Consider the following 56924-nt stretch of genomic DNA (forward strand, 5'->3'; position numbering starts at 1 on the left):
TTGGGTTCCAGGTGGCGTATGATGGAAGCCGCATCCTGTTCATTCAGACTGAGTAACAGGATGGCTGCTTTATCCGTTCCACTTAAGCTATTAATGTCGAACGGTTTTTCATCTGTAGTCGCGACTTCATTTGCCATCTTCGTATACCCAGTTCTTCACAACCTGAGCCGCCAGATCCGGTTCGTTGGCCACCAGTGCACGCACGGCTTTCAGCAAGTCGTCGTCTTTGTGCAGATTTGGCAGATCCAGGTTGTTATTGGTTAAATCGATACCGTCAACACCGTCCAGATCGGCCCCTATCAGATCTGAACCGTCACCCGCCATGATAGGCAGACCATTCTCATCCAGAGGTGTACCATCGGCAGCCTGGTTCGGATAGAGCAGTTTGCGCATGGCAGGGCGTACCAGCACCACCAGCACGACTATGATAACCAGCGCTGCAGCCAGCCAGCGAATCCAGGTATTGAAATTCGGGTGTTCCCAGATAGGCAAGTCGACAATGCGTTCTTGCTCCTGAGTGGCGAAAGGTACGGAAATCACTTCCAGCATATCGCCGCGATCCTGCAGGAAGCCAACCCCGCCCATCAGCAGACGACGGATTTTCACCAGCTCTTCTTCGGTCACCGGAATACGGGTCATTTCGCCGGTTTCCGGATTAAGCTGCGGCTTATAATTCACTGCCACTGAAACCGTCTGACGGCTGATAGTGCCGGTTTGCGAACGCTTATGACGGATAGTGGTATCCAGTTCAAAATTTCGCGTTGCTTCCCGGTGCACAGAGCCGTTGCCGCCTTTACCGGTTTGTAAGTCAATCACATCCTGCGGTATCGCTGAATCCTGCGGCGGCTGATTACTCAGCGCGCCCGGAATACCCGCTACAGACTGGCCGTTGTTGTAATCTTCCAGCGTATATTCACTGCGGGTAGACGGCGTATTGGGATCAAAACGTTTTTGCGTTTCTTCCTGGGCACTGAAATCCATCGAGACATCGACCTGAGAGGTGTAATTACCCAGCCCCAGGACAGGAATTAAGATTGCATCGATCTTTTCGCGCAAGGCTTGCTCTTGTTTGCGCTCCAGTTCGTATTCTTTCCGGCGTGCCGTGGCTGCCGGATCTTCAGTACCGGAGCTGAGCAGACGACCGTGTTGATCTGTGACTGTGACACGGCTGGGTTTCAGGCCCGGCACGGCGGTAGAGACCATATCAACAATGGAGTCCACTTCCTGCTGACCCAGCGTGCCACCTGTACTCAGGGTCAGAAATACACTGGCCGTCGCTTCCTGATTATGACGGACAAAAACGCTTTGCTTTGGCATCGCCAGCAGTACCTGCGCTTTGCGCACTTGTCTGATCTGCTCTATGGCTCTTGCCAGCTGACGTTCGCGACTCAGTTTCAGCCGTTCTTGTTCAAGACGCTGTGAAACACCAAATCCCATATCCTGCAGCAGGATATCATCACCTTCCGCCGTCGGGTTATTCAGTCCGGCACGGGTCAGCTCCAGCTTAAGTGCGCCGTATTTATCAGCCGGCACCCTGATGGTATTGCCTTCCAGCTGGTATTCAATTTGCTTCTGGTCAAAATGATCCAGAATCGGAATCAGCTCTTCAGTGGAGAAATTACCCAGCGGACGCATTTCCGGTTCTTTGAGCCAGGCGACGACCAGCACTATCAAAGCGACACAAATAGCCACTGACAGCACCAGAATAATCTGACGCAGCAAATCAAGGTTGCCCAGCATGCTGTCAACACGTGTGCTGGCACTCTTCTCTTCAAGATCCGGATTTTGCAGATCCAGGTCGCTGTTGGCAACGACAGGAGCTGCAGCACTACCCGCTATGGCGAGTTCGTTGGATGTTTGTTCCGACACTCACTTAATTCCTGAATTAAACCGGCATATTCATCAGTTCTTTATAAGCTTCAACCAGCTTATTTCTAACCTGGACGGTTGCTTCGAAAGCCACGCTGGATTTATTTCGCGCGATCATGACATCTGACAGCGAAATGCTGCGATCGCCCTGATCAAAACGACTGGTCATCTCACTGGATGTATTCTGTAATCCGTTAACCGTTTGTATCGCATCTTGCAGGGCTGCACCAAAATCAGCACTGACCTTAGCGCCAGTCGCCGGACGTGACGCATTGCTGGCTTCCATTTGCATTGCCTGCATTTCTGACATAAATCCGTTGACTTTCATAGGTTATCTCCGTGGTACTTTTTTGACACAATCTAAATTGATCGCATCTTAAAAGATAAAGTTGTGCAAGCTTAACGCCAAAAATATGAAATTAATCTGTTAATTCCGCTTTTATGGTCAAACTGGGATCTCGATTCCGGCGTCCCGCATCTTGGCTAATTTATACCTGAGCGTGCGCGGGCTGATGCCTAATCGCTCCGCCACTTCTTTTCGTTTGCCTTCGCAGGCCTGTATGGCTTCCAGAATAATGGCAAATTCCTGTTCGCGAAGTTCGCTGCCCAGGCTGTCAGCCCCTGACACACCAGGTGGTATCACATGTACCGATGTGTCGTTCACTTCCTGCGATGCCACCGGAGCCAGGCTGATAGCATGCTGCAGGCTGTGTGAATCCATCCAGTCCATGCCTTCCAGCAAAATATGTTCGCCACCTATGTCGGCATCACCGGCCAGAATCAGTGCGCGCTGGACAACATTATCCAGCTCCCTGACATTACCGGGCCAACCATACTGAAGCAGTTTGGCTTGCGCGGCAGCAGAAAAGACCGGCGATGGCATGCCCTGTTTCTTGCAATGCCGATCAGCCAGGTGACTGGCCAGCGGCATAATATCGCCCGGACGTTCAGACAGCGACGGCCAGACAAGCGGAAAAACATTCAGGCGGTAGTACAAATCCTCCCGGAAATTTCCTTCCGCCGCATATTGTTTCAGATCCCGGTTACTGGTGGCCAGCACCCGCACATCCAGTTTGATACTTTTCCTGCTGCCTAAACGCTCGACTTCTCGCTCTTGCAAGACACGCAGCAGTTTCGCCTGCAGGTTCAGGTCCATCTCACTGATCTCATCCAGCAAGATGGTACCGCCCTGTGCCTGTTCAAATTTTCCCGGACAGGCCTGAACCGCACCGGTGAAGGCGCCTTTTTCATAACCGAATAAGGTCGCTTCCAGCATATTGTCGGGAATGGCGGCACAATTGATCGCGATAAAAGGCCCCTCACGGCGCAGTGAGTGCTCATGGATGTATCGCGACATGACTTCTTTGCCCGAGCCGCTCGGCCCGAGTACCATCACGCTGGCGTCAGTCTGCGCGACTCTTTCGGCCAGCGCCAGTAATTTCAGGCTTTTCTCATCAGCGGCTATCGCCTGGCTGCTGACCGCTTGCACAGGCGCGTAGCGGCTGACCATGTTCAGTAACACTTCCGGAGCAAAAGGCTTTGCCATGTAATCAATGGCGCCGTCTTTCATTGCCAGTACAGCATCTTCAATATTGGCATAGGCTGTCATTAGCAGTACCGGCAGTTTGGGCCAGTGTTGCTTGATATTTCGCAGCAGGCCCAGTCCGTCCATACCGGCCATTTGAACATCGGATACCACAATATCCACCTGCTCAGATTTCAACAGCAACAGGGCTTGTTCGGCACTGTCTGCTTCCAGCCACTGATAACCTGCCAGCGCCAGTGTATCCACTAAAGCTTCACGCAGACCTTCGTCGTCCTCAACGATCAGTACTCGGCTCGTCATTGCCTGTCTCCTGTTGCTGTTAATTCATAGTCTTGCTCATGGCTTTCTGCCTTAGGCAGGCTGAGCGTAAATGAGGCGCCTTCTCCCGGGGTGGAAAACAGCGAAAGGCTGCCATTGTGGGCTTTTGCCACCATCTGCACCACGGCAAGCCCTAAGCCTGTGCCTTGCTGGCGGGTAGTGAAAAAAGGCTCCAGCACTTTTTTCTGCATCTCAGGGGCAATGCCGGGACCGTTATCGGTAATGCTGAGGTGAATCATGTCGGCGTCGCAGTGTACCGACAAACAGACTTTGCATGCTTTGCCTGACATCTGAATGGCATTGGTGATCAGATTGCTGATCGCACTCGCCAGGGCATTCACATTACCCAGAACACTGGGGCTCTCATCATCACACTCAATCGAGAAATCCACCTGATTGGACACCACCTGGGCCTCTATCATGGCGTCCAGTTCATTGAACAAGGCTTCGAGCGTAAAAGGTGCCACCACTTTGTTATCACCGCCTTTGGCAAACAGCAGCATGTCATTGACCTGCTTTTCCAGATCCCGCAACCTGTCCATCAGTTTGCTCTGGAACCTGTCGCGGGTTTGCGCGGTCAGCTGAGGCGCGGCCAGATTTGCAGCATATAGCATGGCACTGGACAGCGGTGTTCTGACCTGATGCGCCAGCGAAGCAACCATACGGCCCAGTGAGGATAAGCGTTGCATCTCACTGAAGCGGGACTGCAACAGGCGGGTTTCTGTCATGTCAGTGATCACGATAAGCTGTCCACTGGCTGACGCGGAGATGGCCAGTTTGACTTTACGACCACTGCGTAAAGAAATTTCATGGCCGTCATCTTCCTGAGGCGCAAAGGCACGCTGTATGACATCCAGCCAGCGTTCCCCGGCCAATGGCTCTCCTAACAGGCGGACAGCTTCAGGGTTGGCCTCACATACCATTCCCATTCCATCGAGCAAGATCACGCCAGTCGGCATGACTTCAATCACTTGCTTATACCGGCTGACCTGTTGACTCAGGTTTCCCAGCGGGGAGACAGACTGCCCTTCTTCCACCTTACACCTACTTTCGCATTGTCCTTTGTTACACTAAATAAGCACTTTTTATGCCAAAAATATTCAACAAAAAACAACAAGTTATGGTAAGCCCATAAAAAAAGAGTGATGTCAGAATATTGACATCACTCCTGTCAGAGTCTGGAGTACTGCATAAAAGTTACAATACTCCAGGATAAATTTTTACTCGCTGATGCTATTCGCGCACAGACTCTTCACGCACAGACTCTTTGGTCGAGATATTGTACTTACGCATTTTTTCGACCAGGGTTGTGCGTCGCATGCCCAGCATGTCGGCTGCCCGAGCAACCACCCCACCCTGCGCTTCGAGTGCCTGACGAATCATGTCAATCTCAAGATCTGCCAGCATTTCTTTCAGGTTAAGGCCTTCAGGTGGTAAATCGCTGAAACCGAAACTCTCGTCCTGCTCATCATAACTGTCGGCGAAGACATCGGCTAACATCGCACGTTCTTGTTCCTCAACAGACATCATGCGCTCTTCAGGACGGAAATCCGGCAAATCACAGTACCTGTATTTCACCGGTAAATGGTTCACATCCACCATTTCACCCGGATAGAGAATCATCAAGCGCTCGACCAGATTGGCAAGTTCACGCACGTTGCCTGGCCAGTCATGCTCCATCAAAGAGGTGATCGCTCTCGGGGTAAAATGCACCGATCTCGCCCCTTCAGCTTCCATCCGGGACAGTAATTCCTGCAGCAGCAGAGGGATATCTTCCAGTCGCTCACGTAACGGCGGCGTTTCAATCGGGAATACATTCAAACGATAAAACAGGTCTTCCCGGAACAGGTTTTCTGCAATCATAGTATCCAGATTACGGTGGGTCGCGGCAATAATGCGGACATTGGCTTTAATACTCTGATTGCCACCCACACGTTCAAAGCAACGTTCCTGAATAACGCGCAGCAGCTTAACCTGCATCGGCATCGGCATATCACCGATTTCATCCAGGAAAAGCGTACCGCCTTCCGCCAGTTCAAACCGCCCTTTGCGTGAGGATATCGCGCCGGTAAATGCGCCTTTCTCATGACCAAACAGCTCACTTTCCAGCAGCTCAGCTGGGATTGCGCCGCAATTGACTGGCACAAACGGGCCTTTACCACGAGAGGAGTGGTAGTGAATATTACGGGCAACGACTTCTTTACCTGTACCGGATTCACCAAGGATCAACACACTGGCGTCCGTCCCTGCAACCTGTTCAATCAGGTAACGGACCTGACTGATACTGTCACTGCGCCCGACCATACTGCGAAACAGGGTATTTTTTCGGGACAGTTGCGGCACCTGAAAATGATTTTTGCCCTGGAATTCCTGACAATGACGCAGCGCATCCATCAACTGGCTGTAGTGCAGAGGATGGGCCAGGGTGCCGACAAAATTCGGCATGCCTGAGACTGCTTTTTCATGCTGAGGCATGGATAACACAGGAATGTGATATCGCTGACGCAGTTGTTCCAGCACCTGATTCTGTTTTTTAACAGAATGGATATTGCCAATCAAACAGGCGCCCCAGGGTTGTTCCCACAGTGCGCCTTCAGCCTCATCGGTGGATATCGCTTCATGCTGCTCACCGACAAAATTAAGGATCACGCTGAGATCGTGACGGTGCTGCGGGTCGTCATCAATGACGAGGGTCTTAGCTAAACCTTGCATAGAAGTGATATTTGCCTGTCTTTATGTATTCTTATGGCGTATTCAAACGGAACAGCAACCAAAACTGATGCTGCCCATTGTAATAAAAGAACAGGACTTGGCAACCGGGCACAGTGAAAAGCTGTGAGCCCAGTGCCACGGAATTACGCCGGATACACAATTAATAGACTATTAACGGCCAAAATCGTGCGGGGGAAGTAGGAAGCTGAATACTGACTCGTAAACGGATTAATACTCCATCTGAGTAATATTGTGATGCTCAGGAGGAATCTGATCCCACGCTGACTTCAGTTCCCTTAACATGTCGATCACTTCATCAACATGCTCTACTTCGTTTTTCTGGTTGGCTTCGGTGATTTTTTCAATCATATACAGATACAGCGAGTCCAGATTGCTGGCAATCTCGCCGCCATCATCAAATGACAGACAGCCACGCAAGCTGATGATGATATCCAGAGCTTTACCGAGGCGCTCACCTTTGATGGCAATTGATCCTTGCTCCATAGCCGCTTTACCCTGAATCAAACGCTCTATGGCACCCGCCATCAGCATTTGAATCACACGGTGAGGTGATGCGGATGTTAACTGACTGTCTACTGAGACTCGTTTATAAGCCTGTAGATTTCCTCTCATGCTCATGATGTTACCTTAACGAAATTGATTATATGCCTGCAGCGAACGTTGTCCGTGCTGTAATCGTTTCAGTTGACTTGCTGACTTTTCGCGCCTTTCGCGCAATCTTGTCAGCAAATCCGATGTTCGGGTTATTGCTTCCTGCCAGCTGACTTGATCCAGCATTTCTGGCACGGCTTTAAGATCATTCAGCACCGTCTGGCGATCCGCCAGCAAGCGGTACAGGGTGTCCACGTCAATGTCCGTACCGTCATTGATAAGCTGATTCAGCTGCTGATCAATGTCGGCCAGGGTTTGCATCATCTTGTTTGACATTGCCTTCCCTCTTGTTATCCGCTATTACATCTGCGGCATCATACTCATCATTGATCCCAGTTGGCTCTGCATCTGCCCCATGGCATGATCCATTGCAGAAAACTGGTCGTGGGTGCGCTGATAGACGCCTTCCATCCGGCGGTCCAGATCGCGCTGATCATCATTGAGCGTTAACACCTGCTCATTGATGCTTTTCTCCCGGTTCGAGATACTACCGGTCACACCTGTATAAGCATGTAACATATCTTCAATCCGGCGGGCAAAACCTTTACGGCTGCCAAAAAATTCACCGACAGCAGCAAAATTCTGGTTCAGTTGCCTGTCGAGTTTATCGTAGTCAACTTCCAGGTGCCCGCTCAGTGTGGTTGTCACACCCAGCTCGCTCAGGGTCTGCAAACTCGATGGCCCTTCTTCCAGCGGCGTACTGAATGCGTTTCGCAGTTGCTGAACCGATGAGCGCAGCATACTGTCACCAACCAGCGGCCCTTTGTTCTGGGTATTCGGGTCAAATTTACCCAGTTCCAGAGCGGTGTCGTAAAACTGATTGTAAGCGTTCACAAACCGTTCGATCTGTGCCCCGGCCTTGTCTTTGTCGTAGCCGATTTCAATCACGGCTTGCGGCTTTTCGGCATTCGCTGACAGTTGCTTTAAATCTATATCCAAACCGGGAATCGCATCTGTCAGAGTATTGGTGTCGCTCGTCACTTCTGCCAGGCCGTCAATGAGCACTTTGGCATCAGAGGCAGCCTGCATTTCCTGCATTGGGCTGCCGGGATTACCGGTATCAAACGCAAAAGACTGCAACGGACTGCCGGCTTGCGCCTCGACAGTCACTTTCAGCGGATTGCCAGCCCCTGTTTTATCGGAGTTCAGCACCAACCGGGCGCCGCTGGCATCCTTAATAACAGTGGCGAGCACGCCTTTGTTATCCGGATGACGGTTTATCTCACGAACCACATCCAGCAGTTTAGTTTGATCCTGGTCGAATGAAACGTCAAAAGACTGACCACCGACGGACAGTGTCAATTTTCCGGCACCCATTGCCGTTTTATCATCAACCGGCTGGGACGCTATTTTATGCGAAGTCGCCAGTTGCTTGACTTCAACGGAATACCGCCCGGGCTGCGCTTCATGGCTGGCACGGACAGACACCAGATCCTGATTGTCTGAAGAAGCGGTACGCTCAGCCAGTGTATGGTTCTGCCTGATGTCTGCCATCAGGGTTTTCATACCATCCAGTGCACCTTTCAGGCGCCCGTAAGCACTCAGCTCAACATTGGCCTGCTCTTTTCGCTGATTGATGCGCTCTTCTTTTGGCGCCCGCTCTGCGGCGACAATCTTGTCGACCATGGCATTGATATCCAAACCGGATGCCGTACCCATTGCGCCAATATTCATCTACAACCTCAATCAGTTACTATTACACTTTGGTGGTCAAAAGCCCGGTGGTATAGGTAGCTATCTGACGTGACAGCGCCAACATATCTTCATCGGGGATCTGCCGGACCACTTCACCGCTTGCTTTTTCATAAACGGTAACGACCTGACGTCCAGACTCTTCATCAATTCTAAATGCCAGCCCTTTATTCATTGAGCCGACAAAATCTTCAATACTTTCCACCAGTTTCTCTAATTGCTGGCGATGTAACTGCTGCTGTTCTTCCAACCTGGCCGACTGCTCTACGCGTCTGACGTCCGTGTTCGCTGCCACACCTGAGGTATTGTGCCCTGGGGTTGCGACCGCCAAAGAATCTTCGCGTGGATGACCAACAGAAGGGTTTGCAACATCTGTGCCAACAGGTGATTTCGCACCGGTTGAAGAAAAGCGGGATAGAAATGAAGGGTTTAATACAGATTTTACGTCCATTTTCTGACACCTTCTGATCGAAAAAAGCGGCAAGGGCTTGCCCCTGCCGCTTTACTGAACGGATTAGCCCAGCAGGCTCAGTGCCGCCTGAGGCGCCTGCTTCGCTTGCGCCAGGATAGAGGTCGACGCTTGCTGCAGGATTTGGTTCTTAGTCAGGTTTGTGGTTTCTTTCGCAAAGTCAGTATCACGGATACGACTGTTAGAAGAAGTCACGTTTTCATTGATGCTGTTCAGGTTGCTGATGGTGTGATCCATACGGTTTTGTTTCGCACCCAGCTCTGCACGGTGTGAATCAACAAACTGCATAGCACCATCCAGAATGGCTGCTGCTTGCTGTGCACCACCGACTGTGCTGACATCCAGCTGAGACACTGTGATATTAGCCGCTGTGCCTGCAATTGAGGCATCCACAGCATTACCCGCAGTATCAGTCATTGCGATAGTACCGGTAGTCACACCGACAGTGCCGTTAGATGAGAAAATTTGCAGCTCACCTTTTTCAGAAACAGACGCATTGATCTGGTCATTCTGGCCGTTGATACGGGTCGCGATTTCTTCGATATCGTCACCACCAACCAGGTCGATGCTTACCGCTGTCGCATTACCGTCAGCATCTGTTACGCTCAGCTCGATGGTTGTATCTGCATCCAGGGTAGAGTTTTTATCTGCCACCTGGTTAGTTGAAACCATCAGGCTACCACCCATGTCAGCGCTGTCAGAACGCATATTTTTCAGCGTAAGCTGTACGGCTTCACCGGAATCTGCACCCACCTGGAACGCACGGGTACCGAATGAACCATTCAGCAGCTTCTGACCACCGAAAGACGTGGTTTCCGCGATACGGTTCAGTTCATCATTCAGTGCTGTTACTTCTTCCTGAATCGCTTTACGGTCGTCATCTGAGTTAGAACCGTTCGCCGATTGCAGAGACAGGTCACGCATACGTTGCAGGATGCTGGTGGTTTCTTGCATCGCACCTTCAGCAGTCTGAGACATTGAGATACCGTCGTTGGCGTTACGTACTGCTACGTCAAGGCCACGGCTCTGAGTCATCAGACGGTTAGAAATTTGCAGACCTGCTGCGTCATCTTTTGCACTGTTGATGCGTGAACCGGTAGACAGGCGCTCCATAGAAGCTGCTGTATTATCGCTAGCTTTGTTCAGGTAACGCTGAGCGGTCATTGCAGAAACGTTAGTGTTTACTGTAACTGCCATAGTAATTCTCCTTACTTGTGCTTCTTTGTGGCTTGACCAGCTCAGCCGGCAAGTCCGAGTTATTCTTCGTACATCACCTTTAACGGCACTGGTGAAGAAAGCTTTAAGATTTTTTTTGAAATTTTTTTACTGGGCAAAAAAGTGTGAAACTGAACACAATCAACAATGAATCAGAATTCATTACCTTGATTAAGCAGTGGCGCACTTTCTTGTTCTATAAGGGTTATCGGCGGTAAGGAAGAAAACTTTACAGGATTTTTTTGCTATTTATTTGCTAATTTTTTATTAGCTGGCACCAATAAAAAACGGCAAGGTATTGCCACCTTGCCGTTTAATCAAAATACTGCGTTTAGAGGTTACTGCAGCAAGTTCAGTGCAGACTGCGGAATCTGTTTGGCTTGAGCAAGAATAGAGGTACTTGCTTGCTGCAGAATCTGATTCTTAGTCATATCTGTTGTCTCTTTCGCAAAGTCGGTATCACGGATACGGCTGTTCGAGGCAGACACATTCTCAGAGGTATTGGCCAGGTTATTGATGGTGTGCGTCAGACGATTTTGCTTTGCACCCAAATCGGCTCGCATGCTGTCGATATATTTCAGCGCCGAGTCAATCAGAGGAACAGCACGCTGCGCCCCACCAGCAGTTGATACATCGACTTGCGAGACAGTAATATCAGTCGCCGTACCGGCGATATCACCCGCGACAGTCGTTCCATCGCTGTTGATCATGCTGATCGCACCATTGGTGACACCCACGGTACCGTCACTGGAGACCAACTGAAGCTCGCCTTTCTCGGTCACGGACGCATTAATCAGACCATTCTGGCCATTAATACGGGTGGCAATTTCTTCCACATCATCACCGCCAATAAGACCGATAGCCACTGGCGTGACCGTGCCGTCTGCTGCCGTAACACTCAATTCAATATTGGTATCAGCGGCCAGCGTTGCGTCCGGTTGAATCGTCGTGGTCGAGACCAGCAAGCTGCCGCCCATTTTCGCTTCGTCAGCGCGGACACTGTCCAGACCGACAACAATCGCTTCACCGGCATCCGCACCGACCTGGAAGGCCGCTTCACCGAAAGTACCATTGAGCAGTTTACGGCCACCGAACGAAGTGGTTTCCGCGATACGGTTCAACTCGTCCTGCAACGCGGTAATTTCCTCCTGGATAGCAACGCGGTCGTCATCCGAGTTGGCACCGTTCGCCGATTGCAGCGACAGATCACGCATACGTTGCAGAATACTGGTGGATTCCTGCATCGCACCTTCTGCGGTCTGCGCAATTGAAATACCGTCATTGGCATTTCGCATCGCCACGTTCAGACCACGCGTCTGCGCAATCAGACGGTTGGAAATCTGTAAACCGGCCGCATCGTCTTTGGCGCTGTTAATGCGGCTACCCGTAGACAGGCGCTCCATGGATTGGCTCAGGCCCTCAGATGCTTTGTTGAGGTAGCGCTGCGCAGTCATGGCAGACACGTTGGTGTTCACTGTTACACCCATTTTGCTCTCCTTTGACTTTTCGCTGTTAGCGAAACAGCTACCCGCAACGTCAACCCATCAGAGAGTGAAGCGGGACCAGCGTTAGTAAAAATGTCGTTAATGAAAATCACAATAATACTTTAGCAATTAATGTGCCATAAATAATAAGTCTTTATTTTCATGGCTTTGTACTATATTTCAGTGGCAATTGAAGCAAAGCGGCAAAGCCATGCCAGCTCATTGAACCGCTCTGCCGCCAAGCCTTGCCGCCCGGCAAGTTGACAGCGGCAAAGATAAAACAAAGCCCCTTACCTGAAATGCCGATAAAGGGGCTCATTAAACGGCCAGCCGAGACCGGAAGTTAGATATAGTTAAACAGGCTAAGGTTTTTAGTTTTCGCAAACGCCTGCTGGGAAGCCTGCAACGCCAGCATATTTTCATTGAGCTCCACCACGGCTTTGCCATAGTCCAGATCTTCCAGCGTACCGCGTGCTTTATTGATCACCAGCTTAAAGTCTTCATGCATATCGGCCTGACGATCCAGGGTCTGCAGCCGGGTGCCGACTTCTGATCGCGCCCGGTTAATATGCTTGAACGCCTGTGAAAACTCTTCTGCCACCTGGTGCAATTCAGCGGTTGCTGAGGCATCAGAAGGTGCGCGGGCAGAGACTTCAATTCCGCGTTTGAAAGAATCAAACAGACTGAAAGTATCCTGCCGGCTCAGGGTGATCTGATCACCGTCTGTCACTTCGCCTTCCAGCTGTACCGACAATGTCCCCCACTCGATTCCGCGTTTCGGATCGAAGGGCTGACTGTCAACCAGCAAACCATCCTGATAAAGATCGTAAACCGCCCCTGACCCCGTCTGCGTAAAATCAATGGTATAGCTGGCATTGTCTGAGTGGTTGTTATTCCGGGCATGCGACAGCAGCAACAGCGAACCAGACTGCAGATCGTAATCCGGCTGATAATCGCCATACGGGTTCTCGATGTTCATAAACAGCTTGTCGCCCGGATCATTCACAGGCACTTCGACGTTCGGCGACACTTTAGACATCCGCTGATAGCTGTCGCCGACATAACTGACATTGCCGTTGCCGTCACGGAAAAACGGCTGTTTGTCGTACTGATTGCCCGCAAAAACAAAGTTACCGGATTCATCCTGGGTATTGACTAAGTGGATAACGGAATCAAACAGCCCTCGCAAATCCTGCATGTGTGCGATTCGGTCATCATCTGACAACGAACCGTTCACCATAGACATGGTTTTGCGTTTGGCGTCATCGAGCAGGGTTTCCGCATCGGAAATCGCGGTTTCTTCACTGTTCAGGCGGTTACGTGCCAGAGTGATAGAGCGCAGCGACTGATCAATTTCCGTATTTTGCTGTGAAAAATTCTGCACATAGATAGAGGCAACCGGATCGTCCCCGGCGGTCAGCAATTGCTTGCCGGACGCCAGTTGTTCCTGGTTATCCGCGACTTTCACTTGTTGGCGGTTCATATCATTCGCCACGGACTGATAGTTATGAAAGCTGGCAATTCGGCTAATCATACGGCTTTAACTCCTTATCGCGCGGCATTAAGCAAAGTATTAAAGGTTTCGTTCGCCACCGTCATAATGCGGGACGATGCCATGTAGGCCTGCTGGAACTTCATCATGTTTGCGGCTTCTTCATCCATGTTGACGCCGGATATTTCAGCCACACGGCTCTCTGCAGCTTCTTTTTCCTGACGACCCACTTCTTTCAGACGTGCGGCCGATGCGCGCTGCACACCCATTTCGGTGTTCAGCCCCTCATAGACGTCGATCACGCTGGATCGGCCTTTATTCATGAGCTTCATATCCTGAAGATCCTGCATTTTGATCAGGTTCCCGTTATCGCCGGTGGCCGCATTCAGGTTAACGGCAAAGACGTCACCGCCTGCCGCACCATTACTCAGAGTGAACCCGGTGCCGCCGACCACCACCTGCCCGCTTGGCGGATAAGGCTGCGGAGCCTGCAGCACATTGCCCTGCATATCCAGCACCGCAAACTGCGAGGAGTCGGGTGATACCGCAACCTGGAATTCACGTAACGGGCCGGGAGATGTAATAGCAAACTCGGCTTTTCCCTGCGCCTGCGTTGCAGAGCTGAGATAACTCTGCGCCGCAATTTTTGCCGGATCTGTCATTTCAGCCTGCACGTCTCTGGCCGCATTGCGGGTAGGCCGCAGCAGGATTTTTTCGCCGCTGGCAATCGGAGCGGCAATTTCTATCCGCACGCCATCAACATCGAAACTCGGCGGCAGGCCACTCGGAATGACGGACTGCGAAGAACCATCCGGCATTTTCAGCGTATGCTGACTGCCGTTGAATCCCAGCTCGTACTCACCGGCCTGCAACTTGCTGAGATCCTGTATATACACCTTCACCTGCGCACTTGAGCCCTGGGGGATCAGCGCGCGGGAGGCGGCAACCTCAGAGGCATTGACATCGGTAAACATGGCTTCACCCACCTGACCGTTCAGATCCAGCCCCTGTGACTGAAGCTGATTCACCGACTCGGTGAAACCTATGGTCATTTTGCCCAGCTCATCCATCACCTGTGGCAAGGTTTTGTCACGGTATTCAAACAGTGACGCCAATTTGCCGCCAACATCGTCCGAGCTTATGGCTTTCAGGGATTTACCTGCCACCACTGCCAGTTGGGTCTGTTGCGGATCCGGCTCGCCATTGATCATTTGCAGCTCGCTGGAATGGGTCCCGGACACCAGGGTATGACCACTGCCAATCAGTACGTTGAAGGTTTCAGCGTTCTTGCGCGTAACCGTGACTTTGGTGTAGGTCGACAGCTCATTGATTAACTGCTGATGTCTGTCCATCAGGTCGTTATCTGCGCCGCCGGCCGGGGTTTTCAGCAAAGCCTGATGGATTTCCACCAGCTCGCGGCCAATGTCATTCACCCTGTGCAGGGTTTTTGCCAGTACGTCATTGGTGACGTCTTTCTGTTCGGCCAGAACCCGGTGGGTGTCATTCAAACCGGCCGCAACCATTTTGGCTTTTTCCAGCACCACTTTGCGGGTGCCCAGATCATTGGGGCTGTCAGCCATTGCTTTGACGGCGTCGTACCACTGGTTCATATCCTGCGGCACCTGACTGGCACTGTTTGCCAGCAGCTTATCGAGCCGCTCCAGCTGGCCGTCGCGCTCAGTGGCGTAACTGTGATTGGTCGTGGTGAGGTTCAGCTCGTTAGTGGCAAACTGATCATAACCGCGGCGAACTTCTGCCGCGTGTACGCCCGTGCCGTAGTTATTGCCGCCCCACCACAGGGGATCGTTGGTCTGCTGCACCACAGACTGGCGGCTGTAACCATCCGTATTGACGTTGTTGATGTTATGGCTGGTGGTATTCAGCTGCCTTTGCGCTGTTAACACACCTTGAGAGCCCAAACTGAGCAAATCGAACGCCATTGCGCCTCCAGAAAACCTCGGGGGAGTTACTTTACTGGAGATTAATAAGCAAAAATCATTCCAACATTTATGTTTTTATTTTTCATGTAGTTACAAAGACAGGTAGCCTGAAATGGGCAATTCGTTGCCGGAAAGGGGGAGCAGGAAGTTTTGCTGGAAAACCGCTGGCGACATCGGCTCGGCACATCGCTGACATGCCGTGATCTGAGAATTCCGCCTGCGTGGGAATAACACTAAATCAATGAATTTTAGTGACATTTATCATCCCCGCTCGGCGGGGATCCAGTGACTTTAATGACACTTATTTCATCAGCTTTTTCACTGACTCCATCACATTGATGATTTTATCAGCGTATTTCGGATCGGTCGCGTAACCGGCCTGATGCAGGTTACGGATAAAACGGCGCGGATCTTGCGGCGAGGCCAGTGCCTCTGAATAACGCGGGTTGTCGTTCAGAAAACGGACATAGTCGTTGAAGCTGTCTTCATAACTATTGTAAGAGCGAAATGCCGCCCGCTCCTGAACCGGAATGCCGTCATGGTATTCCAGCGTCTGAGTGGCCACTTTATTGCCGGCCCAGCGTGGGTCCGCTTTGATGTTGAACAGATTATTACTGTCGCCTGCCGCATTTTTAACCACTTTTTTACCCCAGCCGGTTTCCAGTGCCGCCTGCGCAATCAGCACTGCCGGATCGGTGCCCAGCATGCCTGCCGCTTTTTCAGCAAACGGACGCATGCGGGTCACGAAATCTTCCGGCGAAGAAAACGGTTTTTCCTGCGGCTGGCGCAGTGGCGAACGAACAAGCTCGGCTGGCGTAGTGGCAGAAGCTGCTGGTATCGCCGCTTGATCCGGCGCGGACGCAATCTTATCTTTAGCCGCCGTGTCTATAGCTGTTGTATCTTTGGCAGCGAAGACTTTAGCAAGCACATCATCGGCAGACACCTGACGCGACTGCTGAATGGCTTCGAAACCGGCGGCTTTTTCTTGCGCCGCTTTCGCCTGCTCTTCCGGTGTTGCCGGTGGCTGCTCTAATGCGCTGAGCTGTTCTACGATCAGATCAGCCAGACCAAGCGAACCGCGGGCGCTGAGTTCACTGGACATTTGCTCGTCGCGCATTTCTTCAAAAAACTTGGTGTTTGAGCTGCTCATCAGATCAGACTCAAAGGCTTCATTGGCCTGACGCATCGATTTAAACAGCATTTGAGTGAACAGGGCTTCAAACTGCTCTGCTGCTGCTCTCAAAGATTCCGTATCCCCTTTGCCTTTGATGCCAGCACGAAGTCTGTCAAGATTAGCAAGGTCGTTGACAAAGCCTGGGTCCGTCGGTTTCATCGTCAGTTATCTGCCTGTAATGGTCTTTCCATCAGCACCTTCACACAAGGTGCCAGCCATAATTAAATAATGATCAGCTGGCCTTCAATGGCACCAGCCTGTTTCAGTGCCTGCAGAATCGCCATCAGATCGGAAGGCGCAGCCCCCACCTGATTGACCGCGCGTACCAGCTCATCCAGGGTGATCCCCGGATTGAACTTAAACATCCGGGAGTCTTCTTCCGTCACTTCAATCTGAGAGTCAGGTACCACCACAGTTTCGCCGCCGGAGAATGGATTGGGCTGGCTGACAGTAGGATTTTCCCGGATCGACACTGTCATACCACCGTGGGTAATCGCTGCCGGTTTAAGCTTTACATGCTGCCCGACAACGATTGTCCCGGTACGGGAGTTCACGATAATTTTCGCCGCGCCTTCGGCCGGGTCGAATTCAAGATTTTCGATAGTCGACAGGAAAGCCACCCGCTGGCTCACATCTCGCGGCGCACGTACACGTACCGAAGTGGCATCAATGGGCGCGGCCATATCAGGGCCGAGAAACTGATTAATGGCATCTGACATACGTTGCGCTGTGGTGAAATCAGATTCAAACAGGTTAAAAGTCAGATGATCGCCGCGGCTGAACGGGTTAGGGACTTCCTGCTCGACAATCGCGCCGTTTGCAATGCGGCCGACCGTCGGGTTATTGCCCACCAGCTTAGAACCGTCCAGACCTTCGGCACTGAAGCCGCCAACCACCAGGCTGCCCTGCGCCACCGCATAGACTTTACCGTCCAGGCCGCGCAGGAAAGTTTGAATCAAGGTGCCGCCGCGCAGGCTTTTCGCCGAGCCGATAGAAGAAACAGTGATATCAATATGCTGACCTTGCTTGGTGAAAGGCGGCAAGGTCGCGCTGACAGCTACAGCGGCCACATTCTTGGTTTTGGGTTTGGTGCCTGCCGGCAACTGGATGCCGAAGTTTTGCAACATGGCATTGAAGCTCTGGTCGGTAAATGGCGTAGTTTCCCCGGTTCCCGGCAGACCAACAACCAGACCGTAACCTGACAACTGGTTACTCCGCACCCCGGCAACTTCAGAGACATCCTTAATTCGGGCGGCCTGCAAAGGGAAAGCCATCAACAGGGCGAGTCCTGCCCATAGCATTTGTCTGGTCACTGTCATACTCTCATCGTCGGGTGGCGGTTAAAGGGAAATACATGGCTTACAAACTGACGTTAAAGAACCGGGCCAGCCAGCCCTGCTCCTGCACATCCTGCCTGTCGCCGGTGCCGGAATACTGAATGCGGGCATTGGCAATCCGGGTCGATTCTATGGTGTTTTCCTGCGTGATGTCATCAGGACGAATCGTGCCGCTCAGCCGGATATACTCATCACCGCTGTTGAGTGTCAGCCACTTCTCGCCGCGCACCAGCAGATTACCGTTCGCCAATACGTCAACCACTTCGACTGAAATTGAGCCCTGGATGCTGTTGCTCTGGTCGGCTGAGGTACTGCCTGAAAAGGTATTGGAGTTATTGACATCGTAAGAGATGTCGCGATCGCCAATCGTCAGCGGCTTGCCGCCGAGTGTCAGGGGGTCCATGGTAAGATCTGTCGACTTGTCGAGATCGGTACTGGCACTTTTATTCGCTTTGTTTTTCTCAGCCAGCATCACGGTCACGATATCACCGATCCCGCGCGGACGGGTATCATCATACATATCCTGCGCCAGCGCCTGGCTGAACAAAGAACCGGTCGCCGTGGCGTAATGAGCCGGTTTATCCTGCGGGCGAACACTGCTCCAGGCCGGGTCGCCGGCCTGCGGATCATCACGACGACGTACAAGGTCAATCAAATCACCGCCCGATGAATCCTGATTCCCTTCTACGGCATCGACATTGGTCGTCGCCTGTGTCAGCTCATCCTGTTGTTCCGGCATCTGGACACAACCGGTCAGCGTCAGTATTAAAGCAGTCAACAACCAATTTTTCATCTTAGACCCCACTCTTAATTAAAGCTGCTGGTTCACATAGCTCAGCATCTGGTCAACGGTTGAAATCACTTTGGAGTTCATTTCGTACACGCGCTGAGCTTCAATCATATTGACCAGCTCTTCAGTCACGTTCACGTTGGACGTTTCCAGCATTGACTGGCGGATCTGGCCAAACCCTTCCAGACCTGGCACGCCTTCCTGCGGATCGCCGCTCGCACCGGTTGGCAGGAACAGGTTCTGACCGATAGGCTCCATACCGCCCGGGTTGATAAAATCGACCGTGGTCAGCTGGCCCAGTACCAGGCTTTCCTGCTGGTTACGGATACGGGCAGACACTTCACCGTCTGTACCGACAGTAATACTGACCGCATCTTCCGGCACGACAATTTCAGGCTGCAGCAAATAACCGCCACCTGAGGTCACCATCTGGCCTTCTTCATTGATAGTGAACTGACCATTCCGGGTGTAGCCTATGTTGCCGTCCGGCAGCAGGATCTGAAAGAAGCCATCGCCTTCAATCATCATGTCCATGGCGTTATTGGTGGTCTGGGTATTACCCTGAGTAAACACTTTTTGTGTTGCCACCACCTTTGAACCCGCCCCCAGCATCAGACCGGATGGCAAGGTCGTATCCTGAGTGGACTGACCGCCAGGCTGGTTGATGTTCTGATAAAACAGATCCTCGAACACTGCGCGGCTCTTTTTGAAGCCTATGGTCGAGGCGTTAGCCAGGTTATTCGAAATGGTCGAGATGTTTGTTTGCTGAGCGTCAAGACCGGTTTTACTGACCCATAATGCTGGATGCATGTGTTATTCCTTTCCTAATTAGCCCAAACGCAGCAGAGACGAGGACGCCTGGTCCATTTCCTCTGCGGTTTTCATTAACTTAACTTGCATTTCAAAATGACGCTGAAGATCTATCATGCTGGTCATTTCACCCACGGCATTCACGTTACTGCCCTCTAGCGCACCGCTCAGCAGAGTCACCTCAGCATCGGCATCAAATATCTGCGCGGGCACTTTGGATTTGAACAGGCCATCAACGTCTTTAAAAACTTCACTGTTGTCCGGCTTCACCATTTTAATGCGATCAACCACTTCCATCGCATCGGCCGGTGCGCCCTGAGGACGGACCGAAACAGTGCCATCCTTACCGATTTCAATTTTGCTGATTGGCAGAGGAATAAAAATCGGGCCGCCATTTTCACCGACCATCAGGCTGCCATTGCTGTTTTGCAGCAAGCCTGTCTGATCGATTTTCAGGTGACCGGCACGGGTATAGGCTTCCTGGCCGCTGGCATCCAATACCGCCAGCCAGCCGTTACCTTCTACGGCAACATCCAGATCCCGGCCTGTTGTCATCACTGCCCCCTGGGCAAAATCCTGCCCCGGTCTCTCTGTCATGGAAAACACACGGGACGGCATGCCTTCGCCAAACGCCTGCATACTCCGCGCCTGCTCTAAATCAGCGCGAAAGCCAGTCGTACGAACGTTAGCCAGGTTGTTGGCATGAAGCTGCAAGCCATACATATCTTGTTTAGCGCCGCTCATTGCCAGGTACAGTGCACGATCCATTTCGAGTCTCCCAATCAGTACTGCAGCTATAGAAGCAATATACGTACCACATTGGTAAATGGCTGAAAAACAGTCATGAAACAGCGAAAGATCAGGTAATTAGTGAGAGATGCTTGCCATAACGCAGATGGGAAACCAGCGAGGTGCCAAAGAAATGGCATCTGAAAGACAGGTGTCGGACAAACATTGCCGCCATCAGAGGCTCAGGCGGCAATGTCAGACGAGATGAGATTAACGAATTTGCAGTATGGTCTGCTGGAGACTGTTGTCCACTTCCAGGGCACGGGAGTTGGCCTGGAAATTACGCTGCGCGGTGATCAAATCCACCAGTTCCTGAGTCATGTCAATGTTTGACTGCTCCAGCGTACCGCTTTTCACCGAACCAAACGCACCGAAGGTCGCCTCCCCCCAAACAGCAGCACCCGACTCCTGGCTTACCGCCCATTGAGTACCGCCCTTGGACAGCAACCCCTGCTCGTTCGGAACACGAACCATACCGACACGGCCTAGGGTAATGTTTTCCCCGTTACTATAGGTTGCCACAATAGAGCCTTTGGCATCGACATCCACTTTGGCCAGATAACCTGTGGTGGCACCATTTTCACTGAACTTACGCACTTCAAACGGCGCCGCAAACTGAGTAGGGGCATCAAAGTTAAAGTTCAGCGTCTGTGAACCATCCGCACCGTTCATGCTCAGACCAGCTGCACTGAAAGCTTCAGAAATCATCGGGTTACCGCCATTTACCTGGGCGACTGTTCCGTCGAAGTTAAAATCAACCAGTGCGCCGGTATGTCCCGCGGCATTGGTTGCCTCACCGTCGGCAATGTCCAGCGGCTTCTCACCGTCGGCATCCGTCACGGTATAAAACGTCGCCCAGCGATTTGGCTGCGTATTGTCCTTCACATAATAACTGGTCATTTTGTATGGCTGACCTAAGGAGTCATACATGGTGACAGAAGTGGATTTGTTATAGGTATCCTGGTCTTCAAAGTTAAACTGATTGATGTCTTTCGGGTCACCGTTAGCAGGCAGGTTGACACCAATCTCGACCTGACTGGTGGCTTTCGGCTGACCAAATTGATCCGGCACTTTCAGCGCCTGTGGTTCATAAGAGACCACCTGATCCGTTTCCTGATCCACACCGTATCCCAATAAGAACTGATCTTCTGAGTTAACAATGTAATTATCTTTGTCCAGATGGAAAGCACCGTTACGGGTCAGGCTGTTATTGTTCGGCTCCAGACGCTGGTCTGATACGGCAAAAAAGCCGGTACCGGAAATACGCAAATCCATCGGGTTGTTGGTATAAATACTGGAACCTTCATGAAACTGCTGAGCAACCACAGAATTCTGGACACCACCACCTGTAGTAGTTTTGGTGTTGGAAAAAATAGAGTTTGAATACACATCACCAAATTCGGCCCGCGACTCTTTAAAGCCGTAGGTATTGGCGTTGGCAATGTTGTTACTTGTGGTGTTCAAATCTTTCTGGGCGGCGCCCAGTCCACTCAGTGCGACATTAAAGCCCATAGGTGACTCTCCTGAATTCTGTGTACAGCGTACTTATTGTTCACCAGCCACACCTTATTGATGTCGCTGGTGATTTATTAATGCGTCCGGCGTTATGCCTTGCCGACTTCCAGCACTTCAGCCAGCTTAATCGGGGACTCAAATCCAGCCAGATTCAGCATGACATTACCGTCACCATTGCCCAGCAGCACGCTGTTCACGTTGGCGTAAGTCGAAACGTCAAATTCTGAGTTCTTGCCGTCGGCCAGTCCGCTGACTTTCAGCTGATACTTACCGGCAGGCAACATATTGCCGCGGTCATCTTTACCGTCCCATGCCACGCGATGATCACCGGCAGGCTTAGAGCCTAAATCAAAGCTGCGTACCAGCTCGCCTGTCGCATTTTCAACCCGAACAATCAGGTTATTAAGCGATTGCGGCAACTTAACCATTCCCGCGACACCACCTTCGGCAGATTTCGAACCGGTTGGATTCGGAACAAGCACATCGCGGCCGACCAGAGAAGATGCCTGCAGGGCCTGATTGGATGTCATGGCAGCATTCAGGCCACCAAACTGTTCGTTCATCTTACTGATGCCGTCAACTGTGGCAAACGACGCCATCTGCGCAATCATCTGATCATTACCAACAGGTTTGAACGGATCTTGCTGCGACATCTGCTTGGTCAGCAATGACAGAAAATCTTCCTGCTTAAGCTCTTGTTGTCCAGTTACTTTCTGCTCAGACTGCAGTTTTTTCTCCTGCATGCTCTTAAGCTGGTCAATATAGGACAAAGGGCTTTGACCTGTGCCTTTAATACCGGTCATGTCAGTTACTCCCTACCCTTATTTGCCCATCTGCAGTGTTCGCATCAGCATCTGCTTACTGGCATCTGCGACCTGAACATTGCTTTGATAGGAACGTGAAGCCGAGATCATGTTCGCCATCTCTTCCATCACGTTAACGTTCGGTTTATAGATATAGCCTTCGGCATTGGCCAAAGGGTGTGCCGGGTTATATTCCGCCGTCAAAGGCTTCTGGCTTTCGACAATGGCTTTCACCCTTACAGGAACACTTTCTTCACGCTGGTAGCTGGCACTTTGCAGCGCCGCCTCGAACACAGGGTGACGCGCCTTGTACGTTTGTGCCGCAGAGCTGCTGACGGTGTTGGCATTCGCCATGTTACTGGCCGTGGTGTTCAGACGTACGGATTCCGCACTCATTGCCGAACCGGTGACATTAAAAACGTTAAACAAACTCATTTATTAATCCCCTTTTAATGCCTTGCTCAGATTACTGAATTTCGAGCCCAGAAAATCCAGCGATGCCTGATACTCCAGCGCGTTTTGCATAAACAGGTTTTGCTCCAACTGAGCATCGACCGTGTTGCCATCACCGGTATCCGGCTGATCGGGCACACGGTACTTCTGTTCACCCATGACTTTGGTGGAGGCAGCAATATGCCGCTCATTGGTACGGCTGAGGCCAACTTTTGCCTCTGATGTTGCCGCATTCAGCGCGCGCTGAAAGTCCATGTCTTTTGCTTTATAACCGGGTGTATTGGCGTTAGCGATGTTACTGGCAAGGGTTTCAGCCCTTTTACCCCTGACACCAACTGTGTATTGGTGCACACCTAATGCTTTATCAAAAGAAATGGCCATCGTCTGCCTCCTGAATCACTTACTGATTTATCTGCAAAGGGCGTGCCAATATTGAAAATGGTGTGATAGCGGAACGAAAGGAGGCGATGCCGGCAGTCTTGCGGGGGCAAAGCACAAATGCAGGGATGCAAAAAAGGGTCCATTACGGACCCCTCTGTTCTAATACTTCTGTTCTCATGCATCAGTTCTAATGCGTCGGCTCGACTACGACGGAATCACTTCAGCTTGTAGATAATACCCGGGTTACAGCGGATCATCTCAAACCTGTCAGTCAGTCCGGTCAGAGACTCAGATGCGCCCAGCAGCAGGTAACCGCCTGGGTTCAGGCTGGCCGCCATTTGATTGAGCACTTTCGCTTTCATCTCTGGCGCAAAATAAATCAGGACATTGCGGCAGAAAATCACATCAAACTTACCGAGCAACGCGTAGCTGTCTTTCAGGTTTTGCGGACGAAAATTTACCATCTGCTTTACCTTGCTGCCAATTCGCATCCGCCCGTCGCCAATCGGTTCGAAAAACGCTTGCCGGCGCTCCGGGGACAGGCCACGGCCTAACGCCAGAGCGTCATACACACCCGTCCGGCACATATCCAGCATGGTTTGCGAAATATCTGTGGCAGTCACCTGAATGCCCAGTGGCAACATACCAGGGCGGCGCTGCTGTGTTTCCAGTACTGTCATGGCAATGGAGTATGGCTCCTGGCCTGAAGAGCTTGCGGAAGACCAGATGCGTATCGGCCGCTTATTCGTGGCCAGTTCCGGCAGGATCTTGTCGGCCAGTACAGTATACGGATAGGTATCCCTGAACCACAGTGTCTCATTCGTTGTCATGGCATCAACTGCCGCGACCCGTAATTCACGGTTACGGCCACTGATCACAATCTGCAACAATTCAGAGAGCGACGCCAGACCAAAGCGGTTGACCAAAGGACTCAGGCGACTCCGAACCAGATACTGCTTGCTGTCGCCAAGAATGATACCGCATTGACCTTCCAAGAAACGGCAAAAATCTCGATATTCCTGGTCTTTAATTGTTATGGCTGTCATCTACTACTCTAACGTTAGTTTATTCAGGCATGGCCGCTTTAACTGCTGCGCCAAGTTCATCAGGATTAAACTTGGGAATAAACGCATTAGCACCGACTCTGTCTACCATGGCCTGATTAAATACCCCACTCAACGAGGTGTGCAGGATAACATGTAAATCTTTTAGTTTGGCATCATTTCTGATGGCCGCCGTCAGGGTATAACCGTCCATTTCAGGCATTTCGATATCAGAAATCACTAAATCAAGCTGATTATAGATACTATCTTCTGTTGCCATTTCACGGAGCTTGTTGAGGGCTTCTTTACCATCCTTCACCAGAATGCACTCGCAACCGATTGATTCAATTGCCCTTTGCACCTGTTTACGCGCCACACTGGAGTCATCAGCCACCAGTACGCGGCGAGTGACCGGATTGTCACGAATCATCTCATCCCGCAATGTCTGTGACACTTCCGTGTGCCTTGGTGAAATTTCATCCAGGATTTTTTCCACATCCAGAATTTCGACCAATTCACCATCAATTTCTGTCACCGCGGTCAGGTAGTTACCACTGCCTGCACCTTTAGGAGGCGGAAGAATGTCTTCCCAGTTCATATTAATGATTCGCTCAACAGCAGACACCAAAAAACCCTGCACAGAGCGATTAAACTCGGAGATGATCACAAAACAATTTTCTGTGCTCTCAATCGGACGTCCGCCAGTTGCCAGGCTCATGTCAATCACAGAAATGGTCTGACCACGAATATGGGCTATCCCTTTCACCAGCGGATGAAGATTCGGCATGGCTGTGAGCTTAGGGCACTGCAGTACCTCTTTGACCTTGAAGACATTAATGCCGTAGCGCTGGCGGCGGTTCAGCTTGAAGGTCAGCAACTCGAGACGGTTTTGTCCCACAAGCTGAGTGCGCTGGTTCACAGAATCCAATATCCCCGACATATAACGTGACTCCAAAGTTGTCGAAATGAATTGTTGTAAAAATAGACAATCTTGAAGGATCAACGGGTAATCCGAGTCAAAATCCCCTATCATGGGGCAATTGTAGCCCCAGAAAGCGACATAAAAAGAGCGAAAAGCGTGACAGGAAGAACACAATTTACACTCTGTTTAATCTTTATCGGCATACTGTGCGGTTTCTTAAGCATGAATGCAATTGCTGCTAGCGATAATATGCTCAGTAATGTGCGCGAGGCAGCAGCGGATCACATCAGAAGCCTGGTGGACAAACCAGAGCGCGGAGAATTGGACATTACAGCCTCCGAGCTGGATAACCGGTTACGCATTGGTGATTGCCAAGACGCACTTGATACGTCTGTGCCGGGTAAGCAGTCTCTGACCGGCAATGTCACCGTTCTGGTCAGCTGCCCTTCAACAAATTGGCAGGTTTACGTACCGGTGCAGGTTTCCCTCTTGCTGCCCAGAGTCGTTGCCGCAAGACCACTGGCCCGCGGCGCAGTCATTGCCGACTCAGACTTGCAGGTACGTCAGGTTGAGAGTCGTTATCAGAGAGGCATAGTGTTCGAATACCCTGAGCAAATCATCGGCTCGACAGTAAAACGTAATATCAACCTGGGTGAGGCCGTACTGGGTAATGATATCTGCCTGGTATGCCGTAACGATTCCGTGCTGATCAGAGCAGGCCAGAGTGGCCTGAACATAGTAACTAAGGGGACAGCGCTGTCCGATGGCTCTCTGGGTGAAGACATACGGGTGCAGAACAATAAGTCACGCCGCATTATCAATGCGACCATTACCGCAGTTGGTGAAGTCACAGTGAAGTACTGAACGAAAAAAATGCTAAAGTTAGTCATAGCCTTGCCGATAGCAGGGCATCAACGATGAATATCTGTTAAAGGCAACACGATTATGGCAAGTATTGATTCCCTGCGTAGTGGTCAGCTGTTAAGCAACCTGCGCAACAGTAGCAGTACGAACAACACACAAGGCAGGACCGAGGCCAGAGAAGAGTCTGGTCACACGCCTCGGGATGCGGTCTCACTGAGCTCGCAGGCACGTGCGGTCGGGCAAATTCATCAGCAACTGGCTGCTGAACCGAGCTTTGATCGCAACAAGGTCGAGTCGATTAAAAATGCCATCAGCAATGGTTCCTACCAGGTTGATGCGGATCGACTGGCCAGCAATATGCTGCGATTTGAGGACGAATTACGCGGGCTCTGATATTATCCATAGCTTGCAGATTCAGCGCCGGAGTGCAGAAACATGTCGCCAACCATAGAACAATTACTTGCCCAGCAACATGCCACGCTTGAGGCTCTGTTACGCCTGCTAGAGCAGGAAAGGGCGTCAATTGTGAACCGTGAGGCTGGCGACATTACCCGGCATGCCAGTGACAAAAAATCACTGGTCGATAAAATCCAGCTTCAGGATCAGCAAATCGCCCGACATTCGCAAAGCAGTCAGTTGAAAGAAAATCCTGAGCTTACCCGTCAAGTGGAAGCCATCCAGGCGCTGGTTGACGAATGCCGAAGCCAGAACGAGATTAACGGTGCCGCTTTGCAGCGTGCGCAGCTCAGTTTCCACAAACTTAACAATCTGTTCCAGCAGAGCCTGGGTCATCACCAGACATACAACAAAGAAGGTGTTGCACAGAATCTGCGTTCCTTAGGCACGAACCTGAAAGCCTGAATCCCCCGCCCATTACCCGTCAGTTATTTGACACTGATGTGCTCTATGTCTGTCTCTGTGCAAAAACGTTATAAATCAAGGCCGAACTGGTAGCATTCAAACTGTTCACTCCCATCTCGTAGACACTCTCAGTCAGAATGGCTTGCAAGGCTATCTGTTTGGCATTCGGGTGTCAGAATTACGTCAGCTAATGAAACCACTCAAAAATTTCATTGGATATTGACTTGAATCACATTTACCATTGCGCCCAATACCTTATCCCTATTCACTAAGAGTCTGATTTTCATGCTATTAACCATTTTATATATTGTCGGGATCACCGCAGAAGCGATGACAGGCGCTCTGGCTGCCGGCAAGCGCCACATGGACTGGTTTGGTGTGATGCTGGTTGCCAGTGCAACAGCCATAGGCGGCGGGACGGTTCGGGACATACTCTTGGGTCATTATCCCCTGAACTGGATTGCCAACCCGCAGTATCTGCTTATCACGTGCCTGGCGGGGTTAGCCACCACCTGGATTGCGCCTCTGGTGGTTCGCTTTCATAAAATATTCGTTATTTTAGATGCATTAGGTCTGATCGTATTCAGCATCTTGGGCTGCCGGGTTGCCATGAATATGGGGCAACCTGTGATCATCTGTCTGGTTGCCGCCGTGGTAACGGGTGTATTTGGTGGTTTGCTTCGGGATCTGATCTGCCGTCGCACGCCATTAGTGCTTCACAAAGAGCTGTACGCTTCGGTCGCATTTATTGCTGCCGGACTCTACATGGCCCAGCTTCACTTTGGTGTGTCGGAGAACATTGCGATAGGGGTCACACTGGTGACAGGGTTTCTGCTGCGCCTTGCCGCGATTCGTTTCAGCTGGCAACTTCCCGTTTTTCGGATAGATGAGTCAGCAGACAAGCCGAAAGAAGAAGCAAAGAGTTAGAGACAAAGACAAGGCGGCAACCTGACTGGCATAAAGTTGCCGCCTTGCCTGACGAAAGCGTATTTAGAACATCACTTCCTGATTCGCAGGTACATGATAGACCTCACCCTGCTGCTTCATTCGCTCCATTTTATTTAAATCGAGCTGCATTTCAGTCACATAACTATCGCCTACCGGGTAGCTGCGGATCACTTCTGCTCCGCGAATCACGCCGTCCACCGCGCCATCGGTCTCTTCTGAATCAAGTTGCTGATCTGTCAGTCCCGTCCTGGCACTGATACGCATGCCATAGACCTGCTCGGTCAGCTCACGGTAAGCATCCACTTTCGAAGCCCGCATCGCACGAATGCGTTTTTCTTCAAGGGTTTGACCGCGTTGCTCGCTGATTGAAGCGTAGCCAACCGCAGTCAGCAAGTTGATATCGCGAAATTCTGTTAACGGCTGGCAACCAGACAGGGTAATCAGCAAAACAGCCATCCACCAAAACCGCATAGTGACTCCTAAGGTTTTAAAATAATTGAATTGTTCTCAAATTTTGTTGCTTCTGAGCGAATCAGAACACCGTTTTCCAGACGCATTTTATTGAGTGTATCCAAATCGCGTCCGATCCGGTCTTCCGGCAGGAATCCCTGGGCGCTGGCGATCACGACGCGGGAGCGCATACCAATCACACGTGCATTGATCAACACCCCGCCACCCTGGCGCAGCATTGTCCCGGTCAGTACATAGTCCACCGGTTGTTCAGCAGCCAGTTCCTTCCAGTTACGGCTCAGGGAAAAATCCCCTTCCGCTGTCACACGTATCGCACCGGTTGCCTTGTAATCCACCACAGTGTATCCCAATTGCTGCATGTGATACATGAAGCCTTCAGAAACGGCATTACCCAGCCAGTTTGTTTCATTCATCTGCTGCATATCAACAAATGAAGTCACGGCCAGCGGTGTTTTCGCTGTCAGGTACTGATTCGAATCGACCAACTGCTTGGTCAGACCTTCAATAAAAAAGTCCATGGTATGGCGAGGCGTTTCCGCCAGCAGAAAATTGCTGCCCGTATAGCTCTCTTTACCATTATAAATTGGTGAGTATGCACATGATGCTGTCAGCAGCGACAACAGCAAGATGGTCAATTTTTTCATTCTACCCTGCTCCGGAAGAAACGAGACAATGGCTTTTTATCGTCCGCTATCTCGAAAACTTTACGACTTTTCATTGCCTCGCTCCCAATTCGAAATTTTGGGAACACTCTTTGCATGCATCAGCTAGCGACTCAGGATGTTGGCACAGCAAAAAGCTGATAGGCTAATCAGCATGAATCCATGGTGATTCAACCTGAACGACACACAAAACTTAGCAATTATCGTACCGAAATCGCCCCCGAGATTGGAAAACCTATGAAAAAGACGCTCAGGAAAGCCCTTTGGGGTCTGGGAATGCTCACTGCTTTACCACTACAGGCCGCCTGGTTTGAAGTGACTGGCCAGGCTATCTTGCTGGAAAGTAAAACATCGGCCCGAACCAATGCGATTGAAGACGCTGTCTACCGCGCCATGTACTATTCAGGGGCTGATTTTTCCAGCTTTGCGCAAATGAAGCCTTACTTTCAGGAAGACAGGCAGGATTATCAGTTCAATGGCACCGAAGTTCGCCACGTGCAGATCAGCAAGGCGTTTACCAAGGACGGCAATTACTATGTCACCGCCAGGGTTGATATCTACCCGTCGGCAAAAAGTTGCCACAACATCCAGTACAAGAAAGGCCTGCTGATCAGTGATTTCTCGCTCAGTGTTCCTCAACAAGCGGCGCTGGGGGGCATTTACCAAATCGGCAAAGATTTTACCCAGTTACTTAAGCGGCAGATTGGTAAGCAATCGCAGAGCTTTGTTGTGACAGGCACCAGTGAGATCCCTCTCCAGCCAGGTAATCCCGACGCTATGATGATGCTGGCGGAAGATTATGATGCACAATATATTATCAGCGGACAGGTGACGGATCTGACCTCCACGCTTGATCAAAGCCTGCTATCTGATGACAAAATTAACAGACAGTTTTCCGTAGAAACCATGGTGATCAACGGCAAAACGGGGGAAATTCTGTCCCAGCGGAAATACCGGGAAGTAGCAGAATGGCCGTTTTCCCGCATCAGCCAGGTAGATACTCAAAGCGCCCGCTTCTGGGTATCACCTTATGGTGCTGCGCTGCAACGTTTAAGCCGGAATATCATGCTGGACATGGAATCGTCTCTGGCCTGCCGGGCCAGTCTGCCTGAAGTCATTAATGCACATGGCAATCAGGTACAGATCAATGTCGGCAGAGTCCATGGCGTAAAACAGGGTGATGAATTAAAGCTCTGGCATACCGCCGGGTTCATCGACCAGTACGGTATTTCCCGTAACCGGATGGTTGAAACCAGCATGACGCTGGTTGTCGACCGCGTCTATGAAACTTCCGCGGAAGGCAGTGTGCAACAAAGCGATTTAGCTGCCAGTATCCAACCTGGCGATTTACTGACCAAGCAACCAGATCGCAGATACTAATTACTTAATAATTCATCACTTTTGGGTATAATGGCCTTTCTGCATTTTCAGAAAGGCTCCCTTAGCTCAGCAGGATAGAGCGTCCCCCTCCTAAGGGGAAGGCCGCAGGTTCGACTCCTGCAGGGAGCGCCATTCCCCAAACGTTACACGCTTCTACTCTCTTCTTTGCTTCCTTCTGTCTCACTGATGAGATAAGACACGGCTTTTTCCTGCTCAAAGTGAAATTATTCACCGCTCGGCCACTCTATTTGCATGACAAGATTCTGACTCTTTTTAATAATTGAAAAATATGATCTTGTTCTAGTCTAATAGTGATAAAGACCAAGTGATAAAAGAAAACCAGAGAATATGTCCATAACATTCTCTTTTCACCTATCACTTTGTGCCGCCACAAAAGGAGAGAGCTATGAAAAAGTTCGCAATGTTCGTAACAGCCGCACTGATGGCGTTAAGCTTTAATGCGTTGGCTTATACATTGTCCGGAACACCAACTCAAATCCCACAAGATGCCATGCAATACTGTGCTGGCGCACAAAACTTTTGGGTTTGCGTAGATACATTTGAAAGACAAAACAAATAGCGCTCCACCCAAAGAAAAAGCGGAGGCACTGGCCTCCGCTTTTCATCTTCAAAACTTTATCTGTACTCAGCCACTCAATGACAGTGGTGATTAAGCATTCGCTTCGCGCTGTGCGATATAGTCGAGAGCCATTTGAATACGTGAAACAACACGCTCTTTACCGATCAAATGCATTACAGCGTCCACCGATGGTGATTGTCCCTGACCCGTTACCGCTACACGCAGCGGCATGCCGACTTTGCCCATCCCCAGCTCCAGCTCCTCACAGGTTTGCTGAATCAGTTGATGTAATGCTTCAGTATTCCAGCTATCCAAGGCTTGCGCTTTGGCTTTCGCCAGTTCCAGTGCCTCTTTAGCCACCGGACGTAAGTGCTTTTTCGCCGCGGCTTCATCAAATGCGGAGAAATCCTGATAGAAATAGCGAGACTGAGCAGCAAGCTCAACCAGGGTATCGCAACGCTCAGCCAGCAGTTGAATCACGTCTGTAACAGCCGGGCCATTACTGGTAGCAATAGCCTGATGGTCCAGGTGCCATTGCAGATGCTTAGCCACGTATTCAGGCTCGCAGGTTTTGATGTAATGATTATTCAGCCAGCGAAGTTTGTCTGTGTTAAATGCAGATGCAGACTTGCTGATGTCGTCCAGACTGAAAAACTCAATCATTTCTTCCTGAGAGAAAATTTCCTGATCGCCATGTGACCATCCCAGCCGAACCAGATAGTTTAGCAACGCTTCAGGCAGATAACCGTCATCACGGTATTGCATCACGCTTACCGCACCATGACGCTTAGACAATTTGGCACCGTCATCACCCAGGATCATTGCACAATGTGCGAACTCAGGTACTGGCGCACCTAAGGCTTTGTAGATGTTGATCTGACGAGGCGTATTGTTGATATGATCTTCGCCACGTACCACGTGCGTGATCTGCATATCCCAATCATCAACCACTACGCAGAAGTTATACGTCGGGCTGCCATCAGTTCGACGGATAATCAAATCATCCATTTCACTGTTGCTGATTTCGATACGACCACGGATATGATCATCAAAAACAACGCTTCCTTCTTTCGGATTACGGAAACGAATCACAAACGGAGAGTCTGCAGTTGCCGCCGCATTGGCTGCAATAATACGAGGGTGACTGGCATCGTAACGGGGCTTCAGACCAGCAGCCATTTGCTCTTCACGAATTTCATCCAACAGCTCTTTTGAGCAATAGCACTTATACGCTTTATCTTCAGCCAGCAGTTGATCAACCAGCTGGTTATAACGGTCAAAACGCTTGGTTTGATAATATGGACCTTCATCCCAGTTCAGGCCCAGCCACTCCATACCTTCCATGATCGCATCAATAGCTTCCTGGGTGGAACGTTCGATATCAGTATCTTCAATACGAAGTACAAATTCGCCACCAGTGTGTTTAGCGTATAGCCAGGAATACAGTGCCGTACGGGCACCGCCGACATGGAGGAAGCCTGTTGGACTTGGAGCAAAACGAGTTTTAACCGTCATGAAAAGACCTTCAATCTAAATGATTCAAACGATAAGTGAGCATTAGCGGCATTCTACCACTGACACGCCAATCCTCAACCTGCTATTCAGGCAAGAGATGAAAACCTGATGCAATCGAGCGTAGCGAGAGTGACCAGCTTCAGATTATACAAGTTTGCCAGTTTTACTGCTTTACCCCGCTCACAGCCTCAGTAAACTGTATTTTTACAAACCCTACTCAAAAACTCCCTTAGCGCTTGAGGAATGTGCCCAATGAAACTGAAAAAGTTACTCCTGTCATCTGCGCTGTTGGCTTTAGCTTCTCCGTCAATGGCGCAGGTAAATGTAGAACTGCCGAAAGGTGTCCATCTTCTGGTTGTCAATGGCCAGGATGCTGGTTATTCCTCACTTGGTTTTAATCATCAGCCTGTTTTGGAATTGCCTGACGGACAAAACCAGGTCGTTTTTCGCATTGGAAAAATTGTCATGGAATCGGGCAGTCTGAAGACAAAATACGACTCAGTCCCTATTGTTGCACTTTTTGAAGCCACTGATACCAAACTGGAACTTAAGGTTCCACGTATTGATACCCTGGCACAAGGCCAGCAATACGATAAATCGCCAAGCTTCGACATACTTGATAACGGCAAACCTATTAATGTTAAGTCGGATACGCTGTCCGTTGGGTTTGATATCTCACCAAATTACGTCACATTGACCAAAGAGTACAACCAAACCCAAAGTGTTGCTTCGTTACACAATGCGCCACAATCGCAGCCAGGTACAACCAATACAGCACAAGTGCCCAATCATCCTGATATCGATAACATGCTGAAATACTGGTTTGAACAAGCCAGCCCTGAGAGCAGAAAAGCATTTCTGAGCTGGGCAATCAGCAACATGGATAAATAAGCCTGATCCGCTGAAACGAAAAAAAATCACCGCCGCCATTGGCGGCGGTTTTGTGTTAGCAATAAAAAAAGCACCTTTAAAGGTGCTTTTGAAATCCCAGTCCAACGCTGACATTGCTTGCCTTAACATTGCTGTTTTAAACGGCTTATCTAAACAATGATTGCCCAACCCAGCTAAGCAAAAGGACCGGCCTTCAAGGCCGGCCAAAATGAAATAAGGCAGTAGCAGTTGAGCAATTAGAAGTAGTATTCTACTCCCCATCCCCAACCGAACTCAGCGTCTGAGTCGTCTTTCGAGATCATGTATGGACGAACATACGTCAGCGCAGAGTCATCCAGGAAGTACAGCGCCTGAGCAGAAACGATGTAATCTTCCGTACCTGAAACTGAGTTACCTTTAGCATCAGCTTCCAGGTTAGCGGCATAGTTGGCTTTAAACTGCCAGTTCGCCACACCGTTGTACACTGCACCAACAGAATAGCTGTTTTGGTCGATATCCAAATCAGTCACACTGATGTCAGTTCCATCAACAGTAAGGGTTGTATCTGCGTAATCGGCTTTTTCGTTTTTGAACGCACCGTACAGACCAAAATCACCCAGGTTCAGTTCGAAACCAAGCAGATAAGCATTGGTGTCAGAGAGTGTGTCACCTTCTACATCGGAATAAGTTGGTTTGTTACCTGGCTGCTGAGCTAAGTACGCATCATAGAATACGGAAGATGCACTTACTTTACGGTCGAAACCAGCTTCATAGCCAGCATGCAGAGTAAACATACCCGTTGAATAATGTGCACCAACGCCGTAGAAGTTAGAGTCTTTATTGCCTTCATCGCCACGACCAGCCGCTACGTTAAAGGTAAAGCCGCTGTAGTTGCCTGAGTCATAACGCACCATATTAGATTGACGATCGTAACGTGCACCGCCAACGACATCGCCGCCCCAGTCAAAAATAGCACCGGCACGCTGGCCTGAATACGGCCAGTCAATCATCTCATACAGAGGCGTCAGCATACGGCCCAAACGAACTTTACCGCCGTCATCAAAGCTCACACCCACGAAAGTATCACGCACACCCAGACCGGAGTTACCACCGTTATCACCGACGTCACCGCCTTCCAGCTGCCAGATCAAATTTGGACCGCGGGCCAGATCTTTTGAGCCACGCAGGCCGAAACGGGATTCGTTTTCAACTTTCAGCGGTGCATCACCACCACCGATTTTATCTTCGCCGAATTGCCATACAGAGACAGCAATCTGACCGTAAAGATCAACAGAGTCTGTTGCTGGTGCTGCTTGTGCTGATGCAGCCATAGTTGCAGCTGCTGCAACCGCAATTCCTAATACCGAACGCTTGAACACATTTTCCATGGAAAACTCCTAAAAAACTAGCTGTATACCTGCGTCAAAATGGTTGGCCGCCGTTGACGTCAGGTGATTCTCCCCAATATGTCAGTCAAACTTATAGTGAGTTTGCATTTCCATATTTTTGTTTGGTTGAGAACTTTATAAGTTCACAGCTAAGACTACTTTCGCAGCGCAAAACATCAATCAGAAGTTAATTTGTCGTTAAAAAAATATGATTCAGCGCAAATTTATCCAGTAACAGTGATCCTAGTCATGAAACTGCAATAACACCAATAAACCCAAACAATAACCGATAAATAACAACTACTTATAAAAACAACCATCTCATTAATGAGATCTTGATAGTAGTTTTATGCATGTTGCAACAATCGTTTCACATAAATGTAAGATCTTACTTCTTATGCCATTTTTGTTAAATTTCCATTAATTTATTCTGATATCGCTATTAAAATGCTTTTCATCCGATCATAAAAAACATGATTCGAAAAAAGTTATTCACCAAACCAATAAATAAAAAGCCTGTCTCAGTCAGACAGGCTTTCATCTATTTTCACAGCTTAAATAAACAATCAGGATCCGAGTCTGGCCAGCAGTTCCGCTTCATCCCAGATTTCAATGCCCAGCTCTTGTGCTTTGGTCAGCTTGGAACCTGCCGCTTCTCCCGCAACCAGCAAATCCGTTTTCTTGGAAACGCTGCCTGTAACCTTGGCACCAAGCGCCTCTAATGCCTCTTTGGCACCGGAACGGCTGAGCTGGGAAAGTGTGCCGGTCAGCACCACCACCTTTCCGGCAAGAGGCAGTTCCGCATCATCAGCCGGCTTTTCAATATCTGGCCAGTAAACCCCTTGGTTTAACAAGTCAGAGATCACAGCCCGATTATGCTCTTCCTGGAAAAAATTATGCGTGTGGGCAGCAACTATTGCCCCGACATCAGGCACTTCAACAAGTTGCTCCGGCGTGGCGGCCATTACGGCTTCCAATGTGAAGAAATGTTTTGCCAGATTTGCAGCGGTCGCTTCACCCACTTCCCGAATCCCCAGTGAGTACAGAAAACGAGGCAGGGTGGTCTGTTTTGCCTTCTGGAATGCATCAACCAGCTTCTGGGCTGACTTTGGCCCCATGCGCTCAAGACCTGTCAGTATCCCGGCAGACAGCTTAAATAAATCGGCTGGCGTTTCGACCATTTCTTTGTCGACCAGTTGCTCAATGACCTTAGTACCGCAGCCATCCACATCCAGCGCCTTGCGTGATACAAAATGCTTTAAGGCTTCTGTACGCTGAGCCTGGCAAATCAGACCGCCAGAGCAGCGTGTCACCGCCTCTCCTTCCACCCGCTCAAGTGCAGACTGGCAAACAGGACAGGTTTCCGGAAACACTATGGCCTGCGCATCATCAGGCCGGCGAGAGAGCACCACAGAGACGACTTGCGGAATGACATCGCCAGCACGGCGGATTACCACAGTATCGCCAATCATGACGCCCAGACGGGCAATTTCATCGGCATTGTGCAGCGTAGCGTTGCTCACTGTGACTCCACCAACCATGACAGGCTGCAATTTCGCCACAGGCGTAATTGCCCCGGTCCGGCCTACCTGGAACTCAACATTATTTAGCAGCGTCAGCTCTTCCTGTGCCGGGAACTTATACGCCACGGCCCATCTTGGCGCTCTGGCAACAAATCCCAGTTGCTGCTGATGACTGATACCATCAACCTTAATGACAACCCCGTCTATCTCATAACTCAGCGCCTGACGCTTTTCACCTATCCCCTGATAGAAGCCAATCACTTCACTCAGGTTATGCAGCAACCGTGTTTCAGGGCACATTGGCAGGCCCCACTCTTTTAACTGACATAAGCGCTCATACTGGCTGCCTGCCAGCTCCGTGCCTTCAACAACGCCAACTGAATAGGCATAAAAGCTCAAAGGCCGGGTCGCTGTGATGCGCGGATCCAGCTGGCGCAGGCTGCCTGCAGCCGCATTACGCGGATTCGCGAACACTTTCTCACCTTTTTTTGCTGCCCGGGCGTTCAGATCTTCAAAGCCTTTTTTCGGCATAAAGACTTCACCACGCACCTCTAGTCGCACCGGCCAGTCGCTGCCGCGTAATTTCAATGGAATGGCGCGAATGGTTTTAACATTGGCGGTAATGTTCTCGCCCGTGGTGCCATCGCCACGCGTAGCGGCCTGAACCAGTACGCCGTTTTCATACATCAGGCTGACGGCCAGGCCATCCAGTTTGGGTTCACAGCAATAAGACACTGCAGCTGTTGCTGCCAGACGCTCTCGGATTCGGCGGTCGAAGCTCTGCAATTCTTCGTCAGAAAATGCATTATCCAGCGACAGCATAGGCAATTCATGATTGATCTGGGTAAAAGCCGCCAAAGGCTCACCGCCAACACGCTGGCTGGGTGAGTCAGTCGTAATCAGTTCAGGATGCGCAGCTTCCAACGCCAGTAATTCTTGCATTAAACGATCATACTCAGCGTCCGGAACCTCAGGGTTATCCAGAACGTAATACCGGTAGCCATGATAAGCAAGCTGCTCACGCAGGGAGATCAGCCTGGCTTGGATGTCTGTCATTTTTCTTTTCCTACATCAATTCTTATCGCTATCACTAGCGGGTATCAGGACGGTATTGTTTGTGGCGGTAGCACCTGAGTGCAATGGGCCATCACTCACCTTTATTAGTCATATTACCGATTCCTGAACACTAAAACACAGGGCCCCTAACCGGGGCCCTGTTATTGATAAATTCTGGGCAATATTCACACCTGTTACAGGTATTTTTTCGCTTTTTCCCGGTAACCTTTCAAGCGCTGTGGCGTAATCAGATTACGCTCGTGATCCAAAATATCAGCGCCCATCTCATCCGCAATACGTTGTACGGTTTGCAGCATCAGATTGAAATTGTCATCGGCACGGCCGTGGCAAGGCAGCATCAGATAAAAAGCAATGCCAGGTGTAGCAAACTCATCCAATTGATCTTGCGGGAAGTACCCTGGGCTGACCATGTTCGCGACAGTAAATAGCACAGGCTCGGTACCTGCCAGATCAACATGGCGATGATAAACCGAGTTTTCACCATAAATCAGATGATGCCGTTCCAGGCACTGGAACAACTTCACACCCGTCAGCATTTCACCACCGCGGGCATGAACATTCAGAACCAGGAAATCAGGCTCAGGCGGCGCCTCTTCAGCCTGTACTTTTTGCGCCACAGCTATGTCAGCTTCTGACTGTTGTGAAAGCACTCCACCCTGTTCGGCAGCAGATGATGTGTGCTCCGGTGCAGAATCTGAGTCTGAAACCTCACCCGACACAGTGAATGACGGTTCTGAATCCTGAGCCTGTGCATGGTCGTGAATGGTTTCCGGCACTGACTGCCAGACGTTTTCCGGTGCTGGGTCTCTCGTCGGTACCGATTCCTGTACCAAGGCCTGAGTCGACTCTTGAACAGATCCCTGAACAGTTTCCTGAACAGTTTCCTGAACAGTTTTCCTTGGCGGTTCGGTTGGCGTTACCGGATGAGATTCTACTTCAGTCGCCGAACTGGATGAGGCCGGCTTGCGTTCTTGATCAACAGGATCGGCGGCGGCACTGAACAAAGGATCGATCTCCAGTTCGTCACCGAAATGCAGCTCAGGCTCTCTTCGCTCGGCCCGCTTTGCTGCTCCTTCCGGAACCGGGCTACCGGCAACAACCCTGACAGAACCTATTCCGTCCTGATCAAAGCCTTCATTATCTTTTTCCTTACCCTCTGCCAGTCGGCCAATGGGCTTCTCGCCGAACTTGGCGGGTTTGTCCTTCCGGCTTGACCACAATCCGTGCAACAGAAGCGCTGAAATAGCCAGCACTCCCACAATAATTAGAACCAGACGCAATTCCTGCATTATGAATACTCTGAATAACTTGTTTACCTGACAAAGACGGCCTGAAGCAGTGAATCCATTCAGTCTGAATACGATTGCTGTTCAGACGCAGACCAACTTAGCGAGTCACACCTGAGATTTTTTGTTGAACTAAACAGCCTATCTCATGAAGGTATTATCCTTAATGTATCAAAACTCAAATCCGAAAGAGAAGTTCAATGTTGTGATTGATGTCATATAGTGCATTTGAGCACAATTTTCCGCCAAACTGCTGGCAAATTTGACTTAAGAGACTATACGCCCCAATTGATTAGTCGTTATAGATACCGTTACTATGCCTGCATCCATATCCTGACGCCTTATATTGGCATTGCAACAGGAAATCCAGTAGGAGACCAACGATGTCTAAAGCGACATACAACACCACACCCATTGGCGGGGCAGGTTATTTTTTTCGCGGCGTTTCTCTGGCGATACAGCCAGGCACGCGTCGTTTTGTGATCATTCCACTATTAATCAATATCCTGCTTTTTGGTGCCGCATTCGGATACACACTGACTCAATTGGATGACTGGATTAACGGCTGGCTATCCAGCTTGCCCGGTTGGCTGGATTGGTTGTCTTATTTGCTGTGGCCTTTATTAGCCATCGCATTGCTGGTCATACTGTCCTATTTTTTCAGTACAATTGCCAATTGGATAGCCGCGCCGTTTAACGGACTGTTAGCCGAACACCTGGAAGCCAAGCTGACTGGGGAGGCGCCGCCTGACGCCGGAATCGGGGCAATCATCAAAGATCTCCCCCGTATCCTGCACCGTGAGTGGGTCAAGCTGAGGTATTACCTGCCCAAAGCCCTGGGCTTACTGATACTGCTATGGATTCCTATGGTGGGGCAGACACTTGGCCCGGTTTTGTGGTTTCTGTTCAGTGCCTGGATGATGACGATTCAGTATGTCGACTACCCTTTCGACAACCACAAGATCCCCTTCAATACCATGCGTGATGCCCTCAAAGAGCGTCGCGGCAAATCCCTCAGCTTCGGCAGCCTTGTCATGCTGTGTACCATGACACCGATTCTGAACCTGTTTGTCATGCCTGTCGCCGTTTGCGGCGCAACAGCCATGTGGGTTGATCATTACCGGCAGCCCATGCTCAACCGTCGTCAGTAAACCCTGCCTGAGAGGAGTTTTTGCTCCTCTCTTCTCGCGACCTCTGCTCAGTCAATATGCTCTCAGTATCACTTCATATTACTCATAAGGAATAATAAAGCGGCACAGTTCACACCTTTTCTTATAACTCTAAGATATAACAATAAATTCCTTTCCAATGCGTGGTCAGCGATTATGCTTTGACTATCATTTGTTGATAACGTGTCACCAAGGAACGACAAGCATGAGTAAGATTTACGAAGATAATTCTCTGACAATTGGTAATACCCCATTGGTACGCCTGAACCGTGTCAGCAAAGGCAATGTTCTGGCAAAAATTGAATCACGCAACCCAAGCTTCAGCGTTAAATGCCGTATCGGTGCCAACATGATTTGGGATGCTGAAAAACGTGGCGTGCTGAAACAAGGTGTAGAGCTGGTTGAACCTACCAGTGGTAACACAGGTATTGCCCTTGCCTTTGTTGCCGCCGCCCGCGGTTACAAACTGACTCTGACGATGCCAGAGAGTATGAGTCTGGAGCGTCGTAAACTGCTCAAAGCACTCGGTGCCAACCTGGTTCTGACCGAAGCACCAAAAGGCATGAAAGGTGCGATTGAGAAAGCAGAAGAAATTGTCGCTTCTGATCCGGAAAAATACCTGCTGCTGCAGCAGTTTGATAACCCTGCTAACCCGCAAATTCACGAAAAGACCACAGGCCCGGAAATTTGGGATGCAACCGAAGGCGACATTGATGTGTTCGTTTCTGGTGTAGGTACCGGTGGTACTCTGACTGGTGTTAGCCGCTTTATCAAACAGCAGAAAGGTAAAGCCATCACCACGGTTGCCGTTGAGCCAAGCGAATCTCCCGTTATTACTCAGGCATTGAACGGTGAAGAGATCAAACCGGCTCCGCACAAAATTCAGGGTATCGGCGCAGGCTTCATCCCTGGCAACCTGGATCTGTCTCTGATTGATGAAGTAGAGCGTGTCAGCTCGGAAGATGCGATAGCTATGGCTCAGCGTCTGATGGAAGAAGAAGGCATTCTGGCAGGTATCTCTTCAGGTGCCGCTGTGGTTGCAGCAAACCGCCTTGCAGAGCGCCCGGAATTCGCTGGTAAAAACATTGTTGTAGTGCTACCGAGTTCAGGTGAGCGCTATCTCTCATCGGCATTGTTCGCTGGTATCTTTACAGAAAAAGAAACCCAACAGTGATCACAAAACTGCCATTTTTGATAAGCATTTGTTAAAGTCAAGCCCCTCAATAGGGGCTTTTTTATTGCTTTTTGACCTTAGCTTTAATATAAATCCGACCACGCTTTTATTTTCAGCATCGAAATAAAAGAGTGAAAATTGACCTGGTCGATGTTTGCCGGATCACAAACCTCTTAGAATGGGTTTCAGACATAGACTAAATCAATGTAAGTGAATGTGAAATTAGAACCTAAATTAGCAAGCTTTCGCTATTGGGATTAAGCTTACTTTCAGTTACGTGATTATTACATAATACGATATTAAGAATCGGGGTGAAAAATGTATCAGAAGCAAGTTGAGATCACTGCAGAAAACGGCCTACACACTCGTCCTGCTGCGCAATTCGTTAAAGAAGCCAAAGGTTTTGACGCTGATATCACAGTGACTTCTAATGGTAAAAGCGCAAGTGCTAAAAGCCTGTTCAAACTGCAAACACTAGGCCTGGTTAAAGGTACTGTGGTCACCATTTCAGCTGAAGGTTCACAAGCTCAGGAAGCTGTTGATCACCTGGTTGCCCTGATGGACCAGCTGCACTAATCGGCCGCAGTACATTATTTCCCTAGTTGTTTGTTAAATTTAAGGTAAGGCTATGATTTCAGGTATCCTGGCATCTCCTGGCATCGCTTTTGGTAAAGCGCTGCTACTGCAGGAAGAAGAGATTACTCTCGACAAGTCACCCATTTCTGCCGATCAAATCGAAAAAGAAATTGAGTGCTTCTTCAATGCGCGTCAGAAATCTTCTGAGCAACTCAACGTTATCAAAGAGAAAGCACGTATTACCTTCGGTGAAGAGAAGGAAGCCATCTTTGAAGGCCACATCATGTTGCTTGAAGATGAAGAGCTTGAAGAGGAAATCATAGCCTTCATTAAAGATAACAAAGCACGAGCCGCCTGTGCGATCCACGCTATCATTGAAGAGCAGGCAACCACGCTGGAATCTCTGGATGATGAGTACCTGAAAGAGCGTGCCACCGACATCCGTGATATCGGTAATCGTGTGGTGAAAAACGCACTGGGTATCAACATAGTCAATCTGAGTGCCATCAATGAAGAAGTGATACTGGTGGCCAACGATCTGACGCCTTCAGAAACGGCGCAAATCAATCTGAAATACGTGCTGGGTTTTGCTACCGACATCGGTGGCCGCACGTCTCACACCTCAATCATGGCTCGTTCACTCGAATTACCTGCCATTGTGGGTACGAACGACATCACCAAACAAGTGAAAAACGGTGACATGCTGGTGTTGGATGCCATTAATAACCAAATCGTTATTAATCCGTCAGCAGACGAAATGGCAAAGTTCAAAACCATTCGCGATGAGTATCAGGCAGAAAAAGATGAACTCGCGAAACTGAAAGATTTGCCGGCAATTACCCTTGATGGCCAGCAGGTAGAGGTGTGCGGCAACATAGGTACAGTAAAAGACTGTGAAGGCGTAAACCGTAACGGTGGCGAAGGTGTTGGTCTGTACCGTACTGAATTCCTGTTCATGGACCGCGATTCACTGCCGACCGAAGACGAACAGTATCAGGCTTATAAAGATGTGGCAGAAGCCATGCTTGGTCAGTCAGTGATCATCCGCACCATGGATATCGGCGGTGATAAAGATCTGCCGTATATGGACCTGCCAAAAGAAATGAATCCATTCCTGGGTTGGCGCGCAGTGCGTATCAGCCTGGATCGTCGTGAAATCCTGCGTGCTCAGCTGCGCGCTATACTGCGTGCCTCTGCACACGGTAAGCTGCGTGTGATGTTCCCGATGATTATCTCTGTCGAAGAGATTCGTGAACTGAAAAACGAGTTGGAAACCTACAAAGCAGAACTCCGTGAAGAAGGCATTGCTTTCGACGACAAGATTGAAGTTGGTGTCATGGTTGAAACACCAGCTGCAGCAGCAATTGCTCACCATTTAGCCAAAGAAGTTGACTTCTTTAGCATTGGTACAAACGACTTAACCCAGTATACTCTGGCTGTTGACCGTGGTAACGAGCTGATTTCTCATCTATATAATCCAATGTCACCCGCAGTGTTAACTGTCATCAAGCAAGTCATCGATGCTTCCCACAAGGAAGGTAAATGGACTGGCATGTGCGGTGAGTTAGCTGGTGATGATCGTGCGACCCTGCTATTGCTTGGTATGGGCCTTGATGAGTTCAGCATGAGTGCGATTTCAATCCCACGCATCAAAAAAGTGATTCGTAACAGTAACTTTGCTGATGTGAAGCTGATGGCCGAGCAAGCACTTGCTCTGCCAACTGCCGCGGAAATCGAAGCACACGTAGAGACATTTATCGCAGAAAAAACCATCTGCTAAGATAGCTGCAGATAGAATAACAACGCTTAGGAGCAACACTATGGGTCTGTTTGACAAATTGAAGAAGCTGGTTTCTGACGACACCAATGAAACTGGTGCTATTGAGATCATCGCCCCGCTTTCAGGTGAAATCGTAAATATCGAAGATGTGCCTGATGTTGTTTTTGCTGAGAAAATTGTTGGTGACGGTATCGCTATCAAACCAGCAGGTAACAAAATGGTTGCCCCGGTAAACGGCACAATCGGTAAAATCTTTGAAACCAACCACGCATTCTCTATCGAGTCTGATGACGGTGTAGAGCTGTTCGTTCACTTCGGGATTGATACCGTTGAATTGAAAGGCGAAGGCTTCACACGTATAGCAGAAGAAGGTCAAACAGTGAAAGTGGGTGACACTATCATTGAGTTCGATCTGGCTGTACTAGAAGAAAAAGCGAAGTCTACTCTTACGCCTGTGGTGATTTCTAATATGGATGAAATCAAAGAGCTGAGTAAGCTGTCCGGCGCCGTCACCGTGGGTGAAACACCTGTACTGCGCATCAAGAAGTAAAACACCTTGATGTAAAGTATGAGTTAATAAAATGCCGCCTTTTCAGGCGGCATTTTTGCATCATTGAATGATCAAAATCATCCCTGCAGCTGCATCAGCATTTCTGTCGAGGGTACAAAGAAGTAAGCGCCGGTAACCGCCTTGGTAAAATCCAGCAGCTTATCAGTCTGCCCGTCTTTTTCACCATACATACTGTCGAGCATTTCGCGGAAGTTCCGTTGCTGCGCACAATAGGCAATAAACAATAAGCCATGTTCACCGCTCACAGTGCCGTATGGCAAACTATGACGTACAATTTTTAACCCTTTCCCCTCTTCTTTCAGATCCACCCTGCCCACGTGTGAGTCAGCCGGAACCTCATCCAGCTCAACTGAATCTGGTTTAGTGCGCCCGATAATTTGCTCCTGCTGAGCAACATTCACAGCATGCCAGGCAGGTAAATTATGAACAAACCGCTGGAGCATCACGAAGCTTCCTCCGGCAAATGGCCCATCAGGAATGATTGCAATCTCTTGTCTGGCCGCTTGTTTCTTCGGATTCTCAGTGCCGTCAATAAAACCGGTGAGATCACGGGCGTCCAGATACCGGAAGCCATTCGTTTCATCGATCAATTCCACTTCCGAAGCTATGGGCTGCATGAAGCTGCTCAGCAGATGAAAATTCAGGTCATGCCGATTAGAGTGAACATGAAGCAGCAAGTCACCGCCCGTGGATGGCGCAGTAACATCACCGCTTCCCAAAGGCACAAACTCTTCAAAGTCGTTAGGACACCCTTTTTCAAATTGTTGCCAGAACGCTTTGCCGAAACCAAAGCTTAGGTGAATACAGGCACTCACGTGCTGTTGATTTAGCTTTTCCGCTACTTCAAGCAGCCCCTGGCACTGACGTATAACCTTGTCTTTATTTCCTACAAGGTTAAACACACAGACCAAGGAATACGGGCCCGCTTCAGGTAAAATGGCACTTTGTGGCGTCACATTCATTCTCCCAATATTGCGTTTTTCTATACTCAGCTCTTTGATAATACAACCAGTCTGATTGCAGCACCCAAGAAGAAAAGTATATTGTAATTTACTCTGAGTTAAGCATATTGATCATGGACAGCCAAGTCAGAAAAACGCTCATTTTCGACAAAATGTTGCAGAGAAAAAGCAAAAAGCGCCAAAAAGGCGCTTTTATCACATTTATCCAGAATATGCTGAAACTTTACGCTGACATCACGGCAACTTGCAGCTTTACTGAGTTCAGTTCATCGTCTTGCGACGACTCAAATGATGCTGGTGTATCCAGCCCGGTCGAAATCACTGGTGCCGCCAATATCCGCCAGGCACCATCATCCAGTTGCTCCTGGATTTTAAATTTAATTTTGACTTCTTCTGCGGATACTTCCAGTAATTCAGCACTACCGAAAAACTTTCGCCGCTGCTCACCTTCAGTTGTACCGAAGATCACTGTTTCCTCACCCGGTAGCAACTGTATTGAAGTCGCTACCGACTGACGATAACCTGCACTTGACAGCTCCAGGTTCACATTCAATAACCAGTCTGCCATTGCCAAAGGGCTAAGTAAGGCGCTAAACAGCACAACTCCTCTTCCCAAATCATTCATCTGACACTTTCTCCATAGGCTAATTGGCAAATGTATGTCTGACTCGGGAACTTCGTACCAGATAAGCCATTAGCCAAATGGTTGCCAGCAAAGTAACCGCTGCCGGCCAGCTAAAGGCGCCTCTTAACAATGTCAGTTGGTACACTTGCAATATTAAATCAAGAGCATAACCAAGCAGCAAAACAAATCTGCCGTACCGCCATACTCCATTTATCATGTTGTTATTTTTATGTCTCAGTCCACTCAGCCACATCAGGAACACGGCTGGCAAACCTATCCCCATCAAGAAGTACAAATTCTCAGTATGAGGAAAAAACAACTGGAGCAGCTCAGCACCTTGTGCCCGGCTTACACCAGCCATGACAAATACTCCCCACCCCCTGGCACTGAACAGCATACTTAACCATAACAAGCCGGAAGGTTTAAGCAGACCATTGCTGTCGTAAGCATCTATTGAATACATGCGTGTGGCGCTCAGAAACAGGAAAATCATATTTATCTTTCCTGACAATAAATGATATGGATCAATTGGCAAAGGTACAGACATTCGTTCTGCGTTATAACGCACGGATTAATTACTTAACCTGTAATCTTGATCACGGTTTTACGTATATTTAACAAACAATGAAAAGTACTATGATTTCTTCAGAAGCAACAATTTCAATATCACGATAATAACTAATGGTATTTCATTCACTTACTACAGCTTGTGATCCAAAAAAATCGCACGCTGGTTGATGTGAAACACTACAATATGTAGGAATATTCCTACAAAATGCAGCCATTTAGCACAAGTACAACAACGGTATAAAATGCTATTAAATCGATACATTTACCATTAACGAGCACGCAATGAACAAAACGACCCAATCACCCTCACCAGAAACGCAAGCTGAAGCGATGCAAATTGCCAGAGCCACACAAAAACCCGGACAGACAAAAGAACAGACCAAGCTGATCGCACAAGGGATTCAGAAGGGCATCGAACTCTATAAAAAACAGCAAAAGGCCAAAGCGCGCGAAAGGGATAAGTTTCGTAAGAAGCAGCTAAAAGAAAAAACGGCGCCCGATCCCACGGTTCAGGCTCAGTCGGAGCACACTGAAGTGCAGAAAATCGTCACACAGAGTCCGATAGCTTGGATACTACTGGTGTTATCCTGGGCAGGATTCATTGGTTGGCACTTTATTAAGTGATGTATAAATAGCCCACAAATGCACTTGATAACAATTAGCATTTGTATCTATACTTATCCGTAGATTTTCAAAGGATATATGTATGGGGCGGAATGTGTTTCGTATTATCTGTTTGCTTGGTTTGGCCTGCGTTGCTGTACTTCACTTGGGTGAAATTTGGCTTACAGGCCACACACCATTTGTTGCATTGCTGACTGACTGGCTGCCGCTCTATACTGCCTGGCTGGCGGCTTTAGTTATCAGCTACAAGCCGCCTGGTCAGGGAAATGGCTGTACTTAACGGCCAGGTTTATCTTTACCGATTGAGAGTATCCATAAAGACACAACCGCAACCATCAGAAAGCCCGTTAATATAATCACGGGCATGGCGGCATAGCCAAGTACATGCCAGATAATCGATTCTAGAGTACTCATTGCTCTCTCCTTATTGCCAGCCTTCAACGTCTCTCATATCAGGCAGTCGGTGGGCTATCCCTTTATGACAATCCACACAGGTTTTATCTCCTGAAGCGAGCGCCTCTGAATGCTGTTTCACTGCGCGTGACCCTTGCTCAGAATAATCCATGTAGTCAAATTGGTGACAGTTCCGGCATTCCTTGGAGTCGTTGTTTTTCATTCGGCTCCATTCACGGTGAGCAAGGTGCCCCCGCCTGGCCTGAAATTTCTCCTCGGTGTTTATCGTCCCCATCGCAAACGCAAACAGCTCTTTCGATGCCTGGACTTTACGGACAATCTTGTCTGTCCACTCATGAGGAACGTGACAATCTGAACAAATCGCCCGCACACCCGAGCGGTTTGAGTAATGAATGGTTTCACGTATCTCCTTCACTATGGGTGCGTGGCAGCCAGAGCAGAAAGCTTCAGTGTTCGTGGCCTCCATCCCTGTATTAAATGCCCCCCAGAACAGTAAACCACCCATAAAGCCCAGAAACAGCACCACACCCGCTGCCGCTTTACTCGGCGAACTCAGACGACGCCAGAAGCGTTTAATGATATTCATAACTGGCTCCGTCGTTATTTTTCATCCAGGGCATCAACCCGTTTGAACGTGTTGTCCACCAAGGGAGTCGCATCGGCCTGTGGCACATGGCACTGCAAACAGAAATAGCGGCTGGGCGACACATCTGACAAAACCTGCCCGTGGCGAGGAGAGCGGTAATGAGTCACGCTGATTTTAGTCGCCCCCATTTCGTTGGCGTATTTCCAGCTGTGGCACGACAAGCACTTATTGGCATTCAGCGACACCTCGTAGTTGCGTATGGTGTGTGGGATTAGCGGCGGCTGATACACATAATCGCTGTCAATCGGCTGGCCGTCTTTCGGGTACTTTTTCCAGTTTTCACCGGGAAAAGTATCTTTAATTTCCGTCTGACCACGTAACGAATGCAGACCACCGTTACCGCCCACCAGCTCTTCGTTAGCGGCATGAGCCGCCCCGAATGCAAGTAACAAGACCATCAAGCCACTGGCAAATTTAGATGTAATTTTCATGGTCGACTCCCTTTACGCCTTTCTGATCTTGATTGGACATTTTTTATAGTCTGTCTGTTTTGACAGGGGATCAGTGGCATCCAGTACCAGTTTGTTGATCAACACCCGGGCATCGAAGAAAGGAACAAAAACCAGTCCGACCGGTGGTCTGTTACGGCCCCGGGTATCCACCCGGCAACGCACCTCACCGCGACGGGAGGTCAGAATGACTTCATCGCCCCGGCGCAAATTGCGTTTTTCCGCATCATCAGGATGGATGTAGCACACCGCATCCGGCACAGCTTTGTACAGTTCAGGTACCCGGCGGGTCATGGTGCCGGTATGCCAGTGTTCCAGTACCCGGCCGGTACACAGCCACATATCGTATTCTTCATCCGGTACTTCCGGCGGCTGTTCATAAGGCGCAAAAATAATATTGGCTTTGCCGTCTGGCTGACCGTAAAAGTAAAAACCTTTTCCTTCAGGCACATAAGGATCTGATCCTTCGGCATAGCGCCAGCGTGTTTCCTTACCCTCAACCACAGGCCAGCGTAAACCACGGGCTTTGTGGTAATCATCGTAAGGGGCTAGATCATGACCATGACCGCGGCCAAAGCTGGCATATTCTTCAAACAGCCCTTTCTGAACATAATACCCCTGCGCTTTGGCATCATCATTAAGCGCCTGCGCTTGCTCCAGCGGGAACTGATCCACCTGGCCGTTACGGAACAGCACGTCATACATCGTCTTGCCTTTGTACTCCGGCATGCTATTGAGCAAAGCCTCGTCCCACACCTCTTCCATTGTGAAGCGTTTACTGAACTCCATGATTTGCCAGAGATCCGATTTCGACTCACCCGGTGCAGCCACCTGCTGATACCACGCCTGAGTACGACGTTCAGCATTGCCGTAAGCGCCCTCTTTTTCGACCCACATGGCCGTTGGCAGTACCAGATCCGCAGACTGGGCAGTGGCTGTCGGATAAGGGTCTGAACACACAATAAAGTTGTCCGGGCTACGGTAGCCCGGCAGACGCTCTTTGTTGATATTCGGACCTGCTTGCATGTTGTTGTTGCACATCACCCAATAGGCATTAAGAACGCCATCACGCAGCATGCGATCCTGTTGCACCGCATGGAAACCAGGCTTTGGCGGAATAGTGCCTTCAGGCAGCTTCCATATTTTTTCTGCCGTTGCACGGTGTTCAGGATTAGTCACCACCAGATCCGCCGGCAGGCGGTGTGCAAACGTACCGACTTCACGCGCGGTGCCGCAAGCCGACGGCTGCCCAGTCAGAGAAAACGGACTGTTGCCGGGTTGGGAAATTTTCCCGGTCAGCAAGTGAATGTTGTATACCAGATTATTCATCCAGACACCGCGAGTATGCTGGTTCATACCCATGGTCCAGAGTGACATCACTTTGGTGTCCGGATCAGCATAATACCTGGCGAGTTCGATCAGCTTGTCTTTCTCCACGCCGGACATTTCAACGGTTTTTTCCAGCGTGTATTCAGACACGGATTTCTTGTATTCCTCAAACGTCATGTTATGCATGACGCCTGAGTTAGGATGCGCAGCGGCTTTTTGCAAAGGATCATCGTCGCGCAGACCATAGCCGATATCGGTATCAGCACGTTTGAAATGAGTATGTTTATTGACGAAATCCCAGTTCACCGCATCATTTTCAATGATGTAGTTGGCAATGAAGTTCGCGATAGCCAAGTCAGTCTGTGGGTGGAAGATCATCCCGTTATCCGCCAGCTCAAATGAGCGGTGATAATAGGTCGATAACACGTTGACCTTGACATGAGGGTGGCTGAGCCGACGGTCTGTAATACGCGTCCACAATATAGGGTGCATCTCGGCCATATTCGAGCCCCAGAGCACAAACGCATCGGCATGTTCAAAATCATCGTAGCAGCCCATGGGTTCATCCATATTGAACGCACGCATAAAGCCCACTACAGCCGACGCCATACAGTGTCGGGCATTCGGGTCAATGTTATTTGAACGGAACCCTGCCTTCATCATTTTGGAGGCCGCATAGCCTTCCATCACTGTCCATTGACCAGAGCCGAACATACCGACACTGGTTGGCCCTTTGGCTTTCAGCGCTGCTTTCCATTTTTCAGCCATGATATCGAACGCCTGATCCCAGCTGATTGGCTGAAAGTCACCCTCTTTGTGGTATTGGCCGTTCTTCATCCGCAGCAAAGGCGTTGTCAGGCGGTCAGCGCCGTACATAATTTTGGACAGAAAATAGCCCTTGATACAGTTAAGACCCCGGTTAACTTCAGCTTCTGGGTCGGCCTGAGTCGCTATCACCCTGCCCGCCTGCGTCCCCACCAGCACCGAGCAGCCGGTACCACAAAAGCGGCAAGGGGCTTTATCCCAGTGAATTTTGGTTTCATCCGAACTCACAATCAGATTGGTTGCCGATGCAGGCAGAGTGATCCCTGCCACGGCTGCAGCCGATGCTGCCGCATTTGCTTTAACAAACGCCCGTCTGGTCATTTTCATGGTGTGTCCTCAAAGTCAGGTCCCTGCTGCTCAACCTGGTGAAATACCAGAAACGTCGTCAGCACATCTTCAAATGCATTGATAGTGTCAATAATGTCTGTCACTTTTCTGTGGCTTGGCGTCTCCAGTACCACAACCAGTTTGCCGACAGTGCTTTCTCCGTACACTTCGGCCTGTGGCAGTGCATTGATCTGTGCCTTTACCTGCACAAGCCCTTCTGGTTTGACATGCACCACCAGACTGGAAATATGAACTTCTTCAGGCAGAAATGAGGGTCCGGCAGATACCGCTGAACCTGAATGACAAGGTGCACTTCGTTGCTTCATAAGCGTGTTATTCCACTTTAGTGACAGACTGAATCTGAATGGCCTGAGTTGGGCAGACGGACAGGCAGGCACCGCAGCCGGTGCAATCTGCGTCACTGATTACCGGCTGAGCAACCTTTCCTGGCTGCAAGGCAAAGCGTATGGCCGAAGGTTCGCATTCGTCTCCGCACGTTCGGCAGTCCACACCTTGTTTCGCTAAACAGGCAGAAGACATTGTGATACTGACCTGCCAGGGCGGGTCTTGGCGCGGACGGAATAACGGCTCCGGACACGCCTGTGCACACTGGTAACAGAACGTACATTCACCACGCTGAAAATCGACCTGAGGGAAACCGCCATCGCCTTGCACAATGATGTCTGTCTCACAGGCATTCAGGCACGCCTGACAACGGGTACACTTGTCCGTGAACGCTTGATCGTCAATCATCCAGGGTAAACGAGGCGCTTGTAGCGCACTGTCTCGCCGGAGCCAGAATCGTCGTGCTAAATCAGCCATATGAATTACGTATTCGTTCCACTGCCTTTAAAAGGCAACACATTCAGTGATAAACAGTCAAAGTATAGACATATATTAGTTGTGGGTATTCTGGTCGTAACATACCCCTAAGGAGGTAATTCGGGCCTAAGCTTGTTTGAGATCAAGAAAGTACAACGCTTAACTTCACAAAATGCTCACCATCAGCGAAAACAGTCTAATTGAAATGGAAAGCCTCCCACGCTTAGCAGGAGAACGTGTGCCCAAACGTCCGGATTCATCTCCCTCAAATACCCTGCCAAGGTCAAGCCTGCTGGCCGGAAGTGTCACGGGAACGGTTGCCAGTGTCATGCTGGCAATTGTGTTACTTTCTCTGCTGACAACAGGCGCAACCATGTTTGCTGTCAATGCCAGCCGTTATGACGCTGAGGTCGTCAATCTGGCGGGTTCGCTGCGCATGCAGAGCTACCGGCTGGCATTCCAGCTGGCAGAAAAAGGGAAGGCGGATGCACAAGATATCGCCCATTTCAGCCAGACGCTGGCGACCCCAGCGATGACCTCCCTGTTCGGGCTGACCACCCCAGAAGATCTGACCCGAAGCTATCAGGCCATACTGGACGACTGGCAACGAATCAGCCCGGAACTGACAGGTCAGCACCCTGATTTTTTTATCCACCAGGTACCCGAATTTGTCGACCGAATCGATCACTTTGTCTATGAGTTACAAGCATTTTCAAAGCAGAAACTGCAGATAATGGCCATCATTGCCGGGCTGGGCCTGGGGCTGATACTGCTGCTGGCGTTATTTGCGATTCAGTACAGCCGGCGGTTTATTGTGCCACCGCTTTACAACCTGCTCATCGCCAGCCAGCAGGTACAGTCTCGCAATTTTGCCGTTCGGGTGCAGGAAGACTGCCAGAATGAACTTGGCACCCTGGCTAAAGCGTTCAATCAGATGGCTGAAGAACTGGGGCAAAGTTATCAGGCGCTGGAGCGCACCGTCGAAGAGAAAACGCACCGGCTGCAGGAAGCCAACAACGCACTGAAAACCCTGTATGACTGCGCACAGTTATTATCCATGAACCGCATTCAGGCCAAGCACTTCAGCCAGGTACTAGACCGGCTGATACAGCTGGAAGGCTTCGCCGCTATCAGGCTGGTCGCTGAAGAAGGGCAAGGTATACGAACGGAATTTCAGGCCGGAGAGCCGGCAGAGAATCAGTCCTGGCATCATCATGCGCTGAAGCAGGAGAACCAGCATCTGGGCACGCTTTGGTGGCAGCATACCTTGCCGTGTCCGGACCCGGCACTGATCATCAGTGTCGGCCATCTGCTGAGCCGCGCCCTCTACGCCCATCAGATCCAGGTCCAGAACGAGCAGTTGCTGCTGATGGAAGAAAGGGCCACCATTGCCCGGGAATTGCATGACTCACTGGCTCAAGCGCTGTCTTATCTGAAAATTCAGCTCACCCTGCTCAAGCGTCAGCTGGCCACATCACCGGCAACTGCCAATGGTGTGATCAATGATATTGACAATGGCCTGTCGCAGGCCTATCGCCAGCTTCGCGAATTGCTCAATACCTTTCGCCTGTCAGTCAAACCCGGCAAGCTGGGCGACGCCCTGAACGACATGCTGAGCGTGCTGCGTAATCAAACCAATGCCAGTATTTTGCTTCATAATCAGTTGCCCTCAATCCAGTTGACCGCAGCGCAGCACATTCACCTGCTCCACCTGACCAGAGAAGCGGTTATCAATGCTATTAAACACGCCGGAGCAAATACGATAACCGTTGACTGTCTTCAGCAGGGAAACCATGTACTGGTTGAAATTGCCGATGATGGCCAGGGGTTCAATCCGGATCACAGCAAGGCTGCCCATTACGGGCTGTCTATCATGAATGAACGCGCCGAGAGCCTTGGCGGCCAGCTGACCATTACCAGCGCACCGGGCAAAGGCTGCCTGGTTCAACTGAAATTTGCGTTACAGACACAGGATAATAACCATGAGTAACACGCCGGCATACCGGGTTTTAATTGTTGATGACCACCCTTTGATGCGTCGCGGTCTCGGCCAGTTACTGGAACTGGAAACCGGTTTTGAGCTGGTCGGTGAAGCCAGTAACGGCTATCAGGCTCTGGATGCTGCCAGCGAGCACGAACCCGATCTGATTTTACTGGATCTCAATATGAAAGGGCTCTCCGGGTTAGATACCCTGCGTGCGCTGCGTGAGCAGAACAGCCAGGCGATAGTCGTTATCCTGACTGTTTCCGATAACCCCAGTGATATTCGCGCACTGATCAAAGCCGGTGCAGACGGTTATCTTCTGAAAGATACCGAACCCGAGCAACTACTGGTATTACTGCATCAGGCCGTTGCCGGCCAGCAGGTATTCAGCCATCAAATCAGTCAGTATCTGGCAGACAGCGCCAACACCGGCGATCCACTCAGTACATTAACCGGCAGAGAGAAAGAAATTCTCCATCTGGTCGCTCAGGGTAAACGTAACAAAGATATTGCTGTCCAGCTGTTCATATCAGAAGCGACAGTGAAAGTGCATATCAAAAGCCTGCTGAAAAAGCTGGACGTCGGCTCCCGTACCGCGGCCACTGTCATCTACCTGCAAACGCAGGACAGATAGTCCTCATCCCGCATTTCAATCAGGGTTTGCCATTGCGAACCCTGCTCATTCCCGTTATAAAAGGGGCTTGTTTTATTATTCCTGCCAGACAGAAAAACAGGTTAGATTATGAGCACCATCGCCTACGGGATCAAAAACTGCGATACCATCAAGAAAATGAAAAAGTGGCTGGATGAGCAAGGCATCGAGTACCGTTTTCATGATTACCGTGCTGACGGCCTGGATCGCAGCCTCCTTGAAGCCTTTGAAGCCGAACTGGGCTGGGAAGCCTTGCTGAATAAACGGGGCACCACTTTCCGCCAGCTGAGTGACGAGCAGAAAAATACCCTCAACCGCGACAGCGCACTCACATTAATGCTGGAACAACCGGCCATGATCAAACGCCCTTTACTGGTTCACAACCAGAGTTACCACCTGGGATTCAAACCGGATCAGTATCAGGCCATTTTTGCTTAACGTTCACAATCACATTAACTACGCAATATTAAGAAGGAAACACGGATGTCAGACAGCCCAGTCATCGCCCTGGCCAAAGACCTTATCAGCCGACAATCAGTCACCCCAGCAGATGCCGGGTGTCAGGATGTCATGATTGCCCGACTGGAAAAACTGGGCTTCAAGATTGAGACCATGGTATTTGAAGATACCACCAACTTTTGGGCGCGCCGTGGCACAGAGGCTCCCTTATTTGTGTTTGCCGGTCACACGGATGTTGTGCCCGCCGGACCGGAAGCGCAATGGCACACGCCGCCGTTTGAACCCACAGTCATTGACGGTTACCTGCACGGCCGCGGCGCCGCCGATATGAAAGGGTCGCTGGCCTGCATGGTAGTTGCCATTGAACGTTTTGTGGCTGAGAATCCGGATCACAAAGGCTCTATCGCCCTGCTGATCACTTCTGATGAAGAAGGCCCCTTCATCAATGGCACAACGCGGGTGGTGGATACACTGGAAGCGCGTAATGAAAAAATCGACATGTGCATTGTCGGTGAGCCATCCAGCACACATGAAGTCGGCGATGTGGTGAAAAACGGCCGCCGCGGCTCCATCACAGGCGATCTGATCGTTAAAGGTGTCCAGGGCCATGTTGCCTACCCTCACCTGGCCGATAATCCTGTTCACAAAGCGATGCCGGCCCTGGCCGAACTCTCTGCCGCGGTGTGGGATAATGGCAACGACTACTTCCCACCGACCAGTTTTCAGATTGCCAATGTCACTGCAGGTACAGGCGCATCCAATGTGATCCCCGGTGAATTCCACGTCCAGTTCAATTTCCGTTTCAGTACCGAGCTGACGGTGGAGGACATCAAGCGCAAAGTCCATTCAGTGCTGGATGCCCACGGGCTGGATTATGATCTTATCTGGACTTTCAGCGGTCACCCTTTCCTGACCGACGAAGGCACCTTACTCGAAGCCGTGGTCTGCGCCATTGAAGACGTGAATCACAAGCGTCCTGAACTGCTGACCACAGGCGGAACCTCGGATGGCCGTTTCATTGCCCGCACCGGGGCACAGGTGGTCGAACTGGGGCCGGTGAATGCCACCATTCACAAAGTCAACGAATGTGTGAAGATGGCCGATCTGGAAAAGCTCACCGATATGTACCAGAAAGTGATGGAAAAAGCCCTGGCATGACACTCAGTAAAAGCACACTGACGCTGGAGCAACTCACAGGGCTGGATGAAAGCCATCTCTGTGAGTATCAGCACCGCCTGATTCATCAGGACGTTCATGCTGCGCTGGCCGCCTTACAGCAGGCGGCCACTGACGCCGGGTTTGCGCTGACGATTGCCAGCGCTTTTCGCTCCTTTGAGCGCCAGATGCTGATCTGGAATAACAAGTTCAACGGCGTGCGTCCTATATTGGACAGCTGCAGCCAGCCGCTGGATACGAGCTGTCTGAGCGAACTTGATAAGATCCGGGCGATTTTACGCTGGTCGGCCCTGCCCGGTGCCAGCCGCCATCATTGGGGGACGGATCTGGATGTCTATGCCAGCAACTGCCTGCCGCAAGACACCCAGTTACAGTTAGAGCCCTGGGAATACGAAGAAGGCGGACATCAGGCTGCGTTCAACACCTGGCTGACGGACAATATGGGCCGTTTTGGTTTTTACCGGCCTTATGCCGTTGATTTAGGAGGTGTCGCTGTCGAGCCCTGGCATATCAGCTATTTTCCTGTCAGTCAGTCGCTTCGGGAACAGCTAACGCCAAGCCAGCTTGCCACTGTGATAGGCGATCAACCTGTTGCAGGAAAATCGCATATTCTGGCAAACCTTGATACGCTTTATAGTAAGTACATCAACAACATCTGTGAGGTCTGAGATGGAATGGCTGCTCAATCCCTGGGTTATCTCTATCATCATTGTGAGTGTGGTGGTCAGCAATATTGCCGCCATTAAATACACGGCCAATATGAAATTTGGCCGCCATGACAAAACCCAGGAGCTGTTACGAAAACAGCAGGAAGTCGAGAACCTGAAGCATAAACACCCCCAGGACGATGCAGCAGATCAGAACGATGCGACAGACAAAAAATAACCGGTTGCTTTGAACCGGTTATTTTACTCATTCAGCGCTGTCTTGGCCTCAGCG

The 56924-nt window shown here is 50.1% G+C and carries 61 protein-coding genes, 1 tRNA gene and 2 pseudogenes (2 of these 64 running past the window's edge); 21 read left to right on the forward strand and 43 right to left on the reverse strand.

All coding sequences use genetic code 11. The annotated features are described in order from the left end of the window. The 27 genes and pseudogenes from fliG to KCG43_RS05405 all read right to left on the reverse strand — a co-directional run. Positions 1-137, reverse strand: partial view of a flagellar motor switch protein FliG gene (fliG, locus tag KCG43_RS05280; RefSeq protein WP_046219526.1) — the 5' portion only. 907 nt of this gene lie to the left of the window's left edge; only the first 137 of its 1044 coding nucleotides appear in the window; it begins with the start codon at positions 135-137; its stop codon lies beyond the left edge, outside the window. Then, complete coding sequence (gene fliF / locus KCG43_RS05285; RefSeq protein WP_218383759.1) at positions 127-1869, reverse strand: flagellar basal-body MS-ring/collar protein FliF; 1743 nt, start codon at positions 1867-1869, stop codon at positions 127-129. The genes fliG and fliF overlap by 11 nt, the downstream gene beginning before the upstream one ends. A 16-nt stretch (positions 1870-1885) precedes the next feature. Continuing rightward, the gene (gene fliE, locus KCG43_RS05290; protein WP_027253934.1) at positions 1886-2197 is read right to left on the reverse strand and encodes a flagellar hook-basal body complex protein FliE; all 312 of its coding nucleotides are present in this window, start codon (positions 2195-2197) and stop codon (positions 1886-1888) included. 117 nt (positions 2198-2314) lie between these two features. Beyond that, positions 2315-2485, reverse strand: a pseudogene (locus tag KCG43_RS21495) (helix-turn-helix domain-containing protein); the annotation flags it as partial. An 80-nt stretch (positions 2486-2565) separates the two neighbouring features. Continuing rightward, a pseudogene (locus KCG43_RS05295) lies at positions 2566-3715 on the reverse strand (sigma-54-dependent transcriptional regulator); the annotation flags it as partial. Next, the gene (locus KCG43_RS05300) at positions 3712-4770 is read right to left on the reverse strand and encodes an ATP-binding protein (protein WP_336510258.1); all 1059 of its coding nucleotides are present in this window, start codon (positions 4768-4770) and stop codon (positions 3712-3714) included. The gene KCG43_RS05300 and the pseudogene KCG43_RS05295, both read right to left, overlap by 4 nt. Before the next feature lie 196 nt (positions 4771-4966). Further along, positions 4967-6445 (reverse strand): sigma-54 dependent transcriptional regulator, encoded by a 1479-nt coding sequence (locus KCG43_RS05305; protein ID WP_192014698.1) that lies wholly within the window; start codon positions 6443-6445, stop codon positions 4967-4969. Between the two features lie 228 nt (positions 6446-6673). Continuing rightward, the gene (gene fliS / locus KCG43_RS05310) at positions 6674-7078 is read right to left on the reverse strand and encodes a flagellar export chaperone FliS (protein ID WP_192015039.1); all 405 of its coding nucleotides are present in this window, start codon (positions 7076-7078) and stop codon (positions 6674-6676) included. A gap of 15 nt (positions 7079-7093) precedes the next feature. Next, positions 7094-7393 (reverse strand): flagellar rod protein FlaI, encoded by a 300-nt coding sequence (locus KCG43_RS05315; protein WP_192014697.1) that lies wholly within the window; start codon positions 7391-7393, stop codon positions 7094-7096. Between the two features lie 24 nt (positions 7394-7417). Further along, positions 7418-8791: a flagellar filament capping protein FliD gene (gene fliD, locus KCG43_RS05320; protein WP_218383767.1), complete on the reverse strand. Its 1374-nt coding sequence runs from the start codon at positions 8789-8791 to the stop codon at positions 7418-7420. Between the two features lie 22 nt (positions 8792-8813). Beyond that, complete coding sequence (locus KCG43_RS05325; RefSeq protein ID WP_192014695.1) at positions 8814-9260, reverse strand: flagellar protein FlaG; 447 nt, start codon at positions 9258-9260, stop codon at positions 8814-8816. A gap of 63 nt (positions 9261-9323) precedes the next feature. Beyond that, positions 9324-10475 carry a flagellin gene (locus KCG43_RS05330; protein WP_192014694.1) on the reverse strand — a complete coding sequence of 384 codons (1152 nt, stop codon included), beginning with the start codon at positions 10473-10475 and terminating at the stop codon, positions 9324-9326. A gap of 356 nt (positions 10476-10831) precedes the next feature. Next, positions 10832-11980, reverse strand: a complete 1149-nt coding sequence (locus KCG43_RS05335) for a flagellin (RefSeq protein ID WP_192014693.1) — start codon at positions 11978-11980, stop codon at positions 10832-10834. Between the two features lie 157 nt (positions 11981-12137). Further along, positions 12138-12296, reverse strand: a complete 159-nt coding sequence (locus KCG43_RS05340; RefSeq protein ID WP_218383769.1) for a hypothetical protein — start codon at positions 12294-12296, stop codon at positions 12138-12140. A 24-nt stretch (positions 12297-12320) separates the two neighbouring features. Beyond that, a complete protein-coding gene (gene flgL, locus KCG43_RS05345) occupies positions 12321-13511 on the reverse strand; it encodes a flagellar hook-associated protein FlgL (RefSeq protein WP_192014692.1) in 1191 nt (396 codons plus the stop codon). 14 nt (positions 13512-13525) lie between these two features. After that, positions 13526-15409 (reverse strand): flagellar hook-associated protein FlgK, encoded by a 1884-nt coding sequence (flgK, locus tag KCG43_RS05350; protein ID WP_218383771.1) that lies wholly within the window; start codon positions 15407-15409, stop codon positions 13526-13528. Positions 15410-15710: 301 nt separating this feature from the next. After that, positions 15711-16742, reverse strand: a complete 1032-nt coding sequence (gene flgJ / locus KCG43_RS05355) for a flagellar assembly peptidoglycan hydrolase FlgJ (protein WP_218383773.1) — start codon at positions 16740-16742, stop codon at positions 15711-15713. A gap of 62 nt (positions 16743-16804) precedes the next feature. After that, positions 16805-17902, reverse strand: a complete 1098-nt coding sequence (locus KCG43_RS05360) for a flagellar basal body P-ring protein FlgI (RefSeq protein WP_272872717.1) — start codon at positions 17900-17902, stop codon at positions 16805-16807. 40 nt (positions 17903-17942) lie between these two features. After that, entirely contained in the window at positions 17943-18713 is a 771-nt protein-coding gene (gene flgH / locus KCG43_RS05365; protein WP_192014689.1) for a flagellar basal body L-ring protein FlgH, read from the reverse strand. A gap of 18 nt (positions 18714-18731) precedes the next feature. Beyond that, positions 18732-19520 carry a flagellar basal-body rod protein FlgG gene (gene flgG / locus KCG43_RS05370; protein ID WP_027253919.1) on the reverse strand — a complete coding sequence of 263 codons (789 nt, stop codon included), beginning with the start codon at positions 19518-19520 and terminating at the stop codon, positions 18732-18734. A gap of 18 nt (positions 19521-19538) precedes the next feature. Continuing rightward, on the reverse strand, positions 19539-20288 hold the full coding sequence (flgF, locus tag KCG43_RS05375) for a flagellar basal-body rod protein FlgF (RefSeq protein WP_192014688.1): 750 nt from the start codon (positions 20286-20288) through the stop codon (positions 19539-19541). Positions 20289-20519: 231 nt separating this feature from the next. Next, positions 20520-21821, reverse strand: coding sequence for a flagellar hook protein FlgE (flgE, locus tag KCG43_RS05380; protein WP_218383775.1), 1302 nt, complete (start codon positions 21819-21821; stop codon positions 20520-20522). Positions 21822-21913: 92 nt separating this feature from the next. After that, entirely contained in the window at positions 21914-22627 is a 714-nt protein-coding gene (locus tag KCG43_RS05385; protein ID WP_192014686.1) for a flagellar hook assembly protein FlgD, read from the reverse strand. 18 nt (positions 22628-22645) lie between these two features. Then, positions 22646-23062, reverse strand: a complete 417-nt coding sequence (flgC, locus tag KCG43_RS05390) for a flagellar basal body rod protein FlgC (protein WP_027253915.1) — start codon at positions 23060-23062, stop codon at positions 22646-22648. Between the two features lie 3 nt (positions 23063-23065). Next, positions 23066-23461: a flagellar basal body rod protein FlgB gene (gene flgB / locus KCG43_RS05395; protein WP_192014685.1), complete on the reverse strand. Its 396-nt coding sequence runs from the start codon at positions 23459-23461 to the stop codon at positions 23066-23068. A gap of 215 nt (positions 23462-23676) precedes the next feature. Next, positions 23677-24507 carry a protein-glutamate O-methyltransferase CheR gene (locus KCG43_RS05400; RefSeq protein ID WP_192014684.1) on the reverse strand — a complete coding sequence of 277 codons (831 nt, stop codon included), beginning with the start codon at positions 24505-24507 and terminating at the stop codon, positions 23677-23679. 19 nt (positions 24508-24526) lie between these two features. Continuing rightward, positions 24527-25444 (reverse strand): chemotaxis protein CheV, encoded by a 918-nt coding sequence (locus KCG43_RS05405; protein ID WP_192014683.1) that lies wholly within the window; start codon positions 25442-25444, stop codon positions 24527-24529. A gap of 138 nt (positions 25445-25582) precedes the next feature. Between KCG43_RS05405 and flgA the strand changes: the two genes are divergently transcribed. From flgA to KCG43_RS05425, 4 genes are all read left to right on the forward strand, one after another. Next, positions 25583-26290, forward strand: coding sequence for a flagellar basal body P-ring formation chaperone FlgA (gene flgA, locus KCG43_RS05410; protein ID WP_218383777.1), 708 nt, complete (start codon positions 25583-25585; stop codon positions 26288-26290). A gap of 81 nt (positions 26291-26371) precedes the next feature. Beyond that, the gene (gene flgM / locus KCG43_RS05415; RefSeq protein ID WP_120510251.1) at positions 26372-26683 is read left to right on the forward strand and encodes a flagellar biosynthesis anti-sigma factor FlgM; all 312 of its coding nucleotides are present in this window, start codon (positions 26372-26374) and stop codon (positions 26681-26683) included. 42 nt (positions 26684-26725) lie between these two features. Then, on the forward strand, positions 26726-27151 hold the full coding sequence (locus tag KCG43_RS05420) for a flagella synthesis protein FlgN (protein WP_192014681.1): 426 nt from the start codon (positions 26726-26728) through the stop codon (positions 27149-27151). A gap of 285 nt (positions 27152-27436) precedes the next feature. Next, complete coding sequence (locus KCG43_RS05425; protein WP_192014680.1) at positions 27437-28078, forward strand: trimeric intracellular cation channel family protein; 642 nt, start codon at positions 27437-27439, stop codon at positions 28076-28078. A 63-nt stretch (positions 28079-28141) separates the two neighbouring features. Here KCG43_RS05425 and KCG43_RS05430 read toward each other — a convergent pair whose 3' ends face one another. Continuing rightward, a complete protein-coding gene (locus KCG43_RS05430; RefSeq protein WP_120510248.1) occupies positions 28142-28570 on the reverse strand; it encodes an LPP20 family lipoprotein in 429 nt (142 codons plus the stop codon). 8 nt (positions 28571-28578) lie between these two features. Continuing rightward, positions 28579-29214 (reverse strand): FlgO family outer membrane protein, encoded by a 636-nt coding sequence (locus tag KCG43_RS05435; protein WP_192014678.1) that lies wholly within the window; start codon positions 29212-29214, stop codon positions 28579-28581. A 255-nt stretch (positions 29215-29469) separates the two neighbouring features. Here KCG43_RS05435 and KCG43_RS05440 point away from each other — a divergent pair, with 255 nt between their 5' ends. The 3 genes from KCG43_RS05440 to KCG43_RS05450 all read left to right on the forward strand — a co-directional run bounded on the left by KCG43_RS05440 (position 29470) and on the right by KCG43_RS05450 (position 31192). Further along, positions 29470-30612: a flagella assembly protein FlgT gene (locus tag KCG43_RS05440; protein ID WP_192014677.1), complete on the forward strand. Its 1143-nt coding sequence runs from the start codon at positions 29470-29472 to the stop codon at positions 30610-30612. 55 nt (positions 30613-30667) lie between these two features. Beyond that, positions 30668-30744 (forward strand) — tRNA-Arg (locus KCG43_RS05445). 274 nt (positions 30745-31018) lie between these two features. Beyond that, positions 31019-31192 carry a hypothetical protein gene (locus KCG43_RS05450; RefSeq protein ID WP_162940893.1) on the forward strand — a complete coding sequence of 58 codons (174 nt, stop codon included), beginning with the start codon at positions 31019-31021 and terminating at the stop codon, positions 31190-31192. 90 nt (positions 31193-31282) lie between these two features. Here the strand turns inward: KCG43_RS05450 and gltX are convergent, their stop codons facing one another. Then, positions 31283-32707, reverse strand: a complete 1425-nt coding sequence (gene gltX, locus KCG43_RS05455; protein WP_218383779.1) for a glutamate--tRNA ligase — start codon at positions 32705-32707, stop codon at positions 31283-31285. Between the two features lie 252 nt (positions 32708-32959). Here gltX and KCG43_RS05460 point away from each other — a divergent pair, with 252 nt between their 5' ends. Next, on the forward strand, positions 32960-33598 hold the full coding sequence (locus KCG43_RS05460; protein ID WP_218383781.1) for a DUF2057 domain-containing protein: 639 nt from the start codon (positions 32960-32962) through the stop codon (positions 33596-33598). 236 nt (positions 33599-33834) lie between these two features. On the opposite strand, the gene KCG43_RS05465 is transcribed toward KCG43_RS05460, so the two are convergent. The 3 genes from KCG43_RS05465 to zipA all read right to left on the reverse strand — a co-directional run bounded on the left by KCG43_RS05465 (position 33835) and on the right by zipA (position 38854). Further along, positions 33835-34965, reverse strand: coding sequence for a porin (locus KCG43_RS05465; RefSeq protein WP_192014674.1), 1131 nt, complete (start codon positions 34963-34965; stop codon positions 33835-33837). Between the two features lie 566 nt (positions 34966-35531). After that, on the reverse strand, positions 35532-37544 hold the full coding sequence (gene ligA / locus KCG43_RS05470) for an NAD-dependent DNA ligase LigA (protein WP_192014673.1): 2013 nt from the start codon (positions 37542-37544) through the stop codon (positions 35532-35534). A 194-nt stretch (positions 37545-37738) separates the two neighbouring features. Continuing rightward, entirely contained in the window at positions 37739-38854 is a 1116-nt protein-coding gene (gene zipA, locus KCG43_RS05475; protein WP_218383782.1) for a cell division protein ZipA, read from the reverse strand. Between the two features lie 380 nt (positions 38855-39234). On the opposite strand from zipA, the gene cysZ reads away from it, so the two are divergent. The 5 genes from cysZ to crr all read left to right on the forward strand — a co-directional run bounded on the left by cysZ (position 39235) and on the right by crr (position 44100). Next, complete coding sequence (gene cysZ / locus KCG43_RS05480; RefSeq protein WP_218383783.1) at positions 39235-40002, forward strand: sulfate transporter CysZ; 768 nt, start codon at positions 39235-39237, stop codon at positions 40000-40002. A gap of 223 nt (positions 40003-40225) precedes the next feature. After that, positions 40226-41194 (forward strand): cysteine synthase A, encoded by a 969-nt coding sequence (cysK, locus tag KCG43_RS05485; RefSeq protein ID WP_027253898.1) that lies wholly within the window; start codon positions 40226-40228, stop codon positions 41192-41194. A 318-nt stretch (positions 41195-41512) separates the two neighbouring features. After that, positions 41513-41770 carry an HPr family phosphocarrier protein gene (locus KCG43_RS05490; protein WP_027253897.1) on the forward strand — a complete coding sequence of 86 codons (258 nt, stop codon included), beginning with the start codon at positions 41513-41515 and terminating at the stop codon, positions 41768-41770. 52 nt (positions 41771-41822) lie between these two features. Further along, positions 41823-43550 carry a phosphoenolpyruvate-protein phosphotransferase PtsI gene (gene ptsI / locus KCG43_RS05495; RefSeq protein ID WP_192014670.1) on the forward strand — a complete coding sequence of 576 codons (1728 nt, stop codon included), beginning with the start codon at positions 41823-41825 and terminating at the stop codon, positions 43548-43550. Between the two features lie 40 nt (positions 43551-43590). Beyond that, the gene (gene crr, locus KCG43_RS05500) at positions 43591-44100 is read left to right on the forward strand and encodes a PTS glucose transporter subunit IIA (protein WP_046219564.1); all 510 of its coding nucleotides are present in this window, start codon (positions 43591-43593) and stop codon (positions 44098-44100) included. Between the two features lie 77 nt (positions 44101-44177). On the opposite strand, the gene KCG43_RS05505 is transcribed toward crr, so the two are convergent. The 3 genes from KCG43_RS05505 to KCG43_RS05515 form a co-directional block, all read right to left on the reverse strand. Then, the gene (locus KCG43_RS05505) at positions 44178-45083 is read right to left on the reverse strand and encodes a Dyp-type peroxidase (protein WP_218383785.1); all 906 of its coding nucleotides are present in this window, start codon (positions 45081-45083) and stop codon (positions 44178-44180) included. 223 nt (positions 45084-45306) lie between these two features. Further along, complete coding sequence (locus KCG43_RS05510; RefSeq protein ID WP_192014668.1) at positions 45307-45708, reverse strand: hypothetical protein; 402 nt, start codon at positions 45706-45708, stop codon at positions 45307-45309. A gap of 19 nt (positions 45709-45727) precedes the next feature. Further along, a complete protein-coding gene (locus KCG43_RS05515) occupies positions 45728-46255 on the reverse strand; it encodes a DUF2919 domain-containing protein (RefSeq protein WP_225445036.1) in 528 nt (175 codons plus the stop codon). A 305-nt stretch (positions 46256-46560) separates the two neighbouring features. Between KCG43_RS05515 and KCG43_RS05520 the strand changes: the two genes are divergently transcribed. Beyond that, positions 46561-46902, forward strand: coding sequence for a DUF2956 domain-containing protein (locus KCG43_RS05520; RefSeq protein WP_192014667.1), 342 nt, complete (start codon positions 46561-46563; stop codon positions 46900-46902). An 82-nt stretch (positions 46903-46984) separates the two neighbouring features. Next, positions 46985-47182 (forward strand): hypothetical protein, encoded by a 198-nt coding sequence (locus tag KCG43_RS05525; protein ID WP_218383787.1) that lies wholly within the window; start codon positions 46985-46987, stop codon positions 47180-47182. On the opposite strand, the gene KCG43_RS05530 is transcribed toward KCG43_RS05525, so the two are convergent. From KCG43_RS05530 to napF, 6 genes are read right to left on the reverse strand one after another with little or no spacing between them, the layout of a single operon-like run. Continuing rightward, positions 47179-47316 (reverse strand): TIGR02808 family protein, encoded by a 138-nt coding sequence (locus tag KCG43_RS05530; protein WP_081669337.1) that lies wholly within the window; start codon positions 47314-47316, stop codon positions 47179-47181. The two genes, KCG43_RS05525 and KCG43_RS05530, sit on opposite strands and share 4 nt — an antisense overlap. Before the next feature lie 10 nt (positions 47317-47326). Beyond that, the gene (locus tag KCG43_RS05535) at positions 47327-47902 is read right to left on the reverse strand and encodes a NapC/NirT family cytochrome c (RefSeq protein WP_218383788.1); all 576 of its coding nucleotides are present in this window, start codon (positions 47900-47902) and stop codon (positions 47327-47329) included. A gap of 14 nt (positions 47903-47916) precedes the next feature. Further along, positions 47917-48393 (reverse strand): nitrate reductase cytochrome c-type subunit, encoded by a 477-nt coding sequence (locus KCG43_RS05540; RefSeq protein WP_192014665.1) that lies wholly within the window; start codon positions 48391-48393, stop codon positions 47917-47919. A gap of 12 nt (positions 48394-48405) precedes the next feature. Continuing rightward, entirely contained in the window at positions 48406-50892 is a 2487-nt protein-coding gene (gene napA / locus KCG43_RS05545; protein ID WP_218383789.1) for a periplasmic nitrate reductase subunit alpha, read from the reverse strand. Continuing rightward, positions 50889-51218 carry a chaperone NapD gene (locus KCG43_RS05550; protein ID WP_218383790.1) on the reverse strand — a complete coding sequence of 110 codons (330 nt, stop codon included), beginning with the start codon at positions 51216-51218 and terminating at the stop codon, positions 50889-50891. Before KCG43_RS05550 ends, napA begins: the two co-directional genes overlap by 4 nt. A 7-nt stretch (positions 51219-51225) precedes the next feature. Continuing rightward, positions 51226-51714: a ferredoxin-type protein NapF gene (gene napF, locus KCG43_RS05555; protein ID WP_192014662.1), complete on the reverse strand. Its 489-nt coding sequence runs from the start codon at positions 51712-51714 to the stop codon at positions 51226-51228. Positions 51715-51952: 238 nt separating this feature from the next. Between napF and narQ the strand changes: the two genes are divergently transcribed. From narQ to KCG43_RS05585, 6 genes are all read left to right on the forward strand, one after another. Then, on the forward strand, positions 51953-53704 hold the full coding sequence (narQ, locus tag KCG43_RS05560) for a nitrate/nitrite two-component system sensor histidine kinase NarQ (RefSeq protein ID WP_218383791.1): 1752 nt from the start codon (positions 51953-51955) through the stop codon (positions 53702-53704). Then, positions 53697-54332 carry a response regulator gene (locus tag KCG43_RS05565; RefSeq protein WP_218383792.1) on the forward strand — a complete coding sequence of 212 codons (636 nt, stop codon included), beginning with the start codon at positions 53697-53699 and terminating at the stop codon, positions 54330-54332. Before narQ ends, KCG43_RS05565 begins: the two co-directional genes overlap by 8 nt. A 108-nt stretch (positions 54333-54440) precedes the next feature. Beyond that, positions 54441-54788 (forward strand): ArsC family reductase, encoded by a 348-nt coding sequence (locus tag KCG43_RS05570; RefSeq protein ID WP_161455596.1) that lies wholly within the window; start codon positions 54441-54443, stop codon positions 54786-54788. 45 nt (positions 54789-54833) lie between these two features. Then, the gene (dapE, locus tag KCG43_RS05575; protein WP_218383793.1) at positions 54834-55967 is read left to right on the forward strand and encodes a succinyl-diaminopimelate desuccinylase; all 1134 of its coding nucleotides are present in this window, start codon (positions 54834-54836) and stop codon (positions 55965-55967) included. Further along, positions 55964-56653 (forward strand): M15 family metallopeptidase, encoded by a 690-nt coding sequence (locus tag KCG43_RS05580; protein WP_237794774.1) that lies wholly within the window; start codon positions 55964-55966, stop codon positions 56651-56653. Before dapE ends, KCG43_RS05580 begins: the two co-directional genes overlap by 4 nt. 1 nt (position 56654) lies before the next feature. Beyond that, positions 56655-56870, forward strand: coding sequence for a DUF2897 family protein (locus tag KCG43_RS05585; RefSeq protein ID WP_192014657.1), 216 nt, complete (start codon positions 56655-56657; stop codon positions 56868-56870). Between the two features lie 48 nt (positions 56871-56918). Here KCG43_RS05585 and KCG43_RS05590 read toward each other — a convergent pair whose 3' ends face one another. Then, positions 56919-56924, reverse strand: the final stretch of a protein-coding gene (locus tag KCG43_RS05590; RefSeq protein WP_192014656.1) for a glutamate-5-semialdehyde dehydrogenase. 1251 nt of this gene lie beyond the right edge of the window; only the last 6 of its 1257 coding nucleotides appear in the window; the start codon falls outside the window, past its right edge — the gene reads right to left on this strand; its stop codon occupies positions 56919-56921.

Source organism: Photobacterium sp. WH24, assembly GCF_019204055.1.
GTDB lineage: Bacteria > Pseudomonadota > Gammaproteobacteria > Enterobacterales > Vibrionaceae > Photobacterium > Photobacterium arenosum.

Excerpts from the sequence above, each read along its gene's own strand:
- fliE (WP_027253934.1), bottom strand. The coding sequence starts at position 2,197 with ATGAAAGTCAACGGATTTATGTCAGAAATGCAGGCAATGCAAATGGAA.
- KCG43_RS05305 (WP_192014698.1), bottom strand. The coding sequence starts at position 6,445 with ATGCAAGGTTTAGCTAAGACCCTCGTCATTGATGACGACCCGCAGCAC.
- fliS (WP_192015039.1), bottom strand. The coding sequence starts at position 7,078 with ATGAGAGGAAATCTACAGGCTTATAAACGAGTCTCAGTAGACAGTCAG.
- KCG43_RS05315 (WP_192014697.1), bottom strand. The coding sequence starts at position 7,393 with ATGTCAAACAAGATGATGCAAACCCTGGCCGACATTGATCAGCAGCTG.
- fliD (WP_218383767.1), bottom strand. The coding sequence starts at position 8,791 with ATGAATATTGGCGCAATGGGTACGGCATCCGGTTTGGATATCAATGCC.
- KCG43_RS05325 (WP_192014695.1), bottom strand. The coding sequence starts at position 9,260 with ATGGACGTAAAATCTGTATTAAACCCTTCATTTCTATCCCGCTTTTCT.
- KCG43_RS05330 (WP_192014694.1), bottom strand. The coding sequence starts at position 10,475 with ATGGCAGTTACAGTAAACACTAACGTTTCTGCAATGACCGCTCAGCGT.
- KCG43_RS05335 (WP_192014693.1), bottom strand. The coding sequence starts at position 11,980 with ATGGGTGTAACAGTGAACACCAACGTGTCTGCCATGACTGCGCAGCGC.
- KCG43_RS05340 (WP_218383769.1), bottom strand. The coding sequence starts at position 12,296 with ATGAGCCCCTTTATCGGCATTTCAGGTAAGGGGCTTTGTTTTATCTTT.
- flgL (WP_192014692.1), bottom strand. The coding sequence starts at position 13,511 with ATGATTAGCCGAATTGCCAGCTTTCATAACTATCAGTCCGTGGCGAAT.
- flgK (WP_218383771.1), bottom strand. The coding sequence starts at position 15,409 with ATGGCGTTCGATTTGCTCAGTTTGGGCTCTCAAGGTGTGTTAACAGCG.
- flgJ (WP_218383773.1), bottom strand. The coding sequence starts at position 16,742 with ATGAAACCGACGGACCCAGGCTTTGTCAACGACCTTGCTAATCTTGAC.
- KCG43_RS05360 (WP_272872717.1), bottom strand. The coding sequence starts at position 17,902 with ATGACAGTGACCAGACAAATGCTATGGGCAGGACTCGCCCTGTTGATG.
- flgH (WP_192014689.1), bottom strand. The coding sequence starts at position 18,713 with ATGAAAAATTGGTTGTTGACTGCTTTAATACTGACGCTGACCGGTTGT.
- flgG (WP_027253919.1), bottom strand. The coding sequence starts at position 19,520 with ATGCATCCAGCATTATGGGTCAGTAAAACCGGTCTTGACGCTCAGCAA.
- flgF (WP_192014688.1), bottom strand. The coding sequence starts at position 20,288 with ATGGATCGTGCACTGTACCTGGCAATGAGCGGCGCTAAACAAGATATG.
- flgE (WP_218383775.1), bottom strand. The coding sequence starts at position 21,821 with ATGGGCTTTAATGTCGCACTGAGTGGACTGGGCGCCGCCCAGAAAGAT.
- KCG43_RS05385 (WP_192014686.1), bottom strand. The coding sequence starts at position 22,627 with ATGACCGGTATTAAAGGCACAGGTCAAAGCCCTTTGTCCTATATTGAC.
- flgC (WP_027253915.1), bottom strand. The coding sequence starts at position 23,062 with ATGAGTTTGTTTAACGTTTTTAATGTCACCGGTTCGGCAATGAGTGCG.
- flgB (WP_192014685.1), bottom strand. The coding sequence starts at position 23,461 with ATGGCCATTTCTTTTGATAAAGCATTAGGTGTGCACCAATACACAGTT.
- KCG43_RS05400 (WP_192014684.1), bottom strand. The coding sequence starts at position 24,507 with ATGACAGCCATAACAATTAAAGACCAGGAATATCGAGATTTTTGCCGT.
- KCG43_RS05405 (WP_192014683.1), bottom strand. The coding sequence starts at position 25,444 with ATGTCGGGGATATTGGATTCTGTGAACCAGCGCACTCAGCTTGTGGGA.
- flgM (WP_120510251.1), top strand. The coding sequence starts at position 26,372 with ATGGCAAGTATTGATTCCCTGCGTAGTGGTCAGCTGTTAAGCAACCTG.
- KCG43_RS05420 (WP_192014681.1), top strand. The coding sequence starts at position 26,726 with ATGTCGCCAACCATAGAACAATTACTTGCCCAGCAACATGCCACGCTT.
- KCG43_RS05425 (WP_192014680.1), top strand. The coding sequence starts at position 27,437 with ATGCTATTAACCATTTTATATATTGTCGGGATCACCGCAGAAGCGATG.
- KCG43_RS05430 (WP_120510248.1), bottom strand. The coding sequence starts at position 28,570 with ATGCGGTTTTGGTGGATGGCTGTTTTGCTGATTACCCTGTCTGGTTGC.
- KCG43_RS05435 (WP_192014678.1), bottom strand. The coding sequence starts at position 29,214 with ATGAAAAAATTGACCATCTTGCTGTTGTCGCTGCTGACAGCATCATGT.
- KCG43_RS05440 (WP_192014677.1), top strand. The coding sequence starts at position 29,470 with ATGAAAAAGACGCTCAGGAAAGCCCTTTGGGGTCTGGGAATGCTCACT.
- KCG43_RS05450 (WP_162940893.1), top strand. The coding sequence starts at position 31,019 with ATGAAAAAGTTCGCAATGTTCGTAACAGCCGCACTGATGGCGTTAAGC.
- gltX (WP_218383779.1), bottom strand. The coding sequence starts at position 32,707 with ATGACGGTTAAAACTCGTTTTGCTCCAAGTCCAACAGGCTTCCTCCAT.
- KCG43_RS05460 (WP_218383781.1), top strand. The coding sequence starts at position 32,960 with ATGAAACTGAAAAAGTTACTCCTGTCATCTGCGCTGTTGGCTTTAGCT.
- KCG43_RS05465 (WP_192014674.1), bottom strand. The coding sequence starts at position 34,965 with ATGGAAAATGTGTTCAAGCGTTCGGTATTAGGAATTGCGGTTGCAGCA.
- ligA (WP_192014673.1), bottom strand. The coding sequence starts at position 37,544 with ATGACAGACATCCAAGCCAGGCTGATCTCCCTGCGTGAGCAGCTTGCT.
- zipA (WP_218383782.1), bottom strand. The coding sequence starts at position 38,854 with ATGCAGGAATTGCGTCTGGTTCTAATTATTGTGGGAGTGCTGGCTATT.
- cysZ (WP_218383783.1), top strand. The coding sequence starts at position 39,235 with ATGTCTAAAGCGACATACAACACCACACCCATTGGCGGGGCAGGTTAT.
- cysK (WP_027253898.1), top strand. The coding sequence starts at position 40,226 with ATGAGTAAGATTTACGAAGATAATTCTCTGACAATTGGTAATACCCCA.
- KCG43_RS05490 (WP_027253897.1), top strand. The coding sequence starts at position 41,513 with ATGTATCAGAAGCAAGTTGAGATCACTGCAGAAAACGGCCTACACACT.
- ptsI (WP_192014670.1), top strand. The coding sequence starts at position 41,823 with ATGATTTCAGGTATCCTGGCATCTCCTGGCATCGCTTTTGGTAAAGCG.
- crr (WP_046219564.1), top strand. The coding sequence starts at position 43,591 with ATGGGTCTGTTTGACAAATTGAAGAAGCTGGTTTCTGACGACACCAAT.
- KCG43_RS05505 (WP_218383785.1), bottom strand. The coding sequence starts at position 45,083 with ATGAATGTGACGCCACAAAGTGCCATTTTACCTGAAGCGGGCCCGTAT.
- KCG43_RS05510 (WP_192014668.1), bottom strand. The coding sequence starts at position 45,708 with ATGAATGATTTGGGAAGAGGAGTTGTGCTGTTTAGCGCCTTACTTAGC.
- KCG43_RS05515 (WP_225445036.1), bottom strand. The coding sequence starts at position 46,255 with ATGTCTGTACCTTTGCCAATTGATCCATATCATTTATTGTCAGGAAAG.
- KCG43_RS05520 (WP_192014667.1), top strand. The coding sequence starts at position 46,561 with ATGAACAAAACGACCCAATCACCCTCACCAGAAACGCAAGCTGAAGCG.
- KCG43_RS05525 (WP_218383787.1), top strand. The coding sequence starts at position 46,985 with ATGGGGCGGAATGTGTTTCGTATTATCTGTTTGCTTGGTTTGGCCTGC.
- KCG43_RS05530 (WP_081669337.1), bottom strand. The coding sequence starts at position 47,316 with ATGAGTACTCTAGAATCGATTATCTGGCATGTACTTGGCTATGCCGCC.
- KCG43_RS05535 (WP_218383788.1), bottom strand. The coding sequence starts at position 47,902 with ATGAATATCATTAAACGCTTCTGGCGTCGTCTGAGTTCGCCGAGTAAA.
- KCG43_RS05540 (WP_192014665.1), bottom strand. The coding sequence starts at position 48,393 with ATGAAAATTACATCTAAATTTGCCAGTGGCTTGATGGTCTTGTTACTT.
- napA (WP_218383789.1), bottom strand. The coding sequence starts at position 50,892 with ATGAAAATGACCAGACGGGCGTTTGTTAAAGCAAATGCGGCAGCATCG.
- KCG43_RS05550 (WP_218383790.1), bottom strand. The coding sequence starts at position 51,218 with ATGAAGCAACGAAGTGCACCTTGTCATTCAGGTTCAGCGGTATCTGCC.
- napF (WP_192014662.1), bottom strand. The coding sequence starts at position 51,714 with ATGGCTGATTTAGCACGACGATTCTGGCTCCGGCGAGACAGTGCGCTA.
- KCG43_RS05565 (WP_218383792.1), top strand. The coding sequence starts at position 53,697 with ATGAGTAACACGCCGGCATACCGGGTTTTAATTGTTGATGACCACCCT.
- KCG43_RS05570 (WP_161455596.1), top strand. The coding sequence starts at position 54,441 with ATGAGCACCATCGCCTACGGGATCAAAAACTGCGATACCATCAAGAAA.
- dapE (WP_218383793.1), top strand. The coding sequence starts at position 54,834 with ATGTCAGACAGCCCAGTCATCGCCCTGGCCAAAGACCTTATCAGCCGA.
- KCG43_RS05580 (WP_237794774.1), top strand. The coding sequence starts at position 55,964 with ATGACACTCAGTAAAAGCACACTGACGCTGGAGCAACTCACAGGGCTG.
- KCG43_RS05585 (WP_192014657.1), top strand. The coding sequence starts at position 56,655 with ATGGAATGGCTGCTCAATCCCTGGGTTATCTCTATCATCATTGTGAGT.